Annotated in this window: 41 protein-coding genes; 9 read left to right on the top strand and 32 right to left on the bottom strand. The window is 43.0% G+C overall.

Annotated elements, in window-relative coordinates; genetic code table 11:
• Positions 1-22 precede the first annotated feature (22 nt).
• Together G5B00_RS12835 and G5B00_RS12830 are read right to left on the bottom strand one after the other, a co-directional pair.
• Positions 23-3,157, bottom strand: coding sequence for a DPP IV N-terminal domain-containing protein (locus tag G5B00_RS12835; protein WP_163875937.1), 3,135 nt, complete (start codon positions 3,155-3,157; stop codon positions 23-25).
• Positions 3,158-3,187: 30 nt separating this feature from the next.
• Entirely contained in the window at positions 3,188-5,527 is a 2,340-nt protein-coding gene (locus tag G5B00_RS12830) for a penicillin-binding protein 1A (protein WP_410510771.1), read from the bottom strand.
• Between the two features lie 237 nt (positions 5,528-5,764).
• Here G5B00_RS12830 and rpoN point away from each other — a divergent pair, with 237 nt between their 5' ends.
• Together rpoN and G5B00_RS12820 are read left to right on the top strand one after the other, a co-directional pair.
• Complete coding sequence (gene rpoN, locus G5B00_RS12825) at positions 5,765-7,228, top strand: RNA polymerase factor sigma-54 (protein WP_163875933.1); 1,464 nt, start codon at positions 5,765-5,767, stop codon at positions 7,226-7,228.
• Between the two features lie 243 nt (positions 7,229-7,471).
• A complete protein-coding gene (locus tag G5B00_RS12820) occupies positions 7,472-7,840 on the top strand; it encodes a diacylglycerol kinase family protein (RefSeq protein WP_163875932.1) in 369 nt (122 codons plus the stop codon).
• An 88-nt stretch (positions 7,841-7,928) separates the two neighbouring features.
• Here G5B00_RS12820 and G5B00_RS12815 read toward each other — a convergent pair whose 3' ends face one another.
• Both G5B00_RS12815 and G5B00_RS12810 read right to left on the bottom strand, forming a co-directional pair.
• The gene (locus G5B00_RS12815) at positions 7,929-8,870 is read right to left on the bottom strand and encodes a Na/Pi cotransporter family protein (RefSeq protein WP_163875930.1); all 942 of its coding nucleotides are present in this window, start codon (positions 8,868-8,870) and stop codon (positions 7,929-7,931) included.
• Positions 8,871-9,030: 160 nt separating this feature from the next.
• Positions 9,031-9,999, bottom strand: coding sequence for a bile acid:sodium symporter family protein (locus G5B00_RS12810; RefSeq protein ID WP_163875928.1), 969 nt, complete (start codon positions 9,997-9,999; stop codon positions 9,031-9,033).
• A gap of 205 nt (positions 10,000-10,204) precedes the next feature.
• Between G5B00_RS12810 and G5B00_RS12805 the strand changes: the two genes are divergently transcribed.
• Positions 10,205-11,347: a pyridoxal phosphate-dependent aminotransferase gene (locus tag G5B00_RS12805; RefSeq protein WP_163875994.1), complete on the top strand. Its 1,143-nt coding sequence runs from the start codon at positions 10,205-10,207 to the stop codon at positions 11,345-11,347.
• A 54-nt stretch (positions 11,348-11,401) separates the two neighbouring features.
• Here the strand turns inward: G5B00_RS12805 and G5B00_RS12800 are convergent, their stop codons facing one another.
• The 25 genes from G5B00_RS12800 to G5B00_RS12680 form a co-directional block, all read right to left on the bottom strand.
• Positions 11,402-11,830, bottom strand: coding sequence for a CBS domain-containing protein (locus G5B00_RS12800; RefSeq protein ID WP_163875926.1), 429 nt, complete (start codon positions 11,828-11,830; stop codon positions 11,402-11,404).
• A 188-nt stretch (positions 11,831-12,018) separates the two neighbouring features.
• Positions 12,019-12,630, bottom strand: a complete 612-nt coding sequence (locus G5B00_RS12795; RefSeq protein WP_163875924.1) for a hypothetical protein — start codon at positions 12,628-12,630, stop codon at positions 12,019-12,021.
• A 116-nt stretch (positions 12,631-12,746) separates the two neighbouring features.
• Positions 12,747-13,481: a hypothetical protein gene (locus tag G5B00_RS12790; RefSeq protein WP_163875922.1), complete on the bottom strand. Its 735-nt coding sequence runs from the start codon at positions 13,479-13,481 to the stop codon at positions 12,747-12,749.
• A 123-nt stretch (positions 13,482-13,604) separates the two neighbouring features.
• On the bottom strand, positions 13,605-14,486 hold the full coding sequence (locus tag G5B00_RS12785) for a flagellar motor protein MotB (RefSeq protein ID WP_163875919.1): 882 nt from the start codon (positions 14,484-14,486) through the stop codon (positions 13,605-13,607).
• 118 nt (positions 14,487-14,604) lie between these two features.
• On the bottom strand, positions 14,605-15,285 hold the full coding sequence (gene cmk, locus G5B00_RS12780) for a (d)CMP kinase (protein ID WP_163875917.1): 681 nt from the start codon (positions 15,283-15,285) through the stop codon (positions 14,605-14,607).
• A gap of 6 nt (positions 15,286-15,291) precedes the next feature.
• Positions 15,292-15,705 carry a hypothetical protein gene (locus G5B00_RS12775; RefSeq protein WP_163875914.1) on the bottom strand — a complete coding sequence of 138 codons (414 nt, stop codon included), beginning with the start codon at positions 15,703-15,705 and terminating at the stop codon, positions 15,292-15,294.
• Between the two features lie 8 nt (positions 15,706-15,713).
• The gene (gene topA / locus G5B00_RS12770) at positions 15,714-18,065 is read right to left on the bottom strand and encodes a type I DNA topoisomerase (protein WP_163875912.1); all 2,352 of its coding nucleotides are present in this window, start codon (positions 18,063-18,065) and stop codon (positions 15,714-15,716) included.
• Between the two features lie 299 nt (positions 18,066-18,364).
• Complete coding sequence (locus G5B00_RS12765) at positions 18,365-19,219, bottom strand: UbiA-like polyprenyltransferase (protein WP_163875909.1); 855 nt, start codon at positions 19,217-19,219, stop codon at positions 18,365-18,367.
• Positions 19,220-19,290: 71 nt separating this feature from the next.
• Entirely contained in the window at positions 19,291-19,911 is a 621-nt protein-coding gene (gene yihA / locus G5B00_RS12760; protein ID WP_163875905.1) for a ribosome biogenesis GTP-binding protein YihA/YsxC, read from the bottom strand.
• A 247-nt stretch (positions 19,912-20,158) separates the two neighbouring features.
• Positions 20,159-21,484 (bottom strand): D-alanyl-D-alanine carboxypeptidase, encoded by a 1,326-nt coding sequence (locus G5B00_RS12755; protein ID WP_163875902.1) that lies wholly within the window; start codon positions 21,482-21,484, stop codon positions 20,159-20,161.
• Positions 21,485-21,579: 95 nt separating this feature from the next.
• The gene (locus G5B00_RS12750; protein WP_163875900.1) at positions 21,580-23,655 is read right to left on the bottom strand and encodes a prolyl oligopeptidase family serine peptidase; all 2,076 of its coding nucleotides are present in this window, start codon (positions 23,653-23,655) and stop codon (positions 21,580-21,582) included.
• Between the two features lie 141 nt (positions 23,656-23,796).
• A complete protein-coding gene (locus tag G5B00_RS12745) occupies positions 23,797-25,374 on the bottom strand; it encodes a Type 1 glutamine amidotransferase-like domain-containing protein (RefSeq protein WP_163875895.1) in 1,578 nt (525 codons plus the stop codon).
• A 152-nt stretch (positions 25,375-25,526) separates the two neighbouring features.
• Complete coding sequence (locus G5B00_RS12740) at positions 25,527-26,921, bottom strand: DUF4302 domain-containing protein (protein ID WP_163875891.1); 1,395 nt, start codon at positions 26,919-26,921, stop codon at positions 25,527-25,529.
• Positions 26,922-26,937: 16 nt separating this feature from the next.
• Positions 26,938-28,410: a DUF4302 domain-containing protein gene (locus G5B00_RS12735; protein WP_163875888.1), complete on the bottom strand. Its 1,473-nt coding sequence runs from the start codon at positions 28,408-28,410 to the stop codon at positions 26,938-26,940.
• 11 nt (positions 28,411-28,421) lie between these two features.
• Positions 28,422-29,255: a substrate import-associated zinc metallohydrolase lipoprotein gene (locus tag G5B00_RS12730; protein ID WP_205966418.1), complete on the bottom strand. Its 834-nt coding sequence runs from the start codon at positions 29,253-29,255 to the stop codon at positions 28,422-28,424.
• 27 nt (positions 29,256-29,282) lie between these two features.
• Positions 29,283-30,695, bottom strand: a complete 1,413-nt coding sequence (locus G5B00_RS12725) for a RagB/SusD family nutrient uptake outer membrane protein (protein WP_163875884.1) — start codon at positions 30,693-30,695, stop codon at positions 29,283-29,285.
• Between the two features lie 10 nt (positions 30,696-30,705).
• Entirely contained in the window at positions 30,706-34,263 is a 3,558-nt protein-coding gene (locus G5B00_RS12720; protein ID WP_163875881.1) for a SusC/RagA family TonB-linked outer membrane protein, read from the bottom strand.
• A 370-nt stretch (positions 34,264-34,633) separates the two neighbouring features.
• Complete coding sequence (locus tag G5B00_RS12715) at positions 34,634-36,046, bottom strand: APC family permease (RefSeq protein WP_163875878.1); 1,413 nt, start codon at positions 36,044-36,046, stop codon at positions 34,634-34,636.
• 12 nt (positions 36,047-36,058) lie between these two features.
• Positions 36,059-37,222 carry an LLM class flavin-dependent oxidoreductase gene (locus G5B00_RS12710; RefSeq protein ID WP_163875875.1) on the bottom strand — a complete coding sequence of 388 codons (1,164 nt, stop codon included), beginning with the start codon at positions 37,220-37,222 and terminating at the stop codon, positions 36,059-36,061.
• Between the two features lie 155 nt (positions 37,223-37,377).
• Positions 37,378-38,496, bottom strand: coding sequence for a FecR family protein (locus G5B00_RS12705; RefSeq protein WP_163875872.1), 1,119 nt, complete (start codon positions 38,494-38,496; stop codon positions 37,378-37,380).
• Between the two features lie 30 nt (positions 38,497-38,526).
• A complete protein-coding gene (locus tag G5B00_RS12700; RefSeq protein ID WP_163875871.1) occupies positions 38,527-39,123 on the bottom strand; it encodes an RNA polymerase sigma factor in 597 nt (198 codons plus the stop codon).
• Between the two features lie 3 nt (positions 39,124-39,126).
• On the bottom strand, positions 39,127-40,221 hold the full coding sequence (locus G5B00_RS12695) for an alpha/beta hydrolase family protein (protein ID WP_163875868.1): 1,095 nt from the start codon (positions 40,219-40,221) through the stop codon (positions 39,127-39,129).
• Between the two features lie 151 nt (positions 40,222-40,372).
• Complete coding sequence (locus G5B00_RS12690; RefSeq protein WP_163875865.1) at positions 40,373-41,836, bottom strand: glycoside hydrolase family 32 protein; 1,464 nt, start codon at positions 41,834-41,836, stop codon at positions 40,373-40,375.
• A 13-nt stretch (positions 41,837-41,849) separates the two neighbouring features.
• Positions 41,850-42,767 (bottom strand): carbohydrate kinase family protein, encoded by a 918-nt coding sequence (locus tag G5B00_RS12685; RefSeq protein ID WP_163875862.1) that lies wholly within the window; start codon positions 42,765-42,767, stop codon positions 41,850-41,852.
• Between the two features lie 151 nt (positions 42,768-42,918).
• Entirely contained in the window at positions 42,919-44,259 is a 1,341-nt protein-coding gene (locus tag G5B00_RS12680; protein WP_163875858.1) for a sugar porter family MFS transporter, read from the bottom strand.
• 241 nt (positions 44,260-44,500) lie between these two features.
• Here G5B00_RS12680 and G5B00_RS12675 point away from each other — a divergent pair, with 241 nt between their 5' ends.
• Positions 44,501-47,200, top strand: coding sequence for a substrate-binding domain-containing protein (locus G5B00_RS12675; protein ID WP_163875856.1), 2,700 nt, complete (start codon positions 44,501-44,503; stop codon positions 47,198-47,200).
• A gap of 197 nt (positions 47,201-47,397) precedes the next feature.
• Positions 47,398-49,107 (top strand): lysine--tRNA ligase, encoded by a 1,710-nt coding sequence (lysS, locus tag G5B00_RS12670; protein WP_163875853.1) that lies wholly within the window; start codon positions 47,398-47,400, stop codon positions 49,105-49,107.
• 24 nt (positions 49,108-49,131) lie between these two features.
• Here the strand turns inward: lysS and G5B00_RS12665 are convergent, their stop codons facing one another.
• The 3 genes from G5B00_RS12665 to G5B00_RS12655 all read right to left on the bottom strand — a co-directional run bounded on the left by G5B00_RS12665 (position 49,132) and on the right by G5B00_RS12655 (position 52,835).
• Positions 49,132-49,611 (bottom strand): lipocalin-like domain-containing protein, encoded by a 480-nt coding sequence (locus G5B00_RS12665; RefSeq protein WP_163875849.1) that lies wholly within the window; start codon positions 49,609-49,611, stop codon positions 49,132-49,134.
• 262 nt (positions 49,612-49,873) lie between these two features.
• A complete protein-coding gene (locus tag G5B00_RS12660) occupies positions 49,874-51,382 on the bottom strand; it encodes a M14 family zinc carboxypeptidase (RefSeq protein WP_240894484.1) in 1,509 nt (502 codons plus the stop codon).
• Positions 51,383-51,500: 118 nt separating this feature from the next.
• Positions 51,501-52,835, bottom strand: coding sequence for a dihydroorotase (locus tag G5B00_RS12655; protein WP_163875846.1), 1,335 nt, complete (start codon positions 52,833-52,835; stop codon positions 51,501-51,503).
• 174 nt (positions 52,836-53,009) lie between these two features.
• Here G5B00_RS12655 and G5B00_RS12650 point away from each other — a divergent pair, with 174 nt between their 5' ends.
• The 4 genes from G5B00_RS12650 to G5B00_RS12635 all read left to right on the top strand — a co-directional run.
• Positions 53,010-53,555 (top strand): RNA polymerase sigma factor, encoded by a 546-nt coding sequence (locus G5B00_RS12650; protein ID WP_163875843.1) that lies wholly within the window; start codon positions 53,010-53,012, stop codon positions 53,553-53,555.
• 116 nt (positions 53,556-53,671) lie between these two features.
• Positions 53,672-54,997 (top strand): ATP-binding protein, encoded by a 1,326-nt coding sequence (locus G5B00_RS12645; RefSeq protein ID WP_163875841.1) that lies wholly within the window; start codon positions 53,672-53,674, stop codon positions 54,995-54,997.
• A 128-nt stretch (positions 54,998-55,125) separates the two neighbouring features.
• Positions 55,126-56,235 (top strand): FecR family protein, encoded by a 1,110-nt coding sequence (locus tag G5B00_RS12640; protein ID WP_163875840.1) that lies wholly within the window; start codon positions 55,126-55,128, stop codon positions 56,233-56,235.
• Between the two features lie 23 nt (positions 56,236-56,258).
• The coding region (locus G5B00_RS12635; protein ID WP_163875838.1) for a SusC/RagA family TonB-linked outer membrane protein at positions 56,259-57,671 on the top strand (1,413 nt) is incomplete at its 3' end.

The following is a 57,671-nucleotide window of genomic DNA, read 5'->3' as shown; positions in this document are numbered from 1 at the left end:
TACCATATATGTACCGATTAGACTACCATCCCGGTGCAAAGTTTAATCCGAATGTACCAAATTTAGACCTTGTACTGTTGAAAGGAATGGCATAATATGGTTCCAAGATCATCGCACCAAACAGATTGACACGCAACGACACGCCCGCACTGAATACCGGCATACGTAAATTGGAGGGGTACACCATGACCGGGCTACCGTCATCATTAAATACAGGAGTACCGTCTGCATATTCCGCCTGCACCTTATCACCTTCTGTTTTATTCCATTTGATGACATCTCCCTGGGTCCAAGCCAAACCGCCATCGATAAAAAAATTCAAATCCGAAAACAAAAGCCCCGATTTGACCACAGCTAATTTTTCAGGTCCTGTAAAAGGCAAACGTATCTCAAAATTGGCAATAGCCATACGCGATCCCATCAGATCCATATAAGATAATTTTCCCGAATTATCAAAGTTGCCTGTCTCAAAACCCCGTATCATATAAGGATAGCCAATATACAAGGGATACAAGGCCGCCTCATCTTTACCCATACGCATATAAGAGTAGACACGTCCAGCAACTGTAATCGGTTTATATCGGTTATACTTTCTTAGATCAACATTCACTGCAGAAAAGTTATAATCTCCGAAATATTGCTCTGCCCCTAAGCGATACCTGAATCCTTGCAACGGTGCCGCAATGCCGAAAGTAGCATTATCCCCTACAAAACCCGCATTGGCCTGTTGTATAGTAAACGGATCTAGTCGACCAAAGCCTATTTGAGAAGCTTCTTCATTGGACACTCGCTGGCGATCACCATAGTAACCATAATAACTTTGACGCCATTTATCTACCCTAAATCCATATCTAGAAATCGCTCCACCGAATTCAAACCTATGATGACGGTTGAACGGATAAGCTACAAAAGCTTCGGCTTGGGTCTGAAACTGACGAATAATATAGGTATTGATGGCCAACTCATCGCCATAACCAAAATTTTCTGTAGCATACGTACTGAATCCCGTCATATACGGAATATGCGAAAGCGCACCTCCCCAATTCCAACGGCTACGTTGATTGATATAGGCTACCTGCCCACCAAAATCATAGATCTCACCGTTGATATTCAGCGCTGCAAAAATCTGGTTATATCCCAATATATCAGAGAACATACCCTGCACACCACTTGCTATACCGGCACCATAACGCGACCCTACTGACATTCCCACACCACTATTGGCCAAATAGTCCAATTTGAACTTGGGCTTGTATGCAATATTGTTGATCTGCCGATCTGAGATCCGCTCAAAGACATTGAAATTTCGCAGATTGGTATTGACTACATTCACACCTCTGTTGACATTTGGAGGCAACATTGCCGCATCAAAATTGGAAACAGAGGCATCGATGACTTCAGGAGTAAACTCCGAGCTTTTGGCCTTATAGACCGTGTATTGGTTTTTCTTAAAGTAGGAATACACAATTTCGTCATCATTCGAAATGCTCATCGCAGGAGAATACTCCGTAATACCACTAATCCCGGTAAAATAATCTGTCAAACGCTCTACTCTCCCTGTAGCCAACGTATATCTGAACATATTGCGGAATCCATCGCCATTGGACAGAAAATAGACCTGTGTACCATCTGCCGAAAAATGAGGATTCAGGTTATTGGCTCCCGGAAAAATATCCAGATTTTGAATTTCCTTTGTCTGTACATTGATGATGGCCAGGTTCATCGGAATGTCCACCTCTTTGGAGTTGGACTGTAACGCTACGCGATCGGTGCTGAATACAATGAATTTTCCATCTCTCGAAAAACTGGGTTGGAAGTCCGAATACATATCATTGGTCAACTGGGTAAGTGTTTTCGTTTTCAGATTATAAAGATAGATATCGCTGTGTCCGTTTTTCAATCCCGAAAAAGCAACATGATCCCCATCCGGAGCCCAATTGATATTGGTAAATTCGACAATATCCCCCATAGCTTCGACAAAAAGTGTTTTGCCCGTAGCCACATCGAGTCCCATCAACTTGTTCTTTCCTTCGCTAAAAACAGAAAACGCAAACCTTTTACTGTCGGGCGAAAATGATCCGGCCGATTCCAAAAAGCTGAATTCGTCAATATCCTTGTTAGTCAGCCGGCTCCCCAACTTTCGTATGGTCTTCCCTGTCGTAGCATCCGCCAAAAACAGATCTATACTGAACAAGTCCTGTTCAGAGAGATACACTACATATCTGCCATCCGGCGAAATAGTCGGTGATACGTTCATTCGTCCCGCATTGGATGAATTGATCAAAGATATACCTATAGGCCTGGAGGTTGTATCCTTATTCAGACTACGATAGGTATTTTCCATTGTGTTCTTCCACAGTGTGGACATCGTCTGTGCATCATATCCGAACACTCTGCGCATGGCATACTCATAACCATACTTGGCTGTCTCAATGAACAGTGGCATAATGACTGTATCCCCATAGGTAGAGCCTATAAACGACCAAAAGGCCTGCCCGTACCGATATGGAAAATAGTTGTATGATTCTTCCGTCAATTGCTTCAGACTCGGAATATCCTGATTGGCATAAGCGTCCCTCATCCACATCGAAGTGAAAGCATCTTTTTTGCCTATGGAAAAATACTCAGCCATCCCCTCGACCATCCACAAAGGAATATTGGCGACATTTTCCAGACGTGTCGAGTCCCCCCCTTCCATCAATACCCTGTACTGGAAAGCGTGGACCAACTCGTGTCCCAAAACATGACGCGTCTGTTGATTGATCTGCATAATGGGCATGACCACACGCTGTTTGAAAGCTTCTGTCACACCTCCTGTTCCGACACTGATTTCGCCCGAAATGGCAGTGGTCTGCTGAAATTCAGGATGGTTGTTGTACACGATAACCGGATTCTTACGGCTAAACGTATCCTGAAAAACCTGTTGGTGTAGCTCATACCAAACCTCGCTCTCCTTGGCTAACCACCTGACCAGACTGTCATTGTCCGAATAGTAATAAAGATTGAAATGGGGTGTATCGTAGACTTTAAAGTTCAATTTCTTATATCGCATCTTGTTCTGGCCAAAATACTGAGCTTGCAGGTGTTGGCACGCCAATACACCGATACAGATCAAAAGCAGGAACCTCCCCCATTTATTTGCTATCTTCCTATCCATAATATTAGATTAAATTTCCACCTTTCTATTTTACAACAACACTTCTATTTTCTCTTCCGATTGCTCCGGATTCACGATAACAGGTCGTACTTGGGGTAGCCCAGGCAACCGCTGTCTCAAGCTATCAAGACGTATGCCATCCATCACATTCGTAGTATCAGGCTGTACCTCTATTCTCGGGCTCGGACACTTATAATTTTTCCTGATCTCAACTGTAGATTCGGGAAACTTGCCAAATGTTACCCCCAATTCAGGATGTTTGTACAATTCTTCCATAAATAGAGCGTAGATGGGTAAGGCTGTTTTGGATCCTTCTCCGGTGGCTGAATTCTTGAAATGAATACTCTGCTCATCACAGCCTACCCACACCCCAGCAACCAAATCCTTGGTCAATCCGATATACCATCCGTCCACATAATCGGACGAAGTACCTGTTTTCCCACCGATCTCGTTACCTCCTTTGAACAGATCCCACTCCCACAGCGCCTGCGAAGTCCCCCCCGGTTCCTCTACCGTACCACGGAGCATGTACGTCATCAACCAAGCATTCTCCGGATCGACCACTTGCTTCTCTTCGGCTTTAAATTCCGCAAGCACATTGCCTTCCATATCCAATATCTTGGACACCAAGATAGGTTCGATACGTTTGCCCTGATTCATAAACGTACCGTAGGCTTTGACCATTTCAAAGACCGAGACATCGTTTGATCCTAACCCGACCGAAGGCACGGATTCCAATTTGCTGTCTATACCACACTTATAAGCCGCATCGACAACCTTATCCCAACCTATAGCTTCGGTAATCTGAGCTGTCACCGAATTAAGTGAACGAGCCATGGCCCAACGTAGCGACATCTCTCTGTAAGAAAATGTCCAATCGGCATTCTTCGGCTCCCAAACTTCGTGCTCTCCTTTCTTGTTGACAAATTCGATCCGCACAGGCTTGTCTACATATTTGTCGCAAGGGCTCATGCCCGATTCCAATGCCGCCAAATAGGCAAAAGGTTTAAACGTGGAACCAGCTTGGCGCTTGGCTTGATTGACATGGTCAAACTTATAATAATGATGATTGATCCCTCCTATCCATACCTTGATCTCACCATTGTATGGATCCATAGCCATCATTCCTGTATTCAACATCATAAGATAATGTTTCAACGAATCCATAGTCGAATAATTGACCTTTTCCATACCGTCCCAAGTAAACACCTCCATCTCTTTTTTGACCCGTAGCTCTGCAAAAACACTGTCTTCTACACCATTATATTTTTTCATCAATACCGGATAGACAGGCAATTTTCGCACATGGTTTTCCAAAAAATCGGGAATGACCTTACCCTCCTTATCCCGCCAAGGCTCTTCGCTGCCCCATGTATTTTTCAGACGTCTTTGCAAGTCTTCCATTTTACGGGCCACGACTTCCTCAGCAATCTTTTGCATCCTGGAGTCGATAGTGGTATAGATCTTTAGCCCCGATTTGTAAATATCGATTTCATTGTCCTGGCTCCACTTGTCCAACCATCTCTCGACTGCGGTACGCAGATAGGAATCGCTGGCATCCTTTGTCCCTTGATAATCCAAATTCAACTTTAATGAATCTGTCGCAAAAGCAGCCATTTCTTCTTTGCTCAAGTATCCTGCTTTTTGCATTTGTCCCAACACGACATTCCTACGTTGAAAAGCATTTTTGGGATTTCGGATGGGATTATAAATAGTGGTTCCTTTCAACATGCCGATCAACAAGGCACTTTCATTGACATCTAAGGCGCTCGGCATCTTGTTGAAATACCGCAGTGAAGCCGATTTTATCCCATAAGCATTGTTGCTGAAAGATACTGTATTGAGATACATGGTAATAATTTCATTTTTGGAATATTTGCTTTCCAGTTTGAAGGCCGTCATCCACTCTTTATATTTCGTGACCAAGATACGGATTCCCGGGATTCTGCTCAAATATCCCTGTGAATGTGAATACCGGGTCCGGTACAGATTTTTGGCCAGTTGCTGTGTAATCGTACTGGCACCCCTGGGATCACCCTTTATTGTAGAAACAGCGCCCGAAATCAACCCCATAAGATCCACCCCCGAATGTTCGTAAAAACGGACATCTTCGGTCGCTATGAGTGCCTCGCGGATATGAGATGATATACTGTCATAAGGCACAGGGTCTCTATCCTCTTCAAAATAGCGACCGATCAGCACTGAATCGGCTGTATATACCTCAGAAGCCACATTCAAGGTGGGCATGACAATATCTCTTTTGGTAGGGGAATATCCAAACAAGCCTAAAAAATTAAGTTGAACGGCACAGGTAAACAAGACAACGCTATATATCAGCAGTAGCAGATACCGCAGAAACTTATTTTTCACACGTCTAAACATAAGGTAAATATGAATAAAATGTTTTGAAAAACGATGAATAAATACATCAAATAAGTCCTTGCAAAATAAAATTAACGAATTTTAACATAAGTTAATAATCCGTTGAATTTCATGAAGAAGAGCCACCCCTCATCGGTAAAACCTCAAAAAGGTTAAAAAGTTGTGGATTATTGCACAAATTAAATCAGTATAATTCGCTATTTTTACGATGGAAATAACGCTATCATGCTAAAACAAACCTTACAACAGAAATTATTACAAAAGCTATCTCCACAACAGATACAGTTCATCAAGTTGTTGCAAGTACCTACAGCCTCTTTGGACACACGCATAAAGGAAGAGCTCGAAGAAAATCCGGCCTTAGAAGACGGTAGCTTGACCAACCTGTCCGAACCTATCGAAGAGTACCCTGACAAAGACGCCGATGATGACTACTCCTCCCAAGAGGATTCTTTTGAAGAAGAATTCAGTGTGGAGGAATATATACAAGAAGACAGTTTCAACGACTACGGAGGCAACTACGGGAGTGACGATGAAGAACAACAAAAGGAAATCCCTATCGCTATACAGGATTCTTTTTTCGAAAAACTGCAAAACCAGCTGGATCTACTCGCCCTAGACGACAAAAAATACCTAGTCGGCAACCAAATCATCGGTAGCCTTGACGACGATGGCTATCTTCGGAGGCCTATCCTATCCTTGATAGATGATCTGGCTTTTTCCCAAAATGTCATGGCCGAAGAAAGCGAAGTGGAAGAAATGCTGGCTGTCATACAGGAATTTGAACCCGCCGGTATAGGTGCAAGGGACCTACAGGAATGTCTATTGATCCAATTGCGGAAAAAAGAACAGACAAACCCTATCATCCTCAAAGCTACCGAAGTGGTCAAACATTACCTGGATGAGTTTACCAAAAAACATTATGACAAGATCGAAAAGCAATTGGGTGTCAATTCGAACGAACTGAAGGACATCATCAACGAAATCCTGAAGCTCAACCCGAAACCGGGAGATTCGGGAGCTGTGGCCGGAAAACAACTACATATCATTCCAGACTTTCACATTACCAACAATGACGGTGTGCTGCACCTCACGCTCAACGGCCGGAATGCACCCGAACTCCGTGTGTCCAGATCCTACCAAGACATGTTTGAGCATTACGAAAAAGCCGAAAAGACGGATAAAAAGATGAAAGAGGCCGTACAGTTTGTCAAACAAAAACTGGATTCGGCAAAATGGTTTATCGATGCTATCAAACAACGCCAACAGACCCTGCTCCGCACCATGAATGCTATTATGGAATTTCAGCACGATTATTTCCTGACCGGTGATGATCGTATGCTCAAGCCCATGATCCTGAAAGATATAGCCGACAAGATAGACATGGATATTTCTACCGTATCCCGGGTGGCCAACTCGAAATACGTGCAGACGGATTTTGGCACTTTCCTATTGAAATCCTTCTTTTCGGAAGCCATACAGACAGAAACAGGCGAAGAGGTTTCCAACAAAGAAGTCAAGAAGATATTGGAAGAATGTATCGCAAATGAAAACAAGAAAAAGCCACTTGCGGACGAAAAGCTCACGGAAATACTAAAAGAAAAAGGCTACAATATCGCTCGACGAACAGTAGCCAAATATCGAGAAGCAATGAATATTCCGGTAGCCAGATTACGGAAGGAATTATAGGGTTGATCGCTGGCGCTCTGGTCTCTTATCAGTTCACTGGCACAAGGTTAAGCGAAGCTATCCTTGTGACCGCCTATTTCGGGAGGTGTCTAAAAAGTCGTCATATTGAGCGAACTCGAATACATCTCATTTTAGTAAAAACATTCACTATGAATGAGATACTTTGGTATGCTCAGGATGACAAACTGGAATTCAGGACTTTTTAGACACCCTCAGCTAGAAAACATTTCATTACAGCGGAACATGAAAGATCGAAAATTTTCCATCGCCAAAAGATTAAGGAGTTTCAAATTTGCCCTGGAAGGATTAAAAACTGTATTGCGGGAAGAACACAATGCCAGAATCCATTTTGGGATAGCATTCTTCGTCATCGTATTTGGGCTGATCCTACACATTAATGTACAGGAATGGTTGTTTCTGGTCATAGCTATTGGTTTCGTCATCGCATCAGAAATCATCAATTCAGCCATAGAACATATTGCTGATTTCATTCATCCGGACAAAAATGATAAAATAAAGATAATCAAAGATATATCTGCATCGGCTGTATTGATAGCTTCAATTATAGCACTTGTGGTAGGCTTGCTTATTTTTTTACCAAAAATCATTTAAATCCCCTAAATATCCGAAGTTTTAAAATTTTCGAAAGCCCTATAGCTGACGTGAGCATCTTGTCCGTGCCTATTTAAGATTTGGGAGCTTATTCTCTCACTCCCTCCCTATACCATCGATGCTTTTGCAACAACCTCACGGTAGGAGTCAGGAATACAAAAAAGAAGATTGATGTAAAGGTATTTGAAATCGTAAAAGCCATAGCCACTTGCAGAGAAGGTATCTCGGAAAAATTTATCGCGATATGTTCCAAGATATCAAAAAAAGGAAACATCAACAGCACCCCTATCACATTAAACAACGAAGCCGACAAGGCAACCAACCTAGATATAGGTGTCATTTTGAAACTGACCAATAGAGCCGTTGAAGTCGTCCCGATATTTGCGCCTACAACAATAGGAATAGCTATGGATAGATCAATAGTTCCCTGACTAATCAACACAATGACCAAGCCCACCACGACCGAACTTGACTGAATGATGACTGTGATGATAATGCCATAAAGAATACCTAGCAACGGATTACTAGCCTTAGAAAGTACCTCTACCAGAATAGGATCATCTTTGATAGGTTGCATGGCATCAGAAATCAATGACAACGCAAAGAATATAAATCCAAAATAGAAAATCGACTTACCAGCGACGGCTACACGACCAGGAATCATACTGATCAATGTTCCCAGCACAATGATAAATGGCCCTAAAAAAGAAGATTGAATCGATACAATCCAAGCCGTAGAAGTCGTTCCTACATTTGTTCCGAGCAATATCAATAAACTGTCTCGAAAGGAGATCACACCGGAGTTGACCAACGAGACCGTCAAAGAAGAGACAAATGTACTGGACTGAATGATTCCGGTCACAACAGCTCCCAAAGCAAAACTCCCCACGCTCCATTTCGTCAACTTACCAATCCACTTGGAAAGCCGCTCTTCCCCAAAATTCTCTATTTCTCTGCTAAAACTCTGAAGTCCGTAGATAAATAAAGTAATGGCAGAAACAATAACGATCAACGTCTCTATATTCTCCATCAAAACAGGTTAAACGACAAAAATATCAATTCTTCCCGATAATCCTATTTATATAGGAGCTTCGGAAGTTTTTAAACCTTTCGAAGCCTTCATCACGCTTACTCAAGTCTGTTGCATATACCCTGTGCTGGTGTAAGAACCCCAAGTACGGGAGTATTATTTACTCTTTCAATCCCTCTTTAGTATGATAATATTGAGCAATAATCGTCACAACAAAAATCTGGAAAGCATGAAATAGCATAATAGGTAAAAAATACAATCCTGCCAACGGATTATTCACAAACAAAAACTTACCGAACACACTTCCGTGGGTCAACGATTTTTTGGAGCCACAAAATATGGCCGTGATCTGATCAGCCAGTGTAAATCGAAAAACATACTTTACCAGCATCCAGAGCAATACGTACACGACAGCAAAGAAGACAACAACCCCTACCAAAACCCAAACCAGATAAACCCTACTCACCTCTTCAAACACCCCACTCGTAAACGATTCAGCAAAACTACTGTAAACAATCAGGAGAATGACCGTCTTGTCAAACAAAGAAAGTGATTTGCTGTGCCTATTGGCCCACATCCCAAAATACCGCTGTAGCCACAGACCCAGGATAACCGGGAGGATAATTTCACGGATCAACCCCCAATACACATCCGCAAACACATGATCGGTATGGAAATCCAGAAATAGCCCCATCCAAAGCGGGGTCACCACAACACCGATCAAACCCGAAATACTGGCGTTGAAAATAGCTGCGGGCACATTCCCCCGTGCAATAGATACCATAACCACAGACGAGGAGACAGTCGATGGCAAAGCCGCCAGAAAGAAAAATGACAACCAATAATGTTCTTGCTCCACATTTGCTAAAAACGGACGAAAAGGCAATAAAATCAACGGAAACAGCACGAAAGTAGCACTTTGTACAACAAGGTGCAATTTCCAGTTGCGCAGTCCTGACTTGATTGCCGAAAAGCTCAGCTTCAATCCGTAAAAAAAGAAGATCAAAGACACACCCACCCCAGTTAATAGCGCCATCCATTGCCCATCACGATATTCCACCCCTTGAGGAAAGAAATAAGCAATCGCAATACTTATCAGTAGAGCGACAATAAAACCGTCAAATTTCATAAACCATACATAACCGGTATAAAAGCGTATATCTTACGTTGACGAGAGCATATCGCTCACATCTATTAATTTGCATAATTACCAAAAATTATTAAATAAATTTTAAACAGGCTCTAAAGTTAATACATATATTTGCAGTACCATGAGCACAACATCTTTTTTATCCAACAGGATCAATAATCTATCCGAGTCAGCGACTTTAAAAATGACCAAATTAGGTCGTGAGCTGGCTGCCAAAGGCATCAACGTCATCAGTCTAAGTGTAGGTGAACCCGACTTCAACACGCCGGATCACGTCAAGGAAGCTGCAAAAAAGGCTTTGGACGAGAACTATACCCGCTATTCTCCGGTTCCGGGATACCCCGACCTGCGTCAAGCTATCGTCAACAAACTCAAAAACGAAAACAACCTCGATTATGACATTTCTCAAATCGTGGTTTCGACGGGAGCCAAACAATCTCTGTCCAATGTCATCCTGACACTGATCAATCCGGGCGATGAGGTCATCATTCCTACCCCATATTGGGTATCCTATTCCGAGATGGTCACATTGGCAGAAGGCAAATCTGTATTTATAGATACAGATATCGAGAGCAACTTTAAGATTACTGCCGAACAACTTGAAGCAGCCATCACACCGAAGACCAAGCTTTTCATGTTTTCCTCACCTTGTAACCCGACAGGATCAGTATACAGCAAAGAGGAATTGGCCGCTTTGGTCAGCGTATTCGAAAAACACCCCAATATCTTTATCCTTTCGGATGAGATCTACGAACATATCAATTTTGTGGACAAGCATGAATCCATTGCACAGTTCCCAAGCATCAAAGACCGGGTCATCATTGTCAATGGATTTTCAAAAGCTTTTGCGATGACAGGATGGCGATTAGGGTATATTGCGGCCAACAAGGAAATAGCAGCAGCCAACGATAAGCTACAAGGACAAACTACATCCGGAACATGTTCTATCGCACAACGCGCCGGCATTACAGCCTACGAACAAGGATTGGAAAGTGTGTACGAGATGAAGGAAGCGTTTGCGCGTCGTCGTCAATTGGTCTATGGACTGTTGAATGAGATACCGGGCGTGAAAACCAATCTTCCCGAAGGGGCCTTCTATTTCTTCCCCGAGATCAGCTCCTTCTTCGGCAAAAAAGATCCGGAAGGCAACGAGATCAAAAATTCCGCAGATCTGGCATTGTATCTATTGAACTATGGGCACATTGCTACTGTAGGAGGTGACTCCTTCGGAAACAATAACTATATCCGCCTGTCTTACGCTGCTTCGGACGAAAATCTGAAAGAAGCACTGAGACGCATGAAAGAGGCTTTGGGCAACTTAAGTTAAGTATTTCTTTTAGTCCAGGGTTTATGAACATAAACCCTGGACTAAAAGAAACTTCTAGCTATTGATATAGCTCTGTAGATGATCGATAGTCTGCTTTTGATCTTCGATAATATATTTTACCAAGTCACCTATAGATATCATACCGATTACCTTGTTGTCCTCTACCACCGGCAAATGCCTGAAATGATTGGTGGTCATCAGTTCCATACAATTTTCAATTTTTTCTGCTATCGTGATTGTATGGGGATTGTGTGTCATGACATCATGTATGGGTGTGTCTTTGGATGATTTGCCATGCAGGATGATCTTTCGGGCATAATCTCGCTCCGTGAAAATACCAATCAAGTCTTCATTTTCGACAATTAACAACGCACTGATGTTTTTTTCCATCATAAGCTGCAAGGCATCCAAAACCGATGTATTCCGGCTTACAGAATAAACAACGGGCGATTTCTTCTGGAGGATGTGCTTTACGGTTTTCATAATTTCTTCTTTTAGTTAGCAACAGTCTGAAGCTAATATACAAAAACTAATAGAATAAAACTAAGACCTTCGTCACATCCTTTTGTCTATCTCCCCATGCTAGTGCACGAATCCTTTCGTGTACCTAAAGATTTATGGGCACACGAAAGGATTCGTGCGCCAGCGGTTTAATAAAAACTTACAACTTATTACATCCGCTTCTCAAGCTCTCTGCCGATACTCTTGCCCAAATCCTTGTCTACGGTAATATACCCTGGATAATAGTAATTCTTTCCTCCTATTTTGACGGAAGGCTTTATCTTCAATGCCAGGAAGGCATCACTCTTACGGGTCAGGATATCATTCAACAACTTATCAAACCCTTTTTCCTGAGCCACACCGAATATATTGGCCCTGAAAGACAAAGGTACGACAATGCTCTCATTGGTAGCCAGATGTATATTTTCATGCACAGCTCCTTCAAAAAGTGGTTTTCCCTGTATTTCGATAATGTATTTGAATTCGTTGATCGATGTTTTCGTAGAAGTAGGATTAGCCACTTTCAGATTCACATTGGCTTCAAGGGGTAGATCCTGTTGTAGCAATGCAAAAGCAATAGCCGGCAAGGACGCCAATGAAACACCTTCTGTACTTCCAAACGATTCAATATTCCGTCCGGCTACCTTGACCTGATCCAATGACTCAACTGTATAGTTGCATTTTGCCAAGGCATTGACCTGTGCTTTATAATTGGTTGCACAGCCGGAAAAGGCAAAAACAGCCATACACAGAAGGGATAAATAGATTATTTGTTTTTTCATGTTTATCACTTTATTTTAAAGTTATGATGGTGACAAAGGTTACAGTGATTATAGAGGCCATGAGCCTTCGTCACTTTCATAACATCCGTAACTACCATAACCATCATCACTTTATTTTAAAAATTATACACTATACCCAAGGTAAACACAGCATTTCCGGCCTTGAGATATTCGTTGTTGTTCAACCCTATATTAAACCCGTTCGTATATTGCAATTGTAAACCTTTCGTTAGGCTCATGCGGGTATAGAATACCGGTTCTACAAAAAAATTTTCCTCTGTGGGGCTGTCTATCTCATCTATCTGAAAACGATCCATCGCTATTCTACTTAGACGGATGGCCGTGCCATAGTTCAATTCTCTTTTGTTCCCGAATATATTGATTTTTTGCTTACGTGTGGAAGAATAATTGATTTGTACAAAAATTTTATTGAAATCCATCTCCCTGCTTTCCACGGCTTCGTATCCATGTACGGTAGCACGCTTATCCGCTTCAGAGGTTGCCCCCACACCATAACCACCGTAAAGTTCGAGCACTTGGCGCTTTTCCTTGCCTATTTTGGTAAAATAACCTAACCCTCCTTCCAATAACCATTGATTGAAGTGAGTATTCGACTTCTCTCCATGATCCACATAGGAGCCATTGCCCAGGATAGCGACATGATTGGTGGCGGCTACGGCTATAGAGCCACTGATGTTTCCCTTAGGATTGACATGGGCGGCTATATACCCATCGCCTATATCCTTCAACATAGGTGTAGCCGGTACATTGGGCATATAGATGGAAGAACAGGAAGAAAACAGCACTATCCATGGCAGCACTGCTAACACATATTTTATCGGATGTTTCATCGTACGCAGTTAGAATAACAATCGTGCCAAATCATAAGATGACCTTATAAAGAAAAAACAAAAGCCATTCTTCTCCATAAATCGTGAAGAGAACGGCTCTTGAAAATCGTCATACAGGACAATTTATTCCATATCCGAAGGAACCGAATCCGTTTCCGGTGCTTTGTCGATCAATTCCATAAACTGATCCAGCTTCGGTGTAATGATGATCTGTGTACGTCTGTTGCGGGTCTTTCCTGCATTCGTGGTATTGTCCGCTATCGGGTTGTATTCTCCACGGCCTCCAGCAGTCAGACGCTTCGGATCCACACCATAATTGTTTTGCAAAGCCTGCACGACTGAAGAAGCCCGCAACACACTGAGATCCCAATTGTTGCGAATATTGGGTTTCGAAATCGGATCGGTATCCGTATTACCCTCGATCAGCACTTCGTAGTCTTTGTAGTCCGTGATAATCTTTGCGATCTTGCTCAACGTCTCTCCTGCCTGTTCCGAAATCTCGTAGCTGCCGGATTTATACAACATATTGTCCGACAAAGAGATGTACACTACACCTTTGAGTACTTGTACATCTACATCTTTCATCTCTTCTCTACTCAATGACCTGGTCAATCGATTCGTCAAGACCATATTGAGCGAATCACTTTTGTTCTTGGTATTGACCAAATGCTGTATATATTTATTGGAAGCATTGATCTCATCCACTAATTTGGAAATGTTGACATTTCCTTGTGAATTTTGGGCGATACTCTTGTCCAATGATCCCTGCAAACGGGCATAAGCTTCTTTCAGCGCGGCATTATTCTTTCGTTCATGCTCCAACTGGTCTTCCAGACTTTTGATCTTTGCCCGGCTCTCAGCCAGATCCATCTGTCCTTTTTGGTACAGTTCTGCCAAATCCTTGTGCTCGGTTTCTAACGCCAGGTATTTCTTTTTACTTATACCACAGCTACTGACCATTATTCCCAAGACAAGTGCATATCCTATAAAACGTGATTTTATCATAATCCTCCTATTGTTTTTTCCACTGTACTGCAAAAAAGATGCCTAATAAATCAACGGTATAAAAATTAGCGGCCAAAGCCTCAATAGGCCTGTATTCTGACTTGGATTCTAAAAGGCTTTATCTACTCTTTCTCTTCAAGTACTCTTCGACGACAAACTCTAGCTGTTCCTCTTGGGTGAGGTCAGAATTGTCAAGGACAACAGCATCTTCCGCTTGTCGCAAAGGACTTTCTGCACGTGTGCTATCAATATGGTCCCGATGGGCGAGATTGGCCAATACTTCCTCCAAGCTTACCGACTCACCTTTGCCCAACAGCTCTTTGTAGCGTCGCTCTGCACGAACCATCGGCGCAGCGGTCATAAATATCTTGAGATCAGCATCCGGAAATACGGTCGTACCGATATCCCGTCCATCCATCACGATATTTCTCCTGCTTCCCAACTGCTGCTGCTGGGCCACCATGGCTTGTCTAACCTCTTTGATTGCACTCACTTCACTGACTCTATCGGAAATTTCCATACGACGGATTTCCTCAGATACATCTTCATCATTCAGATAAATCAATGTACGATCAGACTGAGGTACAAAATCGATCCGAATATCCTGTAATGCCTTCGAGATAGCTTGGGTATTGTTTAGATCAATAGCATGGCGCAATAAATACAGTGTCACTGCACGGTACATAGCTCCACTGTCTATAAATACAAAATTCAGTTTCTTGGCCAAGGCTTTAGCCACCGTGCTCTTACCACAGGAGGAGAAACCATCTATTGCAATGACAAAATTATTTCGAGCCATGTTATATCAATTATTTCCTCCTATCAAAATACCGGGCTTATGGATCAATGGAATCTTGGAAAGGTGTTCATCAACAATACTCTCCGGGAGAAAAATATATTTTTTGTCGTAGATCGTGTCATCGATATAATAACTGAGCCAATATTCATTAGTCAACCCAAAAACCTGCTGATCAATGAGTTCTATCTTAAAGGAACTCCGAGGTGCTACATCACCGACAAAGTGGCGTAACGTAGAGGTCTTTACCTCTTTATGGTCCTTAATTCCATAGCCTTTGGAGGTGACGAATACATTTTTTAGGGCAACCTCTTTCTCATTGATCAGATATACCATCCAGTTTTTTACCCCTGGAGCTTCACTCTCCAGGACAACTGCAATGGAAATATCCTCCACGATATTTGGCGGCAAATCCTTTTTCATGATCCGAACTATTTTTTTCGGGTAGTAGATTTTTTCGCACTACCTTTTGCAGATTTCGCTCCTTTTGTATCCTGCTCTGCCCATTTCAATACATCCTCATAGGTGATCTGATTTACGTCTGTACCCTTTGGGATTTTAAGGTTCTGCTTTCCAAAACGTATGAATGGCCCCCAACGACCATTTTCAATCTGTGCCTCCGGATTTTCATCAAAAACACGGATGACCTTTTCGATATCTTTTTGACGTTTCGTTTGGATGATTTCAATGGCTTCTTCTTCCGTCACATCCAACGGGTCCATCCCTTTCGGAAGAGAATAGAACGCCGAATTGTGACGGATGTAGGGGCCAAAACGGCCAATAGCTACAGTCATATCCTTATCTTCGAATACACCTACTTTCTTAGGGAGGTTGAACAGATCCAACGCTTCCTCCAAGATGATGGTTTCGATCATCTGTCCTTTACGCAAAGAAGCAAACCGAGGTTTTTCTTCATCTTCGGCCGTTCCGATCTGCACCAAAGGTCCAAAACGTCCTACACGTACACTGACCGGCTTACCCGTAGCGGGATCCGTTCCCAATATACGTTCATTCGTCGCACGATCGGCATTTTCGAGCGTATCTTCCACCTCTTCATGAAATGGACGGTAGAAACCTTCCAGCATATCCGTCCACTCTTTTTGACCTTGAGCGATCTCGTCGAATTCCTTCTCTACCTTTGCAGTAAAATTGAAGTCCACAATTCCTTTGAAATGCTCGACCAAAAAATCATTGACCAATACACCGATATCCGTAGGGAACATCTTGTTGCGTTCTACGCCTGTCATCTCCGTTTTTACCTGTTCTTTGACTGCATCATCGGACAAGGTTAACACTTGATAATTCCGAGGTTTGCCATCGCGGTCTTCCTTGACGACATACCCCCTATTTTGAATAGTCGAAATCGTAGGTGCGTAAGTAGAAGGACGACCAATACCCAATTCTTCCAACTTTTTGACCAGAGAAGCCTCCGTATAACGAGCCGGTGGTCGAGAAAAACGTTCGGTAGCCGTCATTTCGTTGAGATAGAGTGCTTGTCCCTTTTCCAATGGTGGCAATAGCGCATTGTCCGAATCCTCGTCCCCCATCAGCTCCATATCTTCGTCCGTCGATTCTATATATACCTTTAGAAATCCGTCAAATTTCATAATCTCGCCCGAAGCCGTAAGCTCTTCCGGACGTGTGGATATATGTACCTTAGCCACGGTCTTTTCAAATTCAGCTTCACTCATCTGCGAGGCGATGGCACGTTTCCATATCAATTCATACAAACGTTTTTCCGAAGGATCCCCGTCAATAGTGTGATGCGAAAAATATGTTGGGCGGATGGCCTCGTGGGCTTCCTGTGCTCCGGCAGATTTTGTTTTGTATTTACGCATCTTATGGTATTTGTCACCATAAGCTTTTACAATTTCAGCCTGTGCCGCCTGTATAGCTGTGTCGGATAGATTGACCGAGTCAGTACGCATGTAGGTGATACGGCCAGCTTCGTACAGGCGCTGTGCTACCTGCATCGTACGTGCTACGGAAAAGCCCAATTTTCTACTGGCCTCCTGCTGCAAGGTAGATGTCGTAAAAGGCGCTGCCGGATTGCGTTTGCTTGGTTTTTTCTCCAGGTTCGAAACTTCGAATTCGGCTTGGATACAGTCTTTTAAAAATTGCTGAGCCTCTTCTTTTTTGGCAAATCGCTGTGGCAGCTCTGCTTTGACGATCTCCTTTCCTTTTCCTGTGCGGAAGATAGCGACAACCTTAAAAGAGGCCTCCGCTTGGAACCGATTGATCTCACGTTCACGCTCTACGATCAGCCGCACCGCCACGGATTGTACACGTCCTGCCGAAAGGGATGGTTTTACCTTTCTCCACAATACGGGAGACAGTTCAAAACCAACCAATCTATCCAATACGCGTCTGGCTTGCTGCGCATTGACCAGATTGTAGTCGATCTTACGGGGACTTTCAATAGCCTTTAAGATAGCCGGCTGGGTGATCTCATGAAAAACAATACGTTTTGTATTATCCTCCTTCAAACCCAAGGTCTCATACAGGTGCCACGAAATAGCTTCTCCCTCCCGGTCCTCATCGGAAGCGAGCCAGACGGTCTCGGCAGATTTGGCCAATTTCTTCAACTCACTGACTACGGCTTTCTTGTCCGATGGCACTTCATATTTTTGTTCAAATTTATTATCAGTATCGATCGCGTCATCTGTCTTTACCAAATCCCGAATATGTCCATAACTGGACTTTACCAAAAAATCGCTACCCAGATAACCCTCTATTGTTTTTGCCTTCGCCGGCGACTCTACTATTAATAAATTTTTAGCCATTAAATTCTACCTTTATATTTAGTCGACCCTTTTCTAACCACAATAGAAACATAGACATTTCCCGTATGTTAATCTCTGAAAAAAGGATATTACATAGGAAGTGAACTTCTGACATAGTCTATATAAAAACTATTGTCATGCCCTTTGGCATCTATGTGTTTCAGAAAATAGAACAATAAAAACTATGTTACTATGTGGTTCCATCTTTGTCAGAGACTAAAGATTTCTGCAAATATTAGTATTTCAAAATGGAATGACAATAATTTTTATCACTTATATTGTAAAAAAATCTTACTACTTCAATTTTTGAACCAGATATCCAACAAATAAAAGCACATAAATACCACTGAAGCAATACCATTGGTAGTCATAAATGCCCGATTTACCCTACTCAGATCTGTAGGGCTGACGATACGGTGCTGATAAAGCAAAAGTCCTGCATAGACCAATATTCCAAGGTAATAAAATAGACCCACAGGCATATAAAAGACCGGCAACACCACAAATATCAGTGACAATACGTGTAATACCTCGGAAATACGCAATGCCTTCTTACCTCCAAAATTGGCCGGAATAGAGTTTAACCCATGCTGACGATCAAATTCTTCGTCCTGCAAAGCATAGATAATGTCAAATCCACTAACCCAGGTCAATACCGCCAAGCCATAAAATATGGGTACAATAGCAAATTGTCCCGTTACGGCCAAATAAGCGCCTACAGGTGCTAACCCTAATCCCAATCCGAGTACCAAATGGCAAAGTGGAGAAATACGTTTCATATACGAGTAAAACAGGATCACAAAGAGTGCTACGGGCGACAATACCAAACATAAAGGGTTGATAAAATAAGTAGCCAAGGTAAAAATGACGCTATTCACAATAGTAAAGGACAGCGCATTTTTTGCCGTTATACGCCCTGCCGGAATATCACGCACAGCCGTACGTGGATTCAAAGCATCTACATCCCTATCCAGGTAACGATTGAAAGCCATAGCTGCATTGCGTGCCGTCACCATACAGAGCAGCATCAGCAAAAACAGTTTTACACTGAAAGAGTGCCCGGTCGTAGTGACCGCCAAAACAAAACCGATAATCGCAAAGGGCAAAGCAAATATACTGTGTGCAAATAGCACCAAAGACATGTATTTCTTCATTGGGGGAAGGGCGGAAAGTAACAAGTTTAAAGTTCAAAAAATCGTAATTCGCAAATCATAAATCGTAAATATTAATTATTCTCTATGACTGGCGGTTCGAATCTGGAATTTATATCCGCGATCATGGACAGGATTTCATCTGTACCCTGCTTCGTTTCGGCAGAAGTCAAAAAATGCGGAGGCACTTCCTCAAACCAACTCAACAAGGCCTTACGAAACTTAGCTATATTTTGGTCCGATTTGACTCCGGACTGTTTATCGGCTTTGGTAAAGACCAACAGGAAAGGCAAGCCATTTTCCCCGAGCCAACAGCAGAAGTCCAGATCTATCTTTTGCGGCTCATGCCGGCTATCGATCAGTACAAAGACACATTGCAGGTTTTCGCGGCGCGTCAGGTAGCGACGGATAAAGCGCTCCCATTCGGCACGGTTCTTTTTGGAAGTCCGCGCAAAACCATAACCCGGCAGGTCGACCAGATACCAATCGCCATTGATGACAAAATGATTGATGAGCTGTGTTTTTCCCGGAGTTTGAGAGGTTTTGGCCAAACCTTTACGGTTTGTCATGGCATTGATCAACGAAGATTTCCCTACGTTGGATCGCCCGATAAAAGCATATTCGGGCAGTGTAGGTGCAGGAAGCTTATCAACCTTGGTGTTACTCGTGAGAAATTCGGCAGTTTTTACAAGCATAAACAAAGGTAGTGTTTTCCACTTAACCCCCAAAGGGAAGATGGGTTTTCTTAGGAACCTTCTCCTTTCCCGATTAAAGGGAACAGATCTCTTAAGTCAGTTTCAAGTGCATGAGCTACTTTGAGTATGGCCTAAGGTTGATCTTGTCCGTCTCTATCTGTTACGGTACCTTCTATTTGTGACAGGTCTTTGTAGAGACGCGATGCATCGCGTCTCTACTTATTCATACAGCGATACAGCCTAAATCCTAATAATTATCGATAATCCTTGTCACGACTTTTTCCATTTCCTTTCTATACACCGCTCTATTCACGACAATATTACTGACCAAAAAGGAAAAACCCAGGTTCTTGCCGCTCTTGGTTTTGAGGTAGCCGCTTATAGACACATGATTCGTGAGTCCTCCCGTCTTGGCAGAGATATTATTTTCGTAGCCTTTGTAGTAGCCCTCCAATGTACCTTCATTGCCGGCAGGCAAAATTTTCTTTACCCGCTCAAAATCCTTGCTGTTATAGATCTTTTGCAATAGATTGACAAATTCGTCCGGTGAAATCAGATTGCCACGGCTCAGACCGCTTCCATCTACCCATTTTCCCTTGACCCACACATCTTTCAGCAGATCCTCCTGTACATACTTACGTATCTTCGCCTCATCAAACGTTCCAAACTTGACCTTACCCGACATCAACAGCATCTGTTCAGCATAAAAATTGTCACTACGCTTCATCATGATTCCGGCTAGCTGATCTGTCGGCACCGTATGGAATGGGCGAAACTTCACTCCTTCGGGACGTTTGCGGACAAGCTGCATACGCACATCCGGTTTCACATTTTGCAAGGTATCTTTAAGCAGCAGATACACCAGAGAATCATTGTCCAAATGTGTAAATGGGCGAACCGCTCTATGTCCTTTGGTATTTTTCACCACGTTAAACTCATTGCTGTGCTCTGCCCGTAAAACGGTTACATAATCACTCATGATGTCGACAGAAGGTTGCTGAATACTGGAATTAAAATACGATGGTCTGGCCGTGACCTTATTTCCCTTATTCCTGTAAAAACGTACGAGATTACCATATATCGGCATCACGCTACGTTCGGGTGAGCCTGTAGATTGCCAAGTACCCCAAGACCAGCCCGATCCCAAACGTCCGAATCCTTTAGCACTCGGCAACACAAAACAGATCGTCTTGTCCGTACTCTTCAAAAGGTCAAACAGTTTTTGCTCCTTAAACTCACGTTGCAGAAATGTGGGATCACCATTAGGTTCGATATAGAGTGTCTGGGCATCCGATGCGATAGACCATCCGGGAATGCTATCCCCACACAATTGTAACGTGGTGTACATCGTCCACAGTTTGGTATTGCTGGCCGGAACAAAATGCTTATCCGAATTGAACGCATACAACACTTGGCGCGTGTCTAGATCCACTACCTTAAAACCTACATGTGCCGTATTGAGCAACTCATCCTGGCTGATATCAAATACATTTTGTGCCTGCACCTCAGCACTGTAAGAAGACAGAGCACATGCCCCTATGCAATAAGCGATTATAGCTGTTAATTTATTCATTTATTTTAAAGTTATGTAAGTTATGGAGGTGAAGGAGGTTATGGAGGTATGCGTTTCGCCTTCATAACTACATCACTATCATCACCTCCGTCACTTTATTTTAATTTTCGGATCAAAAAGTCAACGGTTGCTTCCTTAACCTTAATCAAGTTTTCAAACAATTGCCAGTGGTGGTTTTCATCCGGCAATACCAGCACTTCCACGTCGACATTACGTACTTTTAGTCTTTTGTACAAATCTATACTGTGCCAAAACCCTACATTTCCGTCATCATCACCGTGTATCAAAAGCACAGGAGATTTCCAGGTATCTACCCAACGGGAAGGCGAAGAATCCCAATTCAGTCTGGCAGTTCGACTGGAGTTAGGATCCCTGTCACGAAGCCTGTTGTGTACCCCATGTATATCCACCCCAGCCTTGAATACGTCCGAATTTTTGGCCAAGGCCATTGCAGTCAGGAACCCTCCATAAGAGCCTCCGAAAACCCCGACCTTATTGGGATCCACATCAGATTGTCCAGCCAGCCATTTTCCGGCGGCCAAGATGTCCTTGTATTCTGATGCGCCCAACGCTCCGGCTGCTTTAGGGTTTTGAAAATCATACCCATATCCTGTACCTGTCCTGTAATTGACGGACAAGACTGCAAACCCTTGCTGTACCAAATATTGACAAGTAATGTAGTCGTAAAAATAATAATCCCGGTGGTGCCAGCCTAAGTACATTTGCCGACGAGGCCCGCCGTGTATATACACCACGGCAGGTAGGTTTTTCTTGTTCCCTTGTGGCTTGAAATATTGCGAACTAAATTTCACACCATCTTCCGACGTGATGGATACCTGCGTAGGCTTCACAAAACCTGTCTGCACACCTTTGAAAAGTTCATCCGCTACGGCAAGCTGTTTTGCTGTACGTACATCATGCACTTTGGGCTGTACAGGCTTGTCGTAGGTGCTGGACTTGAACCCGATCAGATTGTCTCCATGATAGAAGAATGGTGAGGATTCTATCCCTTCCCCTTCGGTCAGGATTTCCATGTTAGCGTTGGCCAGGCTGACCCTGCCGACATGGGAACGTTCGAAGTCGAATTTGTCCTTACCCGTATTCGCCGCGAAGACGATGTACTCTCCTTTGGAATCGTAAGCGATATCTTCGACCGTGAAACTTCCTTTTGTCAGCTGCTGTACAGCTTTGCTCCTGGCATCCAATCTATAGAGATGTGGCCATCCATCTTCATAAGACATGAAAGTGATGTAATTCGCATTTTTCCAACGTAGATTGACCCCTCCACCGATGCGTGGGTAACCTGCACGTCTCTTGGATGGGGATGCATATACTTTTTCTACCTTGTCCGAAGACAGATCTGCGATCATGACGGACCAAGACCGTGATATGGCAGTATTCAGAGAATCGATAACTCCTCCTGTAGGTTCACGTCTTACGAAAGCTATTTTTTTTCCATCGGGAGACCATTGCGGAAACGCATCGGTGTAGAACGAAGGACCAACCCATTTCAGGCGTTTACCCGCATTTTGGTACACACCGATAAAGCTGTATGTGCCGCGACGGGAAACGAAAGCCAACTGGGAACCATCGGGAGACCACTGTATATTGCCTGCTGAACCCCGCATAGCAAAAAGTTGTTTGCCCGCTCCCTCTCGTCCAAGTGGAGAGCTCCACACATTCCCCCCTCTGAGATAAGTGACTGTTTTATTGGTAGGATGAAGAACCGGAAAATCTCCTACACCGACCTTATAGAGTTTATTGTCCGTCAGTGACAGAGAAAAAACCTCGATCTTGGTTGCACTGGTCAACGAAGCCGGATTGACCGCGACTGCAGCACTGTTGGAACCATGATCACCACCTCGCGCAAAGACGACCCAATTGCCGTCACTGCTAATCGACATACTGGTAATCTCCTGTGCATCGTCTTCGTCAAAACTCGTTACTTTACGGATCGAATAGTTAGGACCATCGGCGGCATAGATATTACGATGTCCTTTTTCATTGACCGTAAAGACTATCCTATCTGCTTTGGCGGCCCCTTTGATATCGCCTATATAAGGAATGTTCAAGAGTTTGCGTAAATCTGTATATTCTTGACCGATGGCACAGCTTTGCCATAATAATAAACCAGAAATGACACAGATCTGAAGTGCTTTTAGAAATTTCATTTTTATTGTTTTTGTTTAAAATATGATTAGTAGATACCCCCGCAAAGCTATTATAAACTTCTTTTTTTTACTATCAAAACTCGGTAACATTTTAATCACATAGCTCAAAAGATATTCGATTTTTTTGAAACCTCGAATGTGTTATTCCAGCCCTAGTCCATACGATTCTCCGGAAGGCACAATGACCGGCTCTTTCTCTCCGCTTTGGTATATCCTTATTCCCTTGTTTCCTTCTACTTTTACCCGATTTTTTTCTATGACGACCTTTGCATCTTCATCCAGCACGATACCCTGCAATTTCATGTTTTTATCCAATATCCCCTGCATATCGGACAATGTCTTACGGTTCTGTGGCGCCTTGACAATGAGGGTATTCCTGACCAATCCATAACCTGTATGCCACCTGTAGCTTTCCGGCTCACCAAACAAGCGAGAGGCCATGATTGCCGCACCATCACCATTGCTTCCCAGGATACCACCCCGCCGCAGTACCTCAAACAGTTTTTTGTGTACCAGTGTATAGAGATATACATCTGCCAACTGCCAACTCCTACTATCACAGATCCAAACGGCTTTGGCTTTATCCAGGGCACTGGCAAAAGCCTGTGAGTTTGCCATATCGCTGTCAATCGTGTGTAAGGAAGACACCCGGTCTGCACCAAGTTTTCGTAGTTCGGCAACGACCTGCTGATTTTCGGCACGCATATCGTGGTTTCCTGTAGAGAGCACCACGATAGGATCCTGGAAGGTGCCCAGTGATTGCAAAAAATGTCTGATAGAGGCCGAATCAGCTTTTACAGATCCATACAGAAGCAGTCTGCCCTGCGGTGGGCCGACGGTTTGCCACGAATCGGCCGGGTTTTTCCATTGTTTTTTTCCTCCTCCCGTCCACATATCCTGCGGTACGGGATCGGCTTTATGGGTAATCCGACGGACAGCCATATCGTATTTGTCTCCAGGAAAAAGATACAGTTGTGGCTGATCGGTATATTCTGGGCGTTTAGTATCGTATAAAGCGACTTTGCCTTCGCCAACGACTTCAAGTTCATTACCCCGGACGACAGCAGCCGTAGCTTCGTCCACCCCAAATCCAAACAGATCGGGTTGGTTTTTCAATATCTTTGCTACAGATCCCATGCGATTTCTACGGATATAGTGTTGGCCGATAGCCGAGTTTTTGACGAACCCCAATCCTACGTATTGTGCGCCGACACCTCCTTGCAAGCCTCCGTAGAGATACGAACCTTGTATGGAGGCACCTGCCGAACTTCCGGCAATCACTCCTCCACGTTCCAGTATTTCAAACATGAGCCGATGTGTCAACGTGTTGAGATAAGCTGCTGCAAGCCGACTCTGAAAACCGCCTGCCATGAACACGGCCTTTGCTTTGCGCAAGGGTGCTGCAAAAGCTTCCGTATTAGCTTCATTGCGGTCTTTGGTATGGAGAATACTTACATTTTTTGCCCCCGCTTCCAACAAACTGATATAACCTGTATGTGTCTCATCAAATGTACTTCCTGCAGTAGGGATAAACACGATAAGTGCTTCGGGATCTCCCACGAGCTCCATAAAATAATGCCAATTGTCCTGGGAGGCAGCTCCGCCAATAATCATGAGAGTGCCTGTGGGTGGACCTATGGTGTTCCATTTTTTAGTATATGCTGTTGGGATATCTCCTGTCTGCCCTTGAGATGATAAGAAAGTGAATAATCCTATCATTATCCATCCCAGGAATAGTATGCTGAACCTTATCTTCAGGTAGTTTTTATTTTGAGTACGATATTGTTTTATCATTTAAGGCTAACTATAAAAAAATTAATTGTCCTCGTTGCAACGAGGACAATTAAAACGATATATGAATCTACTATCTTTTAATTATTCCAAAAATTAGCAGGTGTACTGATTGTCAAGTCCATCCAATACAAACTGTTTGCCCGACTGACTACACGAACATTCTGCCCAGACAACGGTACAATCGTAACACCAATACCGGGAGGATAGATCCTATCCATAAAATCTGCAAATTCCGGGTGGTCATTATACATGGTCAGTGCCGTACCAGATGTATAGGTAGCCCCATAATGTGGATGATCTGTAGGTACTTCATTCCGTTTGCGAACCATCACGTGAGAACCATCCATCTCATCGAGTGCATAGTAATAAGGTAGCCAAGTGTTGGTACCATTTATAGCACCTAACAACTGTATACTGTTCGTAAAGGCAGCTCCATTATAATTATAGACTTGTAAACGTATATATGTCGGCCATACGTCATCAGCCCACAGTTTTTCATAATAAGGCCAAAGTGCAGGACTAATCCTATCCACACTTGTTTCCCGTGTACCCGAAACGGATGCAAAAAAACGAACAGGATCTTGATTTGGATTGAATGAGTTACTCAAGATATATCGTTTCGCAGTCCCCGGATAGGGAAATGCCGGAATATGTGCAACCTGGATTTCTCCTGCTCCTGCGTTCCCGGCACTGGTAATTTCTATTCCGTCCGGAGTAGCATCGCCGAAGAATATCTCGTTGACTTCTATCCCCCCTGGTGCTGTCCACGGTTCGGCCAATCGAATACCGTTGCCCGGAAGTGTCGTATAGGAAAACGTTTGGGTTGTGGTCGTCCCTCCTCCACTGTTCTCCCAAGTCAATGTCACCTGTTGTGTATTGATATTCATTTCCCAGAAAGCCGATATATTATCCAGCACCAGATTTCTGAAATAAGCGGACGAATTCTCGCTGAATTCTTGCAACACACGCCCTACAGAAGCCCTTGCTATAATATCATCGTGGTCGGTAGCCCTTGCTTTGCGAAGCACAAACTCCGTTGCCAATCCACCGGTCGCATGCTTCAGGACAAACTCGCCATTTTCCTGCGGATACATCCTAAAATCAAAGGCTCCTCCTCCAGACTCCGCAATGGAACTATATACCGAGTAGGTATCAAAAATCAGCTCCGGTCCGATCACACCGCCCACACGATAAGTAGAGATATTCTCTGCATCAAATCCATACCGATCGGAGATGATGCTGACCGTGCCGTCTGCCAAAAATTTCATGAGAATTGGGACAGAGGGGTTATCGCTTCCAGGTTGGTATTCCATGAACCAGCCATCCGTGTTGGCCACCAACATTTCCTTATACTCCTGTTGCAGCTCCGCTAAACGAGGGGCATCCGCAGGGATTTTATTGTAGTTCTGATCCAATTTTTCACAGGACGTGAGAAAGAAGACCATACTTAATACTAAACTTACTGCTCTCATATTTCTACTTTTTGTATTAATCAAATCTGTTTGATCTGTCTGCGGCTCGATTTAAAATATATTCCACCCAATATCGGCTATCTTTCCGACTGATTAACCTGAATCTTAAAGTTGTACCTACTATAACAGGAGCAACGGTAACGCCTTCGGCAGGAAACTGGGGATCTAAATAGGCATTGAAAGCATCTATATGCGGCGTAATAGTACTTGCCGCTGTCGTCAACGTCACATTCAATGCGCTCGCTTCATTTATTATTTTATTTAGGTCAAAATTGTACAGGAAGAATTTGTTCCCCGAATCATTCCCGTTACGTGTTGATATTTGAATGTTTCGACTCGAAGCCTGATTGGCCGGAAAATAGATTTGATTCACTAATCTATTTGTTGCCAATGCATCATTTACTTCGGCATTGATATAGTCCTTAAACTCTATCCGATCTGCATTGACAAATGCACTGTAATGTTGGTCCGCATCTGCTGTGTACAAGAATAGGCCTGCATTTTGTTGGTTCGGATCCAATAACCAATCTACTGTAGAAACGGACCTGTCACTGGTCAGTGTATATGGATAAGGTGCTACGTGGGCATACCCCATAGTTCCTACATTCCCATTACTCACAACTTCTATAGCAGTAGCTTTATTGGGATCATCCGGATCTTCATACAACAGTTCTCCAAGCTCTAAAAGTTCTAAAGATACCGTTCCATATGCTAGGGCAGGATCCAGCACAATGCCTTCAGGAGTCAAGGTATAGCCAACAGTGGTCGTAGCGGGTGCTGAGGTCGGCGTTTCCTTATAGGTCAAAGATATCTCCCGGGCAACAGTATCAAAGGAATTGATCGCTGCCGAAAAATCATCGACCGTCAGATTGTAAAAGTAAAAGTCAGACTCTATCTCCACAAAAGCCTTTATCTTTGCCCTAACTTCCGCCGCCAGTCTTTCCTGCTCTTCTTCGTAGGCGATCTGTGCCAGAATATCATCGATCTGAGCATTGAGCAGGGCAAGATTGCTTTCATTTGCGGGGGTCAGCTCAAATCGCTTATCGTCAAATCCGTCCGAACGCACAACCTCAAAAGTGCCCGGCGATTCCTTATAATATATCTTGAACTTATAAGCGCCATTGTGTGAATCAGCCAGCTCGGAAAAAACATTTTCTCCCGAGAATACGATAATCGGGGTATAATTACCTTCAAAATAATACGTAATATCCGTTTGCAGGGTGTGGTAGCCTCTATATCCAGCCAATACGTCCACCTTTCCTCCATTTTTGAATATCAAGTGGAAATAGATGGTTTCTTCATATTGATCGGGCTTGTACGCCAATACCCACCCCTGCGGCGACTGCACAAGGACATCCGTATATTTTTTTGCTATTTCGTCCACTTCGGGCGAGATTTCCCGAGGCGGTAAATGGGTAGTTGTTTTCTCACAGGCCATCCATACCAGCATTACTGCTGCAAACAATATCCAGGACAGGTGTCTCATCATTTTTTCCATAGTTAGTCCTCCAGATTATCCAATATATTTTGTAAATAGGCCTGTAACTCATGCAGGTCTATTCCTTTCTCCAAATAGAAATTATATACCAATTGGTACTTTTGTGACAGGTAATTGTTGGCGGACACGATCTGTAACACTTCCTCCTTTGGCGTGGTCACGATCCCATCGATCCAGGTCGCAAAGTCTTCACTTTCGTTCAGCATTCCATAATTTCGCCAAAATCCACGAGAACGTGCTTCGGCTTGCGAAAAAGCACCGTACGCTGTACCACCTGCGTAGAGTCCCTTGGACACATTGTCAAATCCTGTAGGCCGACCATATATCTTGTCCAGTACATGGGCAAACTCATGGTGCAAGGTAGCATACTGTCCCCGTAGCCAGCTCGGATTGTTCAGATCATAGGCGTTTACTCCCGTGATAATGACACGACTCAATCCATAGGCCAAACCAGAAGCACTGAAATTGCTCTCGCCGCCCTCGACATAGTTGATACTGGTACCGAACATGATCATCTCTATAGGCATGTGCTCGCGCATGAAATCGGTTTTTTGCCGATCATACGGTGCGATAAACAGTTTGCGAAGTACATTCTCAATATAGGGCAATACCAGATCATACCGTGGAGGTACAGCAAACGCACTTGTAGAAACGTACCGGCGGTCATAGCGGTAGATGATCTTCGTCTGGTACTCCTGCCGCAAGTCGTAGATGGCCTGATCCGTCGGGTTATCCGGCAAATCGGTTTCATACGGTTCATAAGAGATAGGCTCCTCTTTAGAACAGGAGACCGCTAAAAGAAACAGACTCACTGAAAAAAATATTACTTTATACATTTTCATCTTTACCATCATTTTAGGTGATTATCTTGGATTAGGTTGCATCTCCGGATTTGCTTCCAATTCTGCAAATGGAATCTGTACAGCCCTACGCAGGTCATCGGGTGGCAACTCTCTGTATTGGGTACCGTCCCAATGCCGGATGTGTATATTGTGACGCTTCACGTCAAACCAGCGGTAACCTTCATAACACAACTCCCGGTTTTTCTCGTCAATAATCTTTTCCAATAGCAGTTCCTGAGTAGGATAATCAGCTAGATTGAGTGCTACATATGGTCTCCAACGCTGTTGTAAAATAGCATTCATCTTATCGATAGCATATTGAAAATCCGGATTGTCTTTACGTACACTGGCTTCTGCTGCATTGTACATAACTTCTTCCACTACAAACAGGCCTACATCAGCATAAGACTGTCCATCAGCAGGTAGATTCCGTCTGAATTTACGAGCCATATAGTTGGGTGTCTGTGCACTCCAAAGTGTAAAGATGCGTCCGCGCACATCATTGGCATGAAAAGTGGCTCGATACTCATTGGCATACAGACTTCCTCGTTCAAATGTATTCCACGTCAGTGTATAATTGACCAAAAGAACATTGCTTTGATGGGTCTCAAAATACCGATTCGCAAATCCATTGTAATCACCTGTTGCAAAATAAGCATCAAAGTCAGCAAAAAGATTTCGGATATTGTTGTTCAGCTTGAATACCTCCTCGCTATGATACAACGAACGCTCCCAATCTTCCTTAAACAGATAAAATCTCGACAGGAAAGCATGAATAGATGCTCTGGACCAATGATACTTGGGTACTGCCATAAACTCTTCCCGGATCAGACCCAATGCCTTGAACGCATCTTCCTCGATACGGTCATACACATATTGTATCGCATCACGGCTATAGTGTTGTCCGGGTTCTTTTTCGGATTCCAACATATAAGGTATTCCCAGATCAGTAGCAGCTGTCTGCGGATTATAGTGCTTGGCAAAGATATTGACCAACATAAAGTGGCAGTATGCCCGGATCATATAAGCCTCTCCCTTGACAGATTGGCGCAGCGCATCATCTCCCGTAGCCTGGTCAATACCTTCGAGTACGACATTGGCTTCGTAGATATCATTGTAATATTTGCGCCAAGCAGCTTCCGGAGTGATGGCGTTGTTCGTAATATAGTTGTCAGACCATAGATATATCGGAAACAACCAAGAGGTAATGTTCGCATTGTTGTAACTCGGATAGTCATAATAACGTACATTGTCCGTATACAATTCTGTAAAATGGTGGTATGCCTGTGGGTAGGCTCCTGTGATTACGGCTTGGTAATCTTCCACCGTCGTCAACCGAACCCGGTTGTCCGGATTGATTTCCAGGTATTTCGTACAGCTAACGAGCAATGAAATTGCCCATAAAAGTGTCGTATATTTTAATATCTTCATCATATCGTAAACATTAAAAATTCATGGTCAGACCCAAAGTATAGTTTGTCGTCATCGGTATGGAAATACCCGATACAATAGCCTCGGGATCCTGCCCACGCAATTTCGGATCGGCCCACAGGACTATATTCTGTGCTTGGGCGGTTACCTTCAAATTGTTGATATTGGTTCGCTGTATCAACCGTGTCGGTATATCATAAGCCAACATCACATTCTTGAAACGCACATATGAACCACTGGCTACCCGGATATCACTACGGTTATACGCCATGAACGGCTCCGCATTCGCAGATATCAATTGGGTACGGGTTTCAGCTTCTACGATTCTGGGGATATTGGTATATCGCTCATCTCCAGGAGTAGTCCATCGGTTGGCCAGTTCGCCGTCCAGTGCCATGACATCTGAATAATAACGCTCAAAGAATGGGTTAAGGCGGATCTTGTTACCGTATGCATAGGTAAATAGAAAAGATGCCTGAAAACCTTTATACTGGAATTGATTGGTCAATCCTCCCGATCCTAACGGTTCACGGCTACCCTCGTATTGCAGCATATCCAAATTGGTAGAATATCGCGAAAAAGAATTGGACAGACCTCCACTCGAAGTATAGAACATCGGCAACCCATCGGCATTCAAGGTTGCGAAGCGGAAAGAATACAATCCGGTCACCGGTCTTCCTTCCAGAGGTGCACCTCTATCCACCGTCTGTCTGACTACCGCGGCATTGGTCTGTAGTCTCGTCACTTCATTATAGTTGTACCCGAAAGTAAAGAGCGTGCTCCACTTGAAATTCGTATTGTCGATATTTTTGGTATTCAGCGTGATCTCAAAACCTTCATTTTTCATATCGGCCCAATTCATTGTTTTGGTACTGAAGCCACTGACCCGGGACACTTGTACGTTGCCGATCAGATCATAGTTTTGGCGATGGTACCACTCCAGAGTGACTGAAGCACGCTTGAACAGTCCAAATTCCAATGCCGCATTGGCCATTTTTTCCTTTTCCCATTGCAGATGCGGGTTGTCCGGAGCTGAAATACTAATGATCTCTTCGACATTATCCGGATTGAATCTCGTGGTTGTACCGTAATAGGCCAATATTTCCGGGCTTCCTAGACCGCTGATATTGCCCCTTGTACCATAAGATCCACGTACTTTGAGAAAATCCAGCCATTCCACACCTTGCAGAAAAGCCTCATCATCCACATTCCAACTGGCTCCTACAACCCAAATAGGTAAAAAGCGAAACCGCTCAGATGCCCCTAGACGGTTGGAACCATCAGCACGGGAAGATAGAGTGAGGTTGTACCTGTTCTTGAACGTATAGGCCAGATTTGCGAAGAAAGAAGCCTCACGGTGAACGTTCAGTCCCATTCCATAATACGGTGAACCATTAGAAGCAAACTGATCACGTTGGATAGCCCGATAATCCGGACTGGACGTCAGACCTCTATAATATTCCAGACCATACCCCGTGAAGCCATGCCTGTCATATTTTCGCTGCCGGATTTCAGATCCACCCATCAGGTCAAAGGAATGGTTGTGGAACACAGGCTTGTAGTTCAAGGTATTCCGAAAGGTATAAAATTCTCCTTGATTATTGTCCAAAATGATAATACCTCCCCTCGGCAATACCGAAATAGGGAATTGACTATCATCATTGGGATCATTGTACAACCTGCCGTTAGCACTTCGGATAGCCGTATTTTCCATTGCTCTGTAGCTTTGTGCTACATTGGATAGTTCGGTAGAGATGTGTTCGGACTGCGCAGAAGTCGTACGTGCTGAAAGGATAGTGGCCAGATTCAAATTGTTGGTGATCTTCCATAATCCGTCTACCTGAAACCGGATCTCTTTTAAGGCTACGTCCACAAAATTGTTATTCATTTCGTGGATAATATTGAAAGGAGCAAAATTGGCCCTGTAATATTCCAAGTTACCATCATCATCATACGGCCTCATCGCTCGGCTCGTGGTACGGGCATAGGTATAGGGATTGATATCAAAATCCCGTTGTGGCAATCCACCCGATTCTGTTTCGTCAAATGCACCAAAAAGACGTTGGTTTCTTGCTGACCCATAAAGGGTACCGGTAATGGAAAAATTGTCCGAAATATTGAAATTTCCCCTAAAATTCCCACTATACCTATCGGTATGCTGATTATGCGTCTGTCCGTTGTCACGAAAATAACTTGCGGACATATAGAACTGTGCTTTCTCTGTACCCGTAGATATGCTGGCACTATGTTCATGATTGACTGAATTGCGGAACAATACATCAAACCAGTCGGTATTGTAGGTTTTTGCACGCTGTATCTCATCATAATATTGATCCCAGGTAAGCTCCTTGCGGGACAGCTGATATTGCAACTTGCCAAATGCACCATAGGTGCTGTTCATGTTAGTAAAGTCTACCAGATTCTTCTCATACAGTTCTTCTGAAAACTCCATTCTTTGTTTGGAGTTCATCACATTAAAATCCCTTATCGTCGGCTTCATGGCCAGACTGAAATTATTCTTATAGCTGATAGCTGTCTTTCCCACACGGCCCTTTTTGGTGGTCACGACGATTACCCCATTTACGGCTTGTGTACCATACATGGCCGTGGCCGAAGCATCTTTCAGTATCTGTATATCCTCGATATCATCCGGATTGATGCCTGAGATGGCGGAGCTCAACATGGTTGCGGCATCTCCGGAATACAATTGATTGGGATTGATATTGACCGGATCGTCCAGCACGACACCATCGATCACCCAGAGAGGCTCCTGATTGCCACTGATCGAGGAATTTCCGCGGATACGGATTTTGGACTTCGTACCGAATGTCCCACTGGTATTCTCCACGGCTACACCAGCGACCATGCCCTGCAAAGCTTTCCCTACGTCCGAAAAACCTGCTGTAGCAAGATCATCGGGATTGACTTTTCCTACAGAACCGGTGAACGTACGTTTATCGATAGTCTGATAGCCTGTGATGACGACCTCATCCAGACTATCGGATTCACCAGTCAAGGCAATACGTACATCACGGTCATTACCAACTACAAATTCACGGGATTGATAACCGGTATAGATAATCTCAAGCGTACTTCCATTTTTTACATTACGAAGTTGAAAAGCACCGTTTTCGTCGGCCGCGACGCCTATGCTCGTACCCTTGACACGAACAGTTGCTCCTACGAGAGGCTCCCCCGTATGTCTATCCACGATTACACCTTTGATATCGTCAGATTGTTCCTGAATAGTCCGTACGGAAGAGGATGGATTTGAAACAGGTTTTCTATTGATCGTAATTGTTTTCCTATCGATCTTGTAGACCAAGCCATTCTTAACCAATATTTCATCCAGGACAGTGTGCAGCTGTACATTTTTGAAATCGACATCTACCGACTTGGACATCAAACTCTCATCGTATTTGTAGAAAAGATTAAATCCAGACTGTTTTTCGACTTCTCTCAGTACTTTCTCAATGGACACCCTCTTTCCCGAAAAGGTAATGGTTTGGGAAAATAGGGTAGCGCTTACCTGCGTAAACGACATGAGCAATAAACAGATAGTTAGCTTCATGAGCAATAATACTTTGCGGTTAATAAGCGGCAAATAAAATTTGCCTACATCCAACTTAAAATGCATAAATTTGTGTCATTAGGTAACGGTTAATAGTACGTTAATTTTCTATTATCTAATTTTGTGCAAGGAGTTCCGAGGCTTCTTGCACTACTTTTTCTACACGGATATCTACTCTTTTCTTATCAATATTGTCTATCATAATGCAGGTATAATAAAGTATTGTCTCCACCACTTTATATGTATATGACGACAGGGGAAACAGAAAGGGCAAAATATTTTAAAAAAAAATGAAAAAGGCAAAACATAAGGGTTCTTCCTATGTTTGCCCTCAGCAAACATAGAAAACATGCTCACAAAGAAAAGGAGACTATCCCTTAAAAAATTTTTTATGCAGATAATATAGAGGAACGCCCAGTAAGGCTATGATCAGTCCAGGCCAGGTATATTCAGGCTTGTAGATAATCAACAATATACAGAAGCCTGCTCCGAGTAAAATATAGACTGCCGGAAGTATAGGATAACCAATAGCTTTGTAAGGACGTTCGATATGGGGAGCTTTTTTCCGAAGAATATAAATGCCTACTATAGTCAATACATAGAACAATACAGCGATAAAAGTAATCATATCCAACAAATCGCCATATTTACCACTCAGACATAAAACAGAGGCCATGACAAACTGTACCCACAGAGCTATAGCAGGTACACCGTGACGGTTCAACTTGCCTGTTTGTCTAAAAAACGCTCCATCCTTGGCCATACTATAGTACACCCGCGCCCCTGCCAAAATCAAACCATTGTTGCAACCGAACGTGGCCACCATAATCAACAGCGCAATAATGACCGTACCACCTGCTCCAAAAATCGCATGCGAGGCATCAATACCCACTCTGTCCTTCTCGGCAAATGCAATATCCTGCAAGGGTAAAACCAGCGTAAACATCACATTCAGCAACACATAGATCAAGGTAACCAATAAGGTTCCCAACAAGAGGCTCAGCCCTATGTTTCTTTTGGGATTGTTGATCTCTCCCGCGACAAAAGTCACGTTGTTCCAGGCTTCATAACTCATAATTGCCCCTACCAAAGCCGCAGCTAAAGCTCCACCCAGCGCAGGCAATCCCTCATAATTCAAAAACGATCCATCGGCAAGTATTCTTTTTAGCTGAAAAGCCTCATCCCAATTGGATCTGACTACATCGGTATCCATATAGATAAACCCAAACACAATCAATCCAGCTATACTCAATATCTTCGTGAGGGTAAAGATCAACTGAATCCATTTACCACTTTTTATCCCACTAGTATTGACCAAAGTCAATAGAAAAATAATGCCAATGGCCAATAGCTGTGCAGGAGATATCTGAAGGTTCCCAATGGAGATCCACACCAGATCTTCGCTTACTCCTGGAATAAAATAAGCCAGAAACTTGGAAAAAGAAACACCTACAGCTGCAATCGTACCAGTTTGTATAACAGCAAACAAGCTCCATCCGTACAAAAAAGCGATCAACGGATTATATGCTTCTTTAAGATAAACATATTGTCCTCCGGCTTTGGGGTACATACCACTCAATTCGCCATAACTCAATGCTGCCGTCAAGGTCATAAACCCACCGATAACCCAGACCAATATCAGCCAACCTGCCGACCCCGTATTCCGGGCAATATCTGCGCTGACAATAAAAATACCTGATCCCACCATACTACCGACCACCAACAGCGTGGCATCCAACAGGTTAAGTTCGCGTTTGAAGTGGGCTCTTGTTTCTTTTGCCATACGGTCTCGTCTTTACGTTAATATTGCTGTGGTCAATGGTGTAACCGGTGTTGTTTTTGGTACGCGATTGTGCAGCTCGGAAAGTGACACATTCGGCAATCGATGCAATATATATTTGGCAAATATTTCAGCTTCTTCTATCAAAGGGAAGCCCGACAATATAAAAGCCCGTATACCCATATCCATGTACCGATTCAGCTTATGGACGATCTGGTCAGGATCTCCTACCAATCCACCACCACATCCCGAAAACACCTTTCCGATAGTCGTCCATAGATGAGGCTCGACAAAACCTTCAGCATCGGCATGCTTCCGCATCTCATCCTGCCGGACAACACCTAGCGATCGTGAATCCTCTCCCCTCGCCCTTATCTCGGCCGCACGTTGCTCATTGAAATGTTTCAGTAGTTTTCTGATTTGCATTCTAGCCTCGTCTTCCGTCTCCCTCACCACGACATGGATACGCAATCCGAAATCGATGGTTCGACCATATTTGGCAGCCCTCCGGCTCATATCCTGCATAGTTTCGTACATAGCTTCCTCTGTTTCGGGCCACATTAAAAACGTGTCACAGTATTGGGCACAAATCTCCCTTGCCCCATCAGAAGTACCACCAAAATACAACAAAGGGCCACCATTTTGCTGATAAGGCTTTACGGGGTCTGCCGCCATTTTAAACCGGTACAGTTCACCTTTGAAATCGATCTCATCCTGTGTCCAGGCTTGTTTTAAAATTTCTATATTCTCGGCACACCGCAAATATCTCAGTTCTGGATCCTCCCGCAAGCCCGGCAAATCAGAATTGATGATATTAATGGTCAATCGTCCCTCCAACATGTGATCCAACGCCGCCAAAGAACGTGCCAACATTGGGGGATGGTATTCCCCTGTACGAATAGCTGTGATAAGATTGATATTGTTTGTGAAAGGTGCAACACCGGCTGCAAAAGTAAGCACCTCTTGACCAACTGTATAGGCTGTAGGCAACAGGATTTTGCGATAACCCAATCGGTCCGCAGTCTGGGCTATGTGCTTACAATGTTCAAAATTGCTTCTCCTACTATGATCCAATACGCCCAAATATTCGGTGTCACCTCCGATAATATCGTCAAACCAGGATATTTCGGCAACTCTTTGCTGGGTTCGAACGGGAACGGCTACGATTTGGTTTAGCATCTTACGTTTATCTATTGTCTTACTGTTTATCAGAATTTATGCCGACAAATATAATCAGCATAATTTAGACTACCAAACTAGTAGACTAAATAGATTAAAAAAATAAAAAGGAATATTAATTGGGTCACAATTTGTCGTGTACTCTAAAAACTATATTAATTTGTCACAACGATAGTTCGCCCATTCAGCGAAACATTCATTCCCCCATCTTTGAAAATCTTAAGCAGTTCGTGAATATCTTCCGAACGTTTTATTTTGCCGACAAAACGTTCATCGGATACCTTACCCACATATTTCACATTGACACTGTACCATCGTGATATTTGGCGCATCAAAGTTTGAATATCCACTTTATCAAATCTAAAATAACCATCTTTCCAGGCAATAGCTTGTTCGATATCACCATTTTGTATTTTCAGATTTGTTCCTGTATTTAGCGCTTCTTCTCCAGGGAGGAGCTTGATGACAGCATTTGCCCCGAAGAGCTGTATCTGCCCGGTAAGCAATGTCGTACGTGTGAATGGTTCGTCACCGTAGGCGTTGACATTAAATGATGTTCCCAAAACTTTGATTTCCTGTCCTTTGGATCGAACTAAAAAAGGTTGATCCTTACGCTTCGCCACTTCAAAAAAGACTTCGCCTTCCATCTCCACCACCCGTTTTTGTTTAGAAAAAACCAAAGGAAATTTGATTTTCGAAAGCGAGTTGAGCCATACCTTGCTTCCATCGGGCAGAATAATGTGGTATGTTCCGCCACGGGGAGTTTCTATGGTATGGTGCTTGTCGGCCAATTCGTCGGGAGATACATCGGACAGATCCAATTTTGAGAGATCATAATGTAGTCTCCCCTTGCTATCATTGACAATGGATACATGATCTTCTGCTATCTCCTCGGCCTGTCCAGAACTGTCCAAGATAATCTGTTCGCCATTGGACAAGGTCAGGATAGCATGGTCACTTCCCGGTTGGACCGTATGCGCAGTTTTGGCAACGGTATCTGTATTGTTGGGTTGCTGCTGAAAAAAATATATTCCCAACCCTACAGCCAACAATATACTTGCAGCCACGGACCACCAAGCATATCTTCTCCAAAAAGATTGATGATGATGAGATATGGCTTCTTCGGCAAAGTTGGACACCATATCTTCCTCCAGATAAAAATCCAGTTCACCCCGAGATAGTAAATCAAAAAACACGGCCAATTCTCTTTTGGTCAGCGTTTTGTTGAGATACCCCTCGACGAGCTTCCTATAGTATTTATCTTCAGCTTTCATGACTACTCCATAAGACGTTGAAGACGCGTACTAGGGTAAGAATATTTTCCAAAGAACTACAAAAAGAATAAAATGAAAGCGGTCGATCCTAAATTTATGTATGATCTCATCTTTCAATCTTTTCATCGTATTGACCATATGGTGCTTTACGGTACTTTTGGAAATGTTCAATTCTTTTGCAACCTCATCATAGGATTTTTCCTGTTCTCTGCACAGATCAAATATCACTTGCGACTTTTCGGGCAGAGACTTCATGTAATTGTCCAAAAATCTAAAGTATTCCTGCTCAGTCACAAACAGCTCCACCTCATTGGACGAAAATTTAAATTCTTTCAACAGATCGTCCGGCATAATCTCCAGTCTGGAGATTTTTTTTAGATAATCCAATGTATGGTTTTTGGCAATTCTATAGAGGTAGGAATTAAAATTGGTCACTTTATCCAAAAACTCACGTTTTTCCCAAAGCTTGACGAACACATCTTGTGTCAGATCTTCTGCAATACTTTCCGAATGCACATATCGCTTGACAAAAACACTCAATTGATAAAAATAGAGATCATACACCTCCATAAAGGCATGATGATCTCCATTTTTGATTTTTGTAGCAAGTGTCTCCAACCTATCCATACATTACTTTTTACGAGGAGGATAATAACTCGCCCTGATCAATTCCGAAATATTGGCAAACGGTTTATCCGGTTTCAAGTATTGCTGCAAAAACTTGTAAGCCTTTAGTCTGACTTCTTTTGCCAGATAACTGTCAATCCGGTCAAAATGGTGCCCTCCAGGTTTATTTTCATAGATCTCATACTCAAACTTTTTGTTATTTGCTTTCAAGGCGCTGATCAAATGTTCTACCTCTTCGATCAACACATCATCATCATTCGTATTGGCATGGATCAGCAATGGGGTTTGCAGTTTATGGGCTTGAAATGCTGGAGAACGTCTACGGTATTCCTTTACATCATCTTTGACCTCTTTGCCGATATGATAATCTGCCGAGAACAGTTTCCTGTAGTCGTCGTCCATATAGCCGAGACGCATCACCAGATCACTGACCGGCACTCCTGCATAGGCTACGGCATAACTCTTCGGAAAATTGAACACATTCAGCAAGGCATGGAAACCGCCATGGCTCCATCCGACAACACCCACCCTCGAACTATCAACAAAATCATAATTTTCGACCATATAATCCCGACAAGCCTTGGTATCGTCTATTTCCAATCCACCATAGTCGATCTTCCGTTGGAAACTCCTTCCATAACCTGTACTTCCCCTGTATTCGGGAGCAGAAACAATGTACCCTTGAGAAATGAACTCTTTGACGATATGATCATTCCCTACCCCAAAGTTGCCATGCACACCACCGTGCACCAATACGATGAGGGGGTATTTTTTGCCCGGATCAAAGTCTTTTGGGATAAAGACGTACGACCAGAATACCAACGGATTGCCTGCTCCTTTGGCTGTTTTGCTTTTGATCTTCGCTGGAGGCCCAGTCATCCGTACTTTGTCCACATAGGCAATCTCTCCAACTTTATTGTACCAGTTCACATCCTCAATCTTCTTGTTAAGCTGATCGAATGAGTAGGACAAATTAGAAACTCTGGTCTGGAGACGCTCTATTTGTTTGAGAAGTTCTGTACTTTCTTGTGAAAATGAAGGGTGTGATATCACCGATATCAATAAGAAAAACAAAATAATTTTATAGGTTTTTAGCATAGCATGTAAGTTTAGGCTAAGTTACTGTATAAAGATAAGACGACCAAACTACAGGTATAGGGTAAAAGTATTTTTACTTTTTTCAAAGCAAACAAGCCTGTCCCTTTTTTGAAAACGAGACAGGCTTGTTTCTTAAACGAAATATCTTTTATTATTTAGTATATCTAAAAATTTCAATGTTCTTTATTTCAAGACTGCTTTCGACAAATTCAAAATCATCCTCGTTGAAAAAGATTCCCGTGATACTCACCAAACCTCCATCTACAAATACCTCAATCGAAGTCTTATCCATATAAACATCCACATCACAAGCAGACTTTGCTATCAGGTTATCCGCGATTATTTTTTTCGGAAAATTGTTGTTGAAAGCAATCAGACCCGTTTCAGAGCGATTCACCGCAAAGTAATTGTGGTTTTTATGGTATTGAAAAGTTAAAGCTTCATTTTTCTTGTTTCCAAAGGTCAATTTAAAATCCCTGGAAAGATCTACGTCCTTTATACTGATCTTAAACGCATTTTTCATTCCCAAAACATTTAGCCTGCTGTCCTTTGCTACGGCGGGAGCAGCTGTTTTAAACCTGGCATTATAGCTATCTATCGGGAAATTCCTGAGATACAGTTTTCCTTCCACTTCGACCAGCGATAGATCGCGTACGGTCGTCATGGCACTCCGCCATTTTTCTGTCGGCACAGCATTGGCATACTGCCAGTTGCTCATCCAACCGATCAATAGGTGTCTGTCTCCTACATTGCTCCAGGTTACACCCGCATAGTTGTCCGTACCCCAATCCAGCCATCTTGTCTCCTTATCATACGATGTAAAGACTTTCCCATCAAAATCGCCCAAAAAATATTGAGTTGCACTGCCTCCATTCGGCCCACCCGGATTGAGACTTACGATCAACACCCACACCTCTTTTCCTTTATAATCCATCTTGAACAAGTCTGGACATTCCCATACACCACCATGCGCACCATAGCCACGGCCAAAATCACTTAGCTTATCCCATTCTTTTAGGTTCTTGGAACCATAGAAGGCGATGCTGTCTCCGGCCGTAAGGCTCATGATCCATTTTGCGCTCTCATTGTGCCAGATTACCTTAGGATCGCGAAAGGCGCTTTTACCTGGATTGGGCAATACCGGATTGCCGCCATATTTTGTCCAGCTCACGCCGTTGTCCAGACTGTAGGCAATGCTTTGTGTCTGCAATCTTTTTCGTCTGCCATCTACACGGGTTTCATGATTTGAGGTATAGAGTGCGATCAAGGCATCCTTCCCGAATCCGGCCGTATTGTCCTTGTCCACGATGGCACTACCCGAAAAAATAGTACCCAACGAATCCGGATACAAGGCTATCTCCCGGTGTTCCCAATCCACTAGATCCTTGCTCACTGCATGGCCCCAATGCATGGGCCCCCATTTGGAACTATACGGGTGATATTGGTAGAACAAATGATACAAACCTTGATGATAGACCATGCCATTGGGATCGTTCATCCAGTTTTCCTGTGGTGTAAAGTGATACAAAGGTCTGAATTTCTCCTCATTCTGACCAAAGGCATTCATCATCAAAAACAACGTAAAAACAAATAAAAAAGCTCTCTTTCTCAACATTATATTTAAAAGTTTAAAGCACGGCATTGTGCCATTCAAAATAATTCAGATCTGTCTGTGTATATATTGGACATCCGCCTTTTTGCGATGTCACAAAAGCCGCTAACACAGACGCAAAATGCAAAGCTTCGCGCATCGGCCGATCCTGTACCTTGGAAGCGATAAAAGCCGCCAAAAACGAATCACCACTGCCAATCGTATCCACGACCTCCACCTTTTGTGCCTGACAGAAATACGTTTCGCCAGCCTCACGGCTCTTATGCATTGCTCCCTTTGCCCCCAAAGTGAGTACCAATTCATTGATCCCAAAGGCTTCCAGAAGATGATCCGTTTGATCACTGACACTGCGTGATCCCTGTCCCAACCAATCGCTGATCAAAGCCAGTTCGTCCTCATTCAATTTCAAAATGTCAGTATAGCCCAATATCTGGAAGATACCCTCCTTTGAAAAATGGGGAGCACGCAGGTTTACATCAAAAATCCGTGTTCCCTTACTCCTTTCCAGGATTTGCACCATGGTATCTCTCGCAACGGCATGACGGAAAATAAGACTTCCAAACACAAGATAATCGACATCTTCCACCAATTCAGCAGGTTTTGGCAATTCCAGATAATCCCAGGCAGTAGGATATACAATATCATATTTCACAGAATGGGTGTCGTCATAGTACACTTCTACCTTGGAGGTAGGTTGTTCTTTGTCCACCTGTACTAAGCTACTGTCTATCTTGTGCTGTGTCAGGAAGTCCACGAGTTCTACACCATCCATATCATTCCCTATACGGGTCAATACCCTTGCCGATACCCCCAACTTATTGAGATGGTAAGCTACATTAAAAGGCGCACCACCGACCATCTTGCCCGTGGGGATCATATCCCACAGCAATTCTCCCATGCACAGGACTTTTGTATGTTGTTTTTCGTGTGTCATTTTGTTTTTTATTGTGTATGTAAAGAGGGCTGTCATCCTGACGGCAGGAAGGATCTAAAACTAATTTAAACACCTTTAGAGATAGATTCCTCCTATCGTCGGAATGACAAATAACGGTAGGGGCATTTTTTTTGCCCCTACAGTCCATCCCTCAATGCAAATTAACCGTATCCATTGCTTCCAAACTCTTTCCTTTGGTCTCTGGCATCATTTTAAGCACATACACCAATTGCAGCACCATACACCCGGCAAAAATCAAAAAAGTATAGCCTCCCCCGATCTGCTCGGTCAAAACAGGAAATACAAAAGTAATGATCGCCGCCAGCATCCAATGTGTCAGGCTACCCAATGTCTGCCCTTTAGCACGAACTTCATTCGGAAATATTTCTGAAATAAACACCCAGATTACTGCACCTTGAGAAAAAGCAAAGAATGCAATGAAAAACATCAAGAAGATGACAATGGCTACTCCATTTGCCAATAAACCTCCATCTCCGGCTTCAAGTGCAAAAAACGAAAATGCAACCAACAATAAGCAAACAATCAATCCTATACTGCCTATCGTCATTAAGGTACGACGTCCATATCGATCGATCACATTGATAGCCAATAAGGTAAACACAAAATTTACTGTACCTATACCGATGGTCGACAGCAAAGAACTTTCCGCACCCAAGCCAGCCAATTCGAATACGCGAGGAGCATAGTAGATAATGGCATTGATACCAGCCAATTGATTGAACATCGCAAAGAGTACAGCCAAAATGATAGGCTTAAAATATTTCTTTTGGAAAAGAGATACGGTAGAGGCTTCTTTGCCCACAGAAGCCTTCTTGATACTTTGAAAATCCGTTTCGAAAGTCACCGGACTGACAGCCTTCAAAATACCCTTTATCTTCTCTTCATCACCACCTTTGAGCCATAGCCACCTTGGGCTTTCGGGCAGAAAGTTGATCAATACCAAAAACAATAAAGACGGAACAGCCATGATGCCCAACATCCAACGCCAGGCTTCTTCGCCTATCCCAGCCAATAAATAATTGCTCAGATAAGCGCACACAATACCCAGAACAATATTAAACTGGAACATCCCAACGAGTTTGCCCCGCTTATGCGGCGGAGCCAATTCCGAAATATAAATAGGTCCTACAATAGAAGAAATCCCCACGCCTACACCTCCCAAAAACCGAAATACCATAAAAAGAACCCAGGACTGTGCAAAAGCAGTTGCCAATGAAGAAACCAGGTATAATGAAGCAACCAGATAAAGCGTGTTTTTCCTTCCCAAACGATCTGATGGTATACCGCCTATCAACGCTCCAAACACTGTTCCGATCAAGGCAATAGACATAGTCAGACCATGTTCATAAGAAGACAGCTTCCAAAGGTGTTGTATGTCTTTCTCCCCACCTGATATGACAGCTGTGTCAAAACCGAACAAAAAGCCTCCCAAGGCAATAATAAAAGTCCAAAAACCGATTTTATTTTTCATGAAATAATTTATATAAGTTTACTGTCCTCCTTGTTGAAAAGGCATAGACGCGCCTGTTTATAATTGTATGTTCCAAAGTTATCCCATTCAACATTTACAAAATAGCAATTTTCAATATTTAAACATGAATTATGTAAACCAATATTAAAAAATCATAACAACATAATAAACAAATATTTATAAAATAATATTAAATCATATATTAACAATTTTATAATTTTATATTTACAATAAGACAAGTATGAAACATCCTTACCTCATCATTACCTTGCTATTACTCTCTTGCCAACCACAGGAACAGCAGTATAATTATACCATAGCTTTTTCCCAATGTATACAAAACGATGTATGGAGAAAAAACATGTTGATCGAAATGAAGAGAGAACTGTCGTTTCATCCTTATATTGATTTTCAATTTTACGATGCCGAAGGCAACAGCAGTAGACAGGTCCAACAAATCGAAGAAATATTAAAAGACAGGGTCGACCTTCTCATTGTCAGCCCTAATGAATCAGAACCTTTGTCCCCTATCGTAGACAAGGCCTATCAAGAGGGTATCCCCGTTATTGTCGTAGACCGCAAAACCGCTACAGAACATTATAATGCCTATGTCGGGGCAGACAATTATCATATCGGCAAATTGGCTGCACACAAGATCAGCGAGGAAATAAAGAAAAATAATAAGCAGTCTGACAATATTATATACATCACTGGATTAACCAATTCTTCCGCATCTATCGAGCGTGAAAAAGGATTATTGGATGGTCTTAAAGAACGTCAAAACTCCCATTCCATTATACGACTACAAGGAGACTGGACACCGCAATCCGCAAAGCATGCCCTATCGACAGTAGACAGGATCACCCTTGAAAACACTGCTTTTATCTTTTGTTTTAATGACCGTATGGGATATCTGGCCAGCCAGTATCTGGATTCCCTACAGCTTGTGCACAAACCCAAAGTCATTGGCGTAGATGGACTACCCGGAGAAGGCAATGGTCTCGATCTGGTCATGAAAGGTATTCTAAACAGTACGTTACACTATCCTACAGGCGGCAAGGAAACCATCCGAACAGCGATCAACATACTACAGAAAAACGATTACAAAAGAAATGTAGACCTTGGCACAATAACGATAGACACGGCGAATGTCCAATTGCTGATCGATCTCGAAAACAAGCTCAACGAACAATACCAGGATATCGACAAACAACAGGTCATCCTATCCGAGCTCAAAAGCATCAACAAATTCGAAAAATACAGATCCAACATTTTCCTACTCTTGCTCATTTTTTCGTTGATAGCCATCGCTGCGATCTTGTACACTTTGCACAACCTCAGAAAATCAAAAGCTATTATCAGTAAAAACAATCAATTGATCACTTTGCAGAATAAGGAACTCGAAAACCTGAACAGCAGACTCAATAACAGTCTGGAAGAACGAACCAACTTATTTAAAAATTTGAGTTATAGTCTGAGCAACCCTATCTCGTTATTGTTCTCTTCTCTGAAGGAATTGCAAAAGAAAGACGAAAACCAAAGCATTGTCCGCAGCCGCACGATCAATATCCTACAATCCGTATCCCATAGGCTCAACAATGTATTCACAGACATCAAAAACTTAGAGGATATACACAATCAGGTTGCCGTAGACACAGAAAGCACCAACCTTTCTACTTTGTTCAATCAAATCACCTATCAGCTTTCCGGTCTCATCCACGAAAAGAACCTCAAAATAACCATAGACAACAATCTCCATACAAATGAGATCATCGTCAGCAAAAAGTGGATCGAAAGAGCACTGTACAACTATATAGAATACCTATTGAACATTTCCCATCCCGGGGGCATCATACATTTCAAACTCAGCAGTATCCTCTCGGACAACGGCATACAACTAAAAGTAACGGTAGGACCATTCTCCTCACAGGAACTCGAGCGGGCCAAACTCGACAGCGACCTTAAACTGGGTGTGGGAATTACGTTTTTTCAGGATGTCATCAAGCAGCACCAAGGGAAAATAGCCTACCGATTTGAAGAAAACTTTATTGCCTTTGACATTACATTCTATGCATTTTCATCCTTGCAAAATAACTTAACAACAAAAAACAACAAAAAAATCGATTATAAAGCCGAAGTTTTGGAGGATGACGAAAACGGCATCATGCCATCCTCAAGAAGGGTCAACATGTTGTACATAGACAGCGACAGCACCTGGACAACTTGGATAAAGAGACATTTCCAAAGCAGATACAACGTCCATATCGCCAACAATTTTGACATAGCCAGACAGAAAACCGAAGAACAGCGTTTTGATATTATCCTATCCGAACACAAAACCATGAGTACCAGCTACCACGATTTTATTAGGTATATAAAAAGCACATCCGACCATGCTACGACAACGTTTATCCTGTTTACCAATGATACAAACAATGTCCATAAAGAGCAGGCCTTCAAAGAATGCTGCGATTTGTACCTATTGAAAAGCGATGGATTGGACATTCTAGAACATGCCATTACATCTTTGGAAAAAAACAGAAAGGCACTTGTCAACAAGCATCTGAAAATATCGGACCGGGATATATTCCTTATCGAAAATGCCCGTACACGTACAGATCACGATGCATTTATCCAAAAGACAAACAGCATCATCGAACAGCACATCGTAAACAATAAATTTAATGTCAGCGAACTCGCTCGATTATTGAACATGTCCAGGGTAAACCTATACAATAAGTTCAACGAAATATTCCAGGTCAGCCCCTCAGACTATATATTGGATATCCGGCTCAAAAAAGCATCGCACCTACTGAAATCTTCTCTCACCGTTTCAGAGGTGGCCTACCAAAGCGGCTTCTCTTCTCCGGCTTATTTCACCAAGGTATTTACAGCAAAGTTCAACCATACCCCTAAAGTATACCAGAGGTTGCATGTGTAAATACGAATTATAAACACGGCTAGTGCACCCATTGTTAGCGCACGAATCCTTTCGTGTGCTTGTTTATCGAGGCACGCGAAAGGATTCGTGCGCCAGCTCATAGACCTCAAAAGGAATAGAAAAACTTCGAGAGCTTATACAAATAATATCCCTGTTTTTTCCTACTTTTGCTGATTATTTGAAAAACCCACAACAATATGAGTAGTGTATTATCCGAACAGGAACAGCAACGCAGGCACAACCTTCAAAGCATCATCGATTTGGGCATCGATCCCTATCCTGCTGATGAATTTGTGGTCAATGTCACTGCTGCCGATATATTGGAAAACTATGAAAGAGATAAGCTAAACTACAAGAATATCCGTATCGCCGGTCGTATCATGAGCCGACGTATCATGGGTAATGCCTCTTTTATGGAATTGCAGGATTCGACCGGACGTATCCAGATCTACCTCAAACGGGATGACCTGTGTCCAGGTGAAGACAAAACATTCTACAATACTGTATTCAAAAAACTACTCGATATCGGCGATATCGTGGGTGTAGATGGTTATGTATTCACGACACAGACCGGAGAAATATCCATACACGCCGAAAAATTGACGATATTGACCAAGTCCCTGCGCCCACTTCCGGTGGTCAAAGAGGCCGATGGCAAAACCTATGATGCATTTACCGATCCAGAGCAACGTTACCGGATGCGGTACGTGGATTTAATCGTTAACCCACAAAACCGGGAAAGATTCATTAAGCGCACGAAACTATTCAATGCCATGCGTACGTTTTTTAACGACGCTGGTTATATGGAGGTAGAAACGCCTGTCCTCCAAGCTATCCCCGGAGGTGCAGCGGCACGTCCATTCATTACACATCACAACGCTTTGGATATCCCTTTATATCTGCGTATTGCCAACGAGTTATACCTTAAACGACTTATTGTCGGAGGGTTTGACGGTGTGTATGAATTCTCCAAAAACTTCCGAAACGAAGGTATGGACAGGACGCATAATCCAGAGTTTACCGTCATGGAGATATATGTGGCGTACAAGGACTATAACTGGATGATGAGCTTTACGGAACGCTTACTCGAACACTGTGCTATTGCAGTCAACGGCACAAGCAAGGCTGTATTCGGCGAACATGAGATCGACTTCAAAGCCCCTTACCCACGCATCACGATGACGGACGCGATCAAACAGTTTACCGGCTTTGATATTTCGGGCAAGTCCGAAGAAGAGATTCGTACTGCTGCAAGAGAAATGGGTATAGAGGTCAATGAGACCATGGGCAAGGGTAAGCTCATCGACGAAATTTTTGGAGAGAAATGTGAAGGTAACTTTATACAACCGACCTTCATCACCGACTACCCTATAGAAATGTCACCATTGACCAAAAAACATCGAAGCAACCCGGAACTCACCGAACGTTTCGAGCTTATGGTCTGTGGCAAAGAAATTGCCAATGCCTACTCAGAGCTCAACGATCCTATCGATCAGCGGGAACGATTCGAAGAACAACTCCGTCTCTCAGAAAAAGGGGACGACGAAGCTATGTTTATCGATCAAGATTTCTTGCGTGCATTAGAATACGGTATGCCTCCTACATCTGGTCTAGGCGTAGGTATGGATCGCTTGATCATGTTCCTGACCAACAATGCTTCTATACAGGAAGTGCTGTTCTTTCCGCAAATGAGACCGGAGAAAAAAGAGCCTTCCGTAGAACTCACTGTAGATGAAAAAACTATTTTGGCACTTCTATCTGAAGAACGAGCCACACTTATCGAAGTAAAGGAACGTTCGGCGCTAAGCGGTAAAAAATGGGATACAGCGACGAAAAGTCTACGCCAACAGAATCTTATAGATATTGTGATTGAAGGCGACAATAAGTATATAATGAAAAAAAGGTAAGGTGCTGAGCACCTTACCTTTTTCTTAAACCTCAAAATGAACGACCTGTTCGGTTAAGAGCAGATCTTCTTCGGCCTCCTTATCCATCCTTTTCCAAGTCATGTAGCCATGTACTTGCTGTCCATCGGACATGATGGGCTCCACTGTCTTTTGGAACAATACATCACCCTCAAAATCGACCTTTCTCACCTGTTTCGTTCCTTCCCACAAAGGGAAAGATGATGTATCGATAAAACAAGTTACATGGGCATAGTTAGGGTCTACAGTATACTTTCCACTGAAAGCCATATAACCTTGAAGGCTCCTTACATTGTTTTTATCTTCAACCCTACTTATTTCTTCAGAAGCCGAAAGCTGCAAGGACATAAAGCCATCTTGACCATACAACAAAAGTCCTTTAGGCGATTTACCCAATGGGAAATACGAATCTCCACCGCGTAGAGGGATTTCGATATAAGAAAGTAAACGCCATGATCCTATTAATTCGTTTTTAAGTGTGCTCATATTACCAGAGGTTGTTGTTTATCTATATAACGTTCGGAACAAAAAAATATTCTGTCATCGTAATATCAAGTTTTCATTTGATCTCCATCCGAACCCTATCGCAGAACTCGGCTCGGTTTTTGCTGCTATGTATCAAACAAACTAAACAATAGTGATATGAAAGGAACTTATTTAACCTTTGTGGTCTTGATGATCCTTACGGTAGTCTTACTTTGCGCAGCTACTTATATAGAATAAAAAAAAGATGGGTAAATATAAAACCTTATAATACCCTAAGCTTCACCTTCGGTAATTCATCTTTTGAAAAATCGATCAGATAACCATTCACCACAGCATATTTGATGTCTCCCTGCTTGGTACCGATAAAGAAATTGGCTGTACCGCCCAGATCAACTGTTTTCGTGAGGTAAAACTGTCGCTGTGTAAAAAGTAGAATAGGCCAATTGTGCAATGCATCCTCCCTATTCGGAGCTGTCATCTGAACAGGAATAGCCAGTATTCCGCTTTTCAATGCATTCAACACCGCATTCTCATCAAGAACGTTACTACGCGCTATCGCTTTATTTGCTATTTTGCCCTCCATAAAAACAAGCCCTTCAGCATCCACTTCATCATAACCGAACAATTCTGGTAAATCGCCGATATCCTCAACCCTTCCTCTCACATAGTAATCCCGACCTACCGTAATCTCATCGCGACGGATAGCAATATCAGTCTTATAGGTGACCCCATCCCTCGTCAATTCAAGATTTCGGATCACGACATCATGCAATTCAGAAGCATTGAAAGGGATATCCTCATAATCTTGGACAGCATACTGTTTGTAACTGCCTTCGGCTATTTCGATCAGTGCATTTAAGATAATGATAAAGTTAAGCTTCCGAATTTCCTGCTTTTCCGGATCACCTTTTAGTCCGCCAGATTCAATTAAGACTGTACTGGCATTCCACATTTGAAAATTGTCCCCAAAACCTCTAGGTGTATGGGCGTCATCATATTTGGCAACTGCATTAGGGATATACTGCTGTAGCAAACGGTTCATTCCGGCGATGATCTGCATAGCACCTGCCCTTACCTCATTGATTTCCCTTTCGTAGTTATATGCCGGAGCCAACAAAGATATCGTGACGGGATTTTTGGTATTCGGCACATTGTAATAAATATTCTGATCGTGCAGATTGAAACCATAGTTCGGTTTGATTTCCTGTGCGCGCTTTTTCAACAAAGTACCCTCTACGGTCTGTGTAGCGCGGGCATCACGATTCAGGTCTATGCTCTGTGCATTGCGACGTGTGTATAGTTCGGCACCATCCGGATTCAGCATGGGGATAAAATGGAGATTCAGCTCCCGTGCCAACAGGTCACGGATAGGTTCACAACCGTCGTCTTTGCCTTCCAAAAAATTAAAAAGGTCAAACAGCGCCATCGTCGCGGTAGGTTCGTCTCCGTGCATTTGAGACCACAACATGACTTTTTTGTCTCCTTTTCCATATTCGACTTCATAGATAGAACGTCCCTGTACAGAAGCACCGATCTGCGTAATGTTCAATAGAGCGTTATTTTGGTGCTTCTTAATTAGGGAATCCACATCGCTATGTTTAAACCGGCGATGATATAGAGCCTCTTCCCGGTAGGTGGCGTGTATAGTACTAAATATAGACGTATCCAATTTCATGGCATCTGAATAATCTTTTGTATGTTTTTTTGTCATGCCGGCTTCCTGACAAGCCATGGCCATCCCCACAAGTATTACAAAGAAGACAAGTTTCATCGTAGTGCGATTTTTGTTCAACATTCATTCGGCCAATATTTGCACTCAACTGCATCTTATCTCTATCGAATAGCAAAAATTGGTCATGATGATACAACCAATTTTCGAGCCAAACATCTTATCTGTCAAACAGCAAACGATGGCCCGAACCCACTTCAAGGATTTGTCCATTGGAATAAGCCAGATTGCCGGACACTAACGTGTGTACGACAGTCGAGGAGAATGTATGGTTTTCAAAAGGCGACCAGCCACATTTGGAAAGAATATTTTCTTTGGCTACTGTATAAGGTCTATTCAGATCCACCAACACCAAATCCGCCCAATAGCCTTCACGAATAAAGCCCCGCTGCTCGATCTGAAAACAAATTGCCGTATTGTGTGCCGTTTTTTGCACCAGTTGCTCCAACGTCAATTTTCCCTGCCGTACCATATCCAACAAAGCCTGCAAAGCATGTTGCACCAAGGGGCCTCCCGAGGGGGCCTGCAGATAAGGCTGTTCTTTTTCCTCACGGGTATGTGGAGCATGGTCCGTAGCGATCACATCGATGTGTCCATCCAATACCGCTTTCAGTATCTGCTCCCTATCCTGTGCGGTCTTTACGGCCGGGTTCCACTTGATGAAGTTTCCTTTGGTCTTATAGTCCGCATCCGAAAACCACAGATGGTGCACACAGGCTTCGGACGTAATACGTTTTTGCTCCAAAGGAATTGTGTTGTCAAACAATGCTGTCTCTCGTCCGGTAGAGATATGCAGGATATGCAACCTTGAGTTGTTTTTTCGCGCCAGTTCCACAGCCTTAGACGAGGAGAGGTAGCACGCTTCGGCCGAACGTATCAAAGGATGCATTTCTATACCAATATTGTCTCCATACTGCTCCTTGAACCGAGCGAGATTGGCCTGTATGGTTGCTTCATCCTCACAATGCGTAGCAATCAGCGTAGGTGCATTGCGAAAAATATTTTCTAAAGCCATCTCGTTGTCTACTAACATATTGCCTGTGGATGAGCCCATAAAAACCTTGATACCGCACACATCCCGGGGGTTCGTTTTCAATACCTCGTCTAGATTATCGTTGGCCGCTCCCATGAAAAAGGAATAATTGGCCAAAGAGGTATCCTGCGCAATATCGTACTTGTCCTGCAAAAGTTTTTGGGTCAGTGTATTGGGTACGGTGTTGGGCATTTCCATAAAAGAGGTCGTCCCACCAGCCACAGCCGCACGGCTTTCGGTAAAGATATTGGCCTTGTAGGTCAAACCCGGCTCACGAAAATGCACTTGGTCATCGATCAGTCCGGGCAACAGGTGTAGGCCTTCTGCATTGACCTCCCTATCCGCACTGCGGTCGATCTGTGCATCTATCTGCTCAATACGGCCACCCTTGACATAGATATCCAAAACCTGTGTAGTACCTTCATTGACGACTTGTGCATTTTTTATCAGTATTGTAGACATAGAAAAGTATAAGTAATAACTAGGACAAATATAAAATTAATTGAAGGATTTGGCGATTTTTTAAAGCCTGATATAAACAGACCGATCAAAAATTTGCCCACTTTTTATTTTTTAGTTAACTTCGAACTGAGATTTAAAGTACACCTCCCAAAGCTGAATAATACGGATCTGAGTATGGTTAAGGATATAGTTGTGTTGATTGCTGAAAACAGAGAGACGGCATTTACCCTGCTCTACGATAAGTATTGGGCTATCGTATTCCGACAGGCTTTTGCAAAGGTAGGTCATGAAGATGTCGCAGCCGATCTTGCCCAGGAAACCTTCACGATACTATGGAAAAAACTGGATGAAATACAGGACATCGAATCCTGTAAAGCTTTCCTTTTTGGGGTTTTACGAAACAAAACCTTGCAATATTTCGAAAAAAACAAGGCCTATTTTAACCGTATCTTCGAAATCAACCAGCAACAAGAGCAAATCCTTGTCTCAGCACACGAATTGCTTGTAGAAAAAGAAACAAGAAGTCTCATTCAGCAAGTCATCGATCGTATGCCAGAGCAGATGCGCAAGATATATCTCTTAAAAAAAGAAGAAGAATATTCTATACAGGAAATCTCCGATCAGCTTTCCCTCTCTCCACAAACAATCAAAAACCAACTCCACTCTGCCTACAACAGACTTAAAAAAGTCATTTTCAACGGTAAAAATTATTTCTTATAGTTTTTTTCTCGCTGAAATCGAAGTTATTCTTTAGCCATCCTTTGAAGTCTACCGCAATGTTTTTTGATGTGCAAATAAAATAGGAATAGTTTTGTAAATCCTTAAATTTGCGGGGTATGTCCGAAACAAATCGTATAGAATACAAACAAGAACTCACCAAAGAATTAGAACTTGAAAAAGAGGTGGTTGCTTTCCTGAATTATAAGGAAGGTGGGATTGTTTATATTGGAATAGATAAATATGGCATGACGTGCGGTGTTACCGATGCAGACGGGGATATGCTCAAAATAAAAGATCGTCTGAAGAACAATATCCTTCCTTCGTGTTTGGGGCTGTTTGATGTCGTTTCGGAACAACGAGATCATAAAAATGTGATCAAGATAGTGGTGGCGAGCGGAGCGGAAAAACCGTATTACATCAAGAAATACGGTATGTCCGAAAAAGGCTGTTTTATCCGAACAGGGACAGCCGCCGAACCGATGCCGCAAAAAATGATTGACGATCTGTTTGCCAGGCGTACCCGTAATTCCATTGGAAAAATCAGGTCGAACCGTCAGGATTTGACGTTTGAGCAATTGAAAATTTACTACAATGGACAAGGGAAAACACTCAATCAGCATTTTGCTACAAACCTGGAATTGCTGACCCGGGATGGCGAATACAATTATGTAGCCTATCTAATGGCAGATGAAAACGGAAATTCTATCAAGTTTGCAAAATATGATGGCACTACACGGGTTAACCTTATTGAGAATAAGGAATTTGGCTATTGCTCGCTGGTAAAAGCAACTTACAGCATTTTGGATAAGCTGGAGGTAGAAAACATCACACATACAAAAATCACTTCTAAACAGCGGATCAATCAACAAACGTGGGATACGACTGCTTTACGTGAAGCTGTGCTGAACGCATTTGTACACAATGACTATACCACCGAAATCCCCCCAAAATTTGAGATTTTTGATGACCGGATCGAAATAACTTCCGCAGGATTATTACCCGACGGATATACCGAAGAAGAATTTTTTGAGGGCATATCAGCACCCCGTAATAAGGAACTCATGCGAATTTATCGGGACTTGGAACTGGTAGAACAGTTGGGTTCCGGTGTACCACGTATTTTGGAGGCCTACGACAAAAGTTGTTTTAGGTTCTTTCCGAATTTTATCCGTATGACCTTCCCCAAATTTGTAGGTGGTCAAGTAGGTGGTCAAGTAGGTGGTCAAGTAGGTGGTCAAGTGAATAAGATATTCCTTACGGAAAGACAGAAGGAAGTGTTGGATATGATAAAAGAAAACCCGGCTATTTCTCGCAGCCAGTTATCGTCCAAACTGGGAGTCAATGAATCTGCCATACAGAAACATATTGATGCACTGAAACAAAAAGGAGTAATTGAACGAGAGGGTGAAACTACTGGCTATTGGAAGATATTGAACGTATAGTCGGTCAAACCAAATAATTCAAAAATATCCGTGTAAATCTAAAAAAAACCAACACCGAACTTTTTTTATTTTTCGTATAGTACTTTTTGTCTTCCGGTCGGATTATATAGGCAAAGACACCTAATATTTTGAAAAAAGAAAACCTATACAACCTCTTAAAAAAGTACAATGCAGGTCAAGCTACAGATGAAGAAAAGAAACTCATCGAGCATTGGTACGAGCATTTGCAAGTTCCGTTACAGGAACCCGATGAGATGATTGTTCAAAACAAAAAAGAACAGACATTCCAACATCTACAGCGACAAAATATGCCTTCTGGGCAATCAGCAAACCATACACGTCCAATCTATCGATGGATAAGCGCGACCGCTGCCATCGCTGCGCTGTTACTTGTAGTCACTTATCCCTTGTATAAGAAACAAGATAAGCAGCAGGACACCCAACAAATGGTCACAAACCAATCTATTCCTCCAGGAAGTACCAAAGCCGAACTCATCCTGCCCGATGGTAAGCGCATAGATGCAAGTACATTGGATGAAAAGGAAATCCAGGAATTGTACAGCACACTCGCGGCAAACCAGGCCTTTTCTCCATCAGAAGAAGCAGACAAAAGATACGAGCTCATTGTTCCCAAAGGTGGCGAATTCAGATTTGTATTGCCCGATGGCACAAAAGTGTGGATGAACGCCCATTCCAAACTTTCTTTTTCCGCTTTTGACCAAAAACCCGAACGACGTGTTTCACTACAAGGAGAGGCCTATTTCGAAGTCGCAAAAAACAAGAATAAACCTTTCTATGTGGACACGAAAGATGCACAGGTCAGGGTATTGGGCACACACTTCAATGTCAGAGCTTATGAAAACCAGACCCGAACCACTCTTATCGAGGGTAGCGTATCCTTTTCCAATCAACAGGAAAGTATCGTGCTGACACCGGGGCAATTCGCAGAAAACAACAATTCTACGTTAAAAACAGGTATAGCAGATATTTCTAGAGAAATCGCCTGGAAAAATGATGAATTCTACTTCAAACAGGACAATATCAAATACATCACCAATCAGCTCGAAAGGTGGTACGACATAACCCTGGAGTTTGACAAGAACATATCCATGCAAACGGGCTATACAGGCCGTATAAAACGCACGGCTACACTACAGGAGGTCGTAGAGATGTTGAACTACGTCATGGACGTCAAGATGGAAATCAAAGGAAACAAACTTTTTGTGAAAAGGAAGTAGGTCGAGACAAGGGCTCATAAATTATGAAAGTATCTTTTTTAGTACTTATTTCATTTTTACTACTGATACACACTCCTGCTTTCGGACAGCGGGTGTCCCTATCCGTACGTGAAGCCACATTAGAGCACGTCTTGGACGAAATATCCTCGCAGACGAACTCCCTCTTTCTATACAAAGACAACCTCATCAAAAATATCAAAGTTTTGTCTTTTCAAGTCAAAAACGCCCAACTCACCCATGTACTGGACAAGCTATGTCAACAATATGGCCTAGATTATCGGATAATAGCCGGCACCATCACTATATTCAACAAAGAAACACCTCTGGACGGCACCTCCTCGAATCAGAAAAAAGTGCTGACCGCACATGGAAAGGTCGTCTCAGATCCGGGAAATATTCCAATGGTTGGGGTTACGGTAAAAAACGCTGACCGCAGTTTGTCTACCATGACAGACAGTGCAGGCCATTTTACCATTACCGGAATACATGGAGATAAGATATCGTTCCAACATATAGGCTATGTGACATATATCTTGGTTTTGGGCATCGACAATATGGACGAGGTGCTATTGAACAACAGTGTACAAACACTTAGCGAAGTCGTAGTGACAGGCTATGGGGACTTGAATAGAGAAGAATATTCAGGTTCGGTTACGGTAATGACTTCCGAAGATATTGCCGACCGACCGATCAGCTCTTTCGAGCATGTATTTGGAGGAAAGGTACCGGGACTCGTTGTTTCCAGCTCTGGACAGCCGGGAGATATCGCCGAGGTACGCTTACGAGGTTTTGGATCCATGAGCTCTTCGAACCAACCGCTGTATGTCATCGATGGAATCATCTTTGACCAGGACAATACCTCTGGACATAGCAATGCCGTATCCAGTCCGATGGCGATGATCAATCCGGCAGATATAGCCAACATCACCGTATTGAAAGATGCCGCTTCTGCCTCACTCTATGGATCTCAAGGTGCCAATGGGGTTATCGTGATTACCACCAAACAAGGGATACCGTCTAACCGTATGAGATTCGGACTGTCGGCCCAGAGCGGTGTGTCCAATATATTCTCTGCCGTGAAACCTGAATTTGTAACAGCAGAACAGTACAAGGAGCTATGGACCGAAGGGCAGATGCACCGATTGATTCAAGCCCAAGGAGGTGATTTTAAGCAAAATCTCGACAACCTATACCACAATAAACTTGGTTATTTCCTAGATGGTCTCAACTATTACCAATGGCATAAACTGGCACAACAGGATTTCAACAACTATTACGCCTTGCAAAAACCAGACGGCACCTACTACGATTATGATTTTTGGGGTGACGATGCAGACAAATTGCCCAACACCGATTGGTTTGATGAGATCACACGTACAGCCAAATTTCAACAGTACAATTTGTCCATGACAGGGGGCAGTACAAATCTCAAATAT

The sequence above is a fragment of the Parapedobacter sp. SGR-10 genome, assembly GCF_011030405.1.
Taxonomy (GTDB): Bacteria; Bacteroidota; Bacteroidia; order Sphingobacteriales; family Sphingobacteriaceae; genus Sphingobacterium.
Note: the sequence above shows the minus strand (reverse complement) of the source record. Positions and strands in the feature narration are given on the sequence as shown.

Coding starts and splice junctions, on each gene's coding strand:
- G5B00_RS12835 (WP_163875937.1), bottom strand. CDS start 3,157: ATGGATAGGAAGATAGCAAATAAATGGGGGAGGTTCCTGCTTTTGATC.
- rpoN (WP_163875933.1), top strand. CDS start 5,765: ATGCTAAAACAAACCTTACAACAGAAATTATTACAAAAGCTATCTCCA.
- G5B00_RS12820 (WP_163875932.1), top strand. CDS start 7,472: ATGAAAGATCGAAAATTTTCCATCGCCAAAAGATTAAGGAGTTTCAAA.
- G5B00_RS12815 (WP_163875930.1), bottom strand. CDS start 8,870: ATGGAGAATATAGAGACGTTGATCGTTATTGTTTCTGCCATTACTTTA.
- G5B00_RS12810 (WP_163875928.1), bottom strand. CDS start 9,999: ATGAAATTTGACGGTTTTATTGTCGCTCTACTGATAAGTATTGCGATT.
- G5B00_RS12805 (WP_163875994.1), top strand. CDS start 10,205: ATGACCAAATTAGGTCGTGAGCTGGCTGCCAAAGGCATCAACGTCATC.
- G5B00_RS12800 (WP_163875926.1), bottom strand. CDS start 11,830: ATGAAAACCGTAAAGCACATCCTCCAGAAGAAATCGCCCGTTGTTTAT.
- G5B00_RS12795 (WP_163875924.1), bottom strand. CDS start 12,630: ATGAAAAAACAAATAATCTATTTATCCCTTCTGTGTATGGCTGTTTTT.
- G5B00_RS12790 (WP_163875922.1), bottom strand. CDS start 13,481: ATGAAACATCCGATAAAATATGTGTTAGCAGTGCTGCCATGGATAGTG.
- G5B00_RS12785 (WP_163875919.1), bottom strand. CDS start 14,486: ATGATAAAATCACGTTTTATAGGATATGCACTTGTCTTGGGAATAATG.
- cmk (WP_163875917.1), bottom strand. CDS start 15,285: ATGGCTCGAAATAATTTTGTCATTGCAATAGATGGTTTCTCCTCCTGT.
- G5B00_RS12775 (WP_163875914.1), bottom strand. CDS start 15,705: ATGAAAAAGGATTTGCCGCCAAATATCGTGGAGGATATTTCCATTGCA.
- topA (WP_163875912.1), bottom strand. CDS start 18,065: ATGGCTAAAAATTTATTAATAGTAGAGTCGCCGGCGAAGGCAAAAACA.
- G5B00_RS12765 (WP_163875909.1), bottom strand. CDS start 19,219: ATGAAGAAATACATGTCTTTGGTGCTATTTGCACACAGTATATTTGCT.
- yihA (WP_163875905.1), bottom strand. CDS start 19,911: ATGCTTGTAAAAACTGCCGAATTTCTCACGAGTAACACCAAGGTTGAT.
- G5B00_RS12755 (WP_163875902.1), bottom strand. CDS start 21,484: ATGAATAAATTAACAGCTATAATCGCTTATTGCATAGGGGCATGTGCT.
- G5B00_RS12750 (WP_163875900.1), bottom strand. CDS start 23,655: ATGAAATTTCTAAAAGCACTTCAGATCTGTGTCATTTCTGGTTTATTA.
- G5B00_RS12745 (WP_163875895.1), bottom strand. CDS start 25,374: ATGATAGGATTATTCACTTTCTTATCATCTCAAGGGCAGACAGGAGAT.
- G5B00_RS12740 (WP_163875891.1), bottom strand. CDS start 26,921: ATGAGAGCAGTAAGTTTAGTATTAAGTATGGTCTTCTTTCTCACGTCC.
- G5B00_RS12735 (WP_163875888.1), bottom strand. CDS start 28,410: ATGATGAGACACCTGTCCTGGATATTGTTTGCAGCAGTAATGCTGGTA.
- G5B00_RS12730 (WP_205966418.1), bottom strand. CDS start 29,255: ATGTATAAAGTAATATTTTTTTCAGTGAGTCTGTTTCTTTTAGCGGTC.
- G5B00_RS12725 (WP_163875884.1), bottom strand. CDS start 30,695: ATGATGAAGATATTAAAATATACGACACTTTTATGGGCAATTTCATTG.
- G5B00_RS12720 (WP_163875881.1), bottom strand. CDS start 34,263: ATGAAGCTAACTATCTGTTTATTGCTCATGTCGTTTACGCAGGTAAGC.
- G5B00_RS12715 (WP_163875878.1), bottom strand. CDS start 36,046: ATGGCAAAAGAAACAAGAGCCCACTTCAAACGCGAACTTAACCTGTTG.
- G5B00_RS12710 (WP_163875875.1), bottom strand. CDS start 37,222: ATGCTAAACCAAATCGTAGCCGTTCCCGTTCGAACCCAGCAAAGAGTT.
- G5B00_RS12705 (WP_163875872.1), bottom strand. CDS start 38,496: ATGAAAGCTGAAGATAAATACTATAGGAAGCTCGTCGAGGGGTATCTC.
- G5B00_RS12700 (WP_163875871.1), bottom strand. CDS start 39,123: ATGGATAGGTTGGAGACACTTGCTACAAAAATCAAAAATGGAGATCAT.
- G5B00_RS12695 (WP_163875868.1), bottom strand. CDS start 40,221: ATGCTAAAAACCTATAAAATTATTTTGTTTTTCTTATTGATATCGGTG.
- G5B00_RS12690 (WP_163875865.1), bottom strand. CDS start 41,836: ATGTTGAGAAAGAGAGCTTTTTTATTTGTTTTTACGTTGTTTTTGATG.
- G5B00_RS12685 (WP_163875862.1), bottom strand. CDS start 42,767: ATGACACACGAAAAACAACATACAAAAGTCCTGTGCATGGGAGAATTG.
- G5B00_RS12680 (WP_163875858.1), bottom strand. CDS start 44,259: ATGAAAAATAAAATCGGTTTTTGGACTTTTATTATTGCCTTGGGAGGC.
- G5B00_RS12675 (WP_163875856.1), top strand. CDS start 44,501: ATGAAACATCCTTACCTCATCATTACCTTGCTATTACTCTCTTGCCAA.
- lysS (WP_163875853.1), top strand. CDS start 47,398: ATGAGTAGTGTATTATCCGAACAGGAACAGCAACGCAGGCACAACCTT.
- G5B00_RS12665 (WP_163875849.1), bottom strand. CDS start 49,611: ATGAGCACACTTAAAAACGAATTAATAGGATCATGGCGTTTACTTTCT.
- G5B00_RS12660 (WP_240894484.1), bottom strand. CDS start 51,382: ATGAAACTTGTCTTCTTTGTAATACTTGTGGGGATGGCCATGGCTTGT.
- G5B00_RS12655 (WP_163875846.1), bottom strand. CDS start 52,835: ATGTCTACAATACTGATAAAAAATGCACAAGTCGTCAATGAAGGTACT.
- G5B00_RS12650 (WP_163875843.1), top strand. CDS start 53,010: ATGGTTAAGGATATAGTTGTGTTGATTGCTGAAAACAGAGAGACGGCA.
- G5B00_RS12645 (WP_163875841.1), top strand. CDS start 53,672: ATGTCCGAAACAAATCGTATAGAATACAAACAAGAACTCACCAAAGAA.